At 71.9% G+C, this 56059-nt stretch carries 52 protein-coding genes; 32 read left to right on the forward strand and 20 right to left on the reverse strand.

What is annotated here, in order from left to right:
* The first annotated feature begins 116 nt into the window (after positions 1–116).
* The 8 genes from IF17_RS0132105 to IF17_RS0132140 all read left to right on the forward strand — a co-directional run bounded on the left by IF17_RS0132105 (position 117) and on the right by IF17_RS0132140 (position 7085).
* Positions 117–761 carry an HAD family hydrolase gene (locus IF17_RS0132105; RefSeq protein WP_018512642.1) on the forward strand — a complete coding sequence of 215 codons (645 nt, stop codon included), beginning with the start codon at positions 117–119 and terminating at the stop codon, positions 759–761.
* A gap of 42 nt (positions 762–803) precedes the next feature.
* Positions 804–2042, forward strand: a complete 1239-nt coding sequence (locus IF17_RS0132110) for an MFS transporter (RefSeq protein ID WP_030573717.1) — start codon at positions 804–806, stop codon at positions 2040–2042.
* A complete protein-coding gene (locus IF17_RS0132115) occupies positions 2011–3183 on the forward strand; it encodes an acetoin utilization protein AcuC (protein WP_030573720.1) in 1173 nt (390 codons plus the stop codon). Before IF17_RS0132110 ends, IF17_RS0132115 begins: the two co-directional genes overlap by 32 nt.
* Before the next feature lie 106 nt (positions 3184–3289).
* The gene (locus IF17_RS0132120) at positions 3290–4105 is read left to right on the forward strand and encodes a phosphatase (protein ID WP_030573723.1); all 816 of its coding nucleotides are present in this window, start codon (positions 3290–3292) and stop codon (positions 4103–4105) included.
* Between the two features lie 128 nt (positions 4106–4233).
* Complete coding sequence (locus tag IF17_RS0132125) at positions 4234–4446, forward strand: helix-turn-helix domain-containing protein (protein ID WP_015609302.1); 213 nt, start codon at positions 4234–4236, stop codon at positions 4444–4446.
* Positions 4447–4599: 153 nt separating this feature from the next.
* Entirely contained in the window at positions 4600–4698 is a 99-nt protein-coding gene (locus IF17_RS1000000138170; protein ID WP_003948845.1) for a 30S ribosomal protein bS22, read from the forward strand.
* Between the two features lie 188 nt (positions 4699–4886).
* Positions 4887–5975 carry an NAD-dependent epimerase/dehydratase family protein gene (locus IF17_RS0132135; protein WP_030573726.1) on the forward strand — a complete coding sequence of 363 codons (1089 nt, stop codon included), beginning with the start codon at positions 4887–4889 and terminating at the stop codon, positions 5973–5975.
* 15 nt (positions 5976–5990) lie between these two features.
* Positions 5991–7085, forward strand: a complete 1095-nt coding sequence (locus IF17_RS0132140; RefSeq protein ID WP_030573729.1) for a lysophospholipid acyltransferase family protein — start codon at positions 5991–5993, stop codon at positions 7083–7085.
* A 95-nt stretch (positions 7086–7180) separates the two neighbouring features.
* On the opposite strand, the gene IF17_RS0132145 is transcribed toward IF17_RS0132140, so the two are convergent.
* The 3 genes from IF17_RS0132145 to IF17_RS0132155 form a co-directional block, all read right to left on the reverse strand.
* Positions 7181–8410, reverse strand: a complete 1230-nt coding sequence (locus IF17_RS0132145) for a DUF5667 domain-containing protein (RefSeq protein WP_030573732.1) — start codon at positions 8408–8410, stop codon at positions 7181–7183.
* Positions 8411–8646: 236 nt separating this feature from the next.
* Entirely contained in the window at positions 8647–9423 is a 777-nt protein-coding gene (locus IF17_RS0132150) for an ECF subfamily RNA polymerase sigma factor, BldN family (protein WP_026241604.1), read from the reverse strand.
* Between the two features lie 276 nt (positions 9424–9699).
* The gene (locus tag IF17_RS0132155; RefSeq protein WP_030573735.1) at positions 9700–10656 is read right to left on the reverse strand and encodes an HAD family hydrolase; all 957 of its coding nucleotides are present in this window, start codon (positions 10654–10656) and stop codon (positions 9700–9702) included.
* A gap of 136 nt (positions 10657–10792) precedes the next feature.
* Here IF17_RS0132155 and IF17_RS0132160 point away from each other — a divergent pair, with 136 nt between their 5' ends.
* The 6 genes from IF17_RS0132160 to hemB all read left to right on the forward strand — a co-directional run bounded on the left by IF17_RS0132160 (position 10793) and on the right by hemB (position 17365).
* Positions 10793–11083: a glutaredoxin family protein gene (locus IF17_RS0132160; protein ID WP_018512652.1), complete on the forward strand. Its 291-nt coding sequence runs from the start codon at positions 10793–10795 to the stop codon at positions 11081–11083.
* Positions 11084–11340: 257 nt separating this feature from the next.
* On the forward strand, positions 11341–12108 hold the full coding sequence (locus IF17_RS0132165; protein WP_030573738.1) for a redox-sensing transcriptional repressor Rex: 768 nt from the start codon (positions 11341–11343) through the stop codon (positions 12106–12108).
* Positions 12105–13598, forward strand: coding sequence for a glutamyl-tRNA reductase (locus IF17_RS0132170; protein WP_030573741.1), 1494 nt, complete (start codon positions 12105–12107; stop codon positions 13596–13598). Before IF17_RS0132165 ends, IF17_RS0132170 begins: the two co-directional genes overlap by 4 nt.
* Complete coding sequence (hemC, locus tag IF17_RS0132175) at positions 13595–14581, forward strand: hydroxymethylbilane synthase (protein WP_030573744.1); 987 nt, start codon at positions 13595–13597, stop codon at positions 14579–14581. The genes IF17_RS0132170 and hemC overlap by 4 nt, the downstream gene beginning before the upstream one ends.
* The gene (locus IF17_RS0132180; RefSeq protein WP_030573747.1) at positions 14578–16248 is read left to right on the forward strand and encodes a bifunctional uroporphyrinogen-III C-methyltransferase/uroporphyrinogen-III synthase; all 1671 of its coding nucleotides are present in this window, start codon (positions 14578–14580) and stop codon (positions 16246–16248) included. Before hemC ends, IF17_RS0132180 begins: the two co-directional genes overlap by 4 nt.
* A 109-nt stretch (positions 16249–16357) precedes the next feature.
* Entirely contained in the window at positions 16358–17365 is a 1008-nt protein-coding gene (gene hemB, locus IF17_RS0132185; protein WP_030573750.1) for a porphobilinogen synthase, read from the forward strand.
* Positions 17366–17423: 58 nt separating this feature from the next.
* On the opposite strand, the gene IF17_RS0132190 is transcribed toward hemB, so the two are convergent.
* From IF17_RS0132190 to IF17_RS0132205, 4 genes are all read right to left on the reverse strand, one after another.
* Positions 17424–17900: a hypothetical protein gene (locus IF17_RS0132190; protein ID WP_030573753.1), complete on the reverse strand. Its 477-nt coding sequence runs from the start codon at positions 17898–17900 to the stop codon at positions 17424–17426.
* 18 nt (positions 17901–17918) lie between these two features.
* Positions 17919–18260: a hypothetical protein gene (locus tag IF17_RS0132195; protein ID WP_030573757.1), complete on the reverse strand. Its 342-nt coding sequence runs from the start codon at positions 18258–18260 to the stop codon at positions 17919–17921.
* A 63-nt stretch (positions 18261–18323) separates the two neighbouring features.
* Entirely contained in the window at positions 18324–20336 is a 2013-nt protein-coding gene (locus tag IF17_RS0132200; protein WP_030573760.1) for a hypothetical protein, read from the reverse strand.
* Positions 20315–21136 carry a DUF4253 domain-containing protein gene (locus IF17_RS0132205; protein ID WP_030573763.1) on the reverse strand — a complete coding sequence of 274 codons (822 nt, stop codon included), beginning with the start codon at positions 21134–21136 and terminating at the stop codon, positions 20315–20317. Before IF17_RS0132205 ends, IF17_RS0132200 begins: the two co-directional genes overlap by 22 nt.
* Positions 21137–21271: 135 nt before the next feature.
* Here IF17_RS0132205 and IF17_RS0132210 point away from each other — a divergent pair, with 135 nt between their 5' ends.
* Positions 21272–21955, forward strand: coding sequence for a DNA alkylation repair protein (locus IF17_RS0132210; protein WP_030573765.1), 684 nt, complete (start codon positions 21272–21274; stop codon positions 21953–21955).
* Positions 21956–22077: 122 nt separating this feature from the next.
* Positions 22078–22656, forward strand: a complete 579-nt coding sequence (locus IF17_RS0132215) for a dihydrofolate reductase family protein (protein WP_030573768.1) — start codon at positions 22078–22080, stop codon at positions 22654–22656.
* Positions 22657–22757: 101 nt separating this feature from the next.
* On the opposite strand, the gene IF17_RS0132220 is transcribed toward IF17_RS0132215, so the two are convergent.
* Positions 22758–23471: a DUF4232 domain-containing protein gene (locus tag IF17_RS0132220; RefSeq protein ID WP_030573771.1), complete on the reverse strand. Its 714-nt coding sequence runs from the start codon at positions 23469–23471 to the stop codon at positions 22758–22760.
* A 204-nt stretch (positions 23472–23675) separates the two neighbouring features.
* Between IF17_RS0132220 and IF17_RS0132225 the strand changes: the two genes are divergently transcribed.
* Positions 23676–25052 (forward strand): helix-turn-helix domain-containing protein, encoded by a 1377-nt coding sequence (locus tag IF17_RS0132225; RefSeq protein WP_030573774.1) that lies wholly within the window; start codon positions 23676–23678, stop codon positions 25050–25052.
* A gap of 65 nt (positions 25053–25117) precedes the next feature.
* Here IF17_RS0132225 and IF17_RS0132230 read toward each other — a convergent pair whose 3' ends face one another.
* Both IF17_RS0132230 and IF17_RS0132235 read right to left on the reverse strand, forming a co-directional pair.
* Positions 25118–26290 (reverse strand): acyl-CoA dehydrogenase family protein, encoded by a 1173-nt coding sequence (locus IF17_RS0132230; RefSeq protein ID WP_030573775.1) that lies wholly within the window; start codon positions 26288–26290, stop codon positions 25118–25120.
* Positions 26287–28191: a CoA transferase gene (locus IF17_RS0132235; RefSeq protein WP_030573777.1), complete on the reverse strand. Its 1905-nt coding sequence runs from the start codon at positions 28189–28191 to the stop codon at positions 26287–26289. Before IF17_RS0132235 ends, IF17_RS0132230 begins: the two co-directional genes overlap by 4 nt.
* A 309-nt stretch (positions 28192–28500) precedes the next feature.
* Between IF17_RS0132235 and IF17_RS0132240 the strand changes: the two genes are divergently transcribed.
* From IF17_RS0132240 to IF17_RS0132250, 3 genes are all read left to right on the forward strand, one after another.
* On the forward strand, positions 28501–29751 hold the full coding sequence (locus tag IF17_RS0132240) for a phospholipase D-like domain-containing protein (RefSeq protein ID WP_030573780.1): 1251 nt from the start codon (positions 28501–28503) through the stop codon (positions 29749–29751).
* An 89-nt stretch (positions 29752–29840) separates the two neighbouring features.
* Entirely contained in the window at positions 29841–30281 is a 441-nt protein-coding gene (locus IF17_RS0132245; RefSeq protein WP_030573783.1) for a hypothetical protein, read from the forward strand.
* A gap of 188 nt (positions 30282–30469) precedes the next feature.
* A complete protein-coding gene (locus tag IF17_RS0132250; protein ID WP_032772926.1) occupies positions 30470–30826 on the forward strand; it encodes an antibiotic biosynthesis monooxygenase family protein in 357 nt (118 codons plus the stop codon).
* An 84-nt stretch (positions 30827–30910) separates the two neighbouring features.
* On the opposite strand, the gene argS is transcribed toward IF17_RS0132250, so the two are convergent.
* The gene (argS, locus tag IF17_RS0132255; RefSeq protein WP_030573790.1) at positions 30911–32683 is read right to left on the reverse strand and encodes an arginine--tRNA ligase; all 1773 of its coding nucleotides are present in this window, start codon (positions 32681–32683) and stop codon (positions 30911–30913) included.
* Positions 32684–32860: 177 nt separating this feature from the next.
* On the opposite strand from argS, the gene lysS reads away from it, so the two are divergent.
* Positions 32861–34627 carry a lysine--tRNA ligase gene (gene lysS / locus IF17_RS0132260; protein ID WP_030573793.1) on the forward strand — a complete coding sequence of 589 codons (1767 nt, stop codon included), beginning with the start codon at positions 32861–32863 and terminating at the stop codon, positions 34625–34627.
* A gap of 85 nt (positions 34628–34712) precedes the next feature.
* Here lysS and IF17_RS0132265 read toward each other — a convergent pair whose 3' ends face one another.
* From IF17_RS0132265 to IF17_RS0132275, 3 genes are all read right to left on the reverse strand, one after another.
* Positions 34713–36185 carry a DUF2637 domain-containing protein gene (locus tag IF17_RS0132265; protein ID WP_030573796.1) on the reverse strand — a complete coding sequence of 491 codons (1473 nt, stop codon included), beginning with the start codon at positions 36183–36185 and terminating at the stop codon, positions 34713–34715.
* A gap of 180 nt (positions 36186–36365) precedes the next feature.
* Complete coding sequence (locus tag IF17_RS0132270; protein ID WP_030573798.1) at positions 36366–37214, reverse strand: hypothetical protein; 849 nt, start codon at positions 37212–37214, stop codon at positions 36366–36368.
* A 131-nt stretch (positions 37215–37345) separates the two neighbouring features.
* Positions 37346–38197 (reverse strand): DUF3558 domain-containing protein, encoded by an 852-nt coding sequence (locus tag IF17_RS0132275; protein ID WP_030573801.1) that lies wholly within the window; start codon positions 38195–38197, stop codon positions 37346–37348.
* A gap of 183 nt (positions 38198–38380) precedes the next feature.
* Here IF17_RS0132275 and IF17_RS0132280 point away from each other — a divergent pair, with 183 nt between their 5' ends.
* A complete protein-coding gene (locus IF17_RS0132280) occupies positions 38381–39574 on the forward strand; it encodes an RtcB family protein (RefSeq protein ID WP_030573804.1) in 1194 nt (397 codons plus the stop codon).
* Positions 39575–39628: 54 nt separating this feature from the next.
* Here the strand turns inward: IF17_RS0132280 and IF17_RS1000000138175 are convergent, their stop codons facing one another.
* The gene (locus IF17_RS1000000138175) at positions 39629–39958 is read right to left on the reverse strand and encodes a hypothetical protein (RefSeq protein ID WP_237667092.1); all 330 of its coding nucleotides are present in this window, start codon (positions 39956–39958) and stop codon (positions 39629–39631) included.
* Between the two features lie 274 nt (positions 39959–40232).
* Positions 40233–40991, reverse strand: a complete 759-nt coding sequence (locus tag IF17_RS0132290) for an SDR family NAD(P)-dependent oxidoreductase (RefSeq protein WP_018512680.1) — start codon at positions 40989–40991, stop codon at positions 40233–40235.
* A 184-nt stretch (positions 40992–41175) separates the two neighbouring features.
* Between IF17_RS0132290 and IF17_RS0132295 the strand changes: the two genes are divergently transcribed.
* Positions 41176–41721: a hypothetical protein gene (locus tag IF17_RS0132295; RefSeq protein WP_030573808.1), complete on the forward strand. Its 546-nt coding sequence runs from the start codon at positions 41176–41178 to the stop codon at positions 41719–41721.
* A gap of 28 nt (positions 41722–41749) precedes the next feature.
* On the opposite strand, the gene IF17_RS0132300 is transcribed toward IF17_RS0132295, so the two are convergent.
* Together IF17_RS0132300 and IF17_RS0132305 are read right to left on the reverse strand one after the other, a co-directional pair.
* Positions 41750–42484, reverse strand: coding sequence for a Mut7-C RNAse domain-containing protein (locus IF17_RS0132300; protein ID WP_030573811.1), 735 nt, complete (start codon positions 42482–42484; stop codon positions 41750–41752).
* A gap of 47 nt (positions 42485–42531) precedes the next feature.
* Positions 42532–43362 carry an AraC family transcriptional regulator gene (locus IF17_RS0132305; protein WP_030573814.1) on the reverse strand — a complete coding sequence of 277 codons (831 nt, stop codon included), beginning with the start codon at positions 43360–43362 and terminating at the stop codon, positions 42532–42534.
* Between the two features lie 100 nt (positions 43363–43462).
* Between IF17_RS0132305 and IF17_RS0132310 the strand changes: the two genes are divergently transcribed.
* Positions 43463–44041 carry a TIGR03086 family metal-binding protein gene (locus tag IF17_RS0132310; protein ID WP_030573817.1) on the forward strand — a complete coding sequence of 193 codons (579 nt, stop codon included), beginning with the start codon at positions 43463–43465 and terminating at the stop codon, positions 44039–44041.
* Between the two features lie 105 nt (positions 44042–44146).
* On the opposite strand, the gene IF17_RS0132315 is transcribed toward IF17_RS0132310, so the two are convergent.
* Complete coding sequence (locus IF17_RS0132315) at positions 44147–45577, reverse strand: DUF2252 domain-containing protein (protein WP_030573820.1); 1431 nt, start codon at positions 45575–45577, stop codon at positions 44147–44149.
* A 110-nt stretch (positions 45578–45687) separates the two neighbouring features.
* Positions 45688–46125, reverse strand: coding sequence for a hypothetical protein (locus tag IF17_RS0132320; RefSeq protein ID WP_003968390.1), 438 nt, complete (start codon positions 46123–46125; stop codon positions 45688–45690).
* Between the two features lie 478 nt (positions 46126–46603).
* Here IF17_RS0132320 and hemL point away from each other — a divergent pair, with 478 nt between their 5' ends.
* The 8 genes from hemL (at position 46604) to ccsB (ending at position 56041) form a co-directional block, all read left to right on the forward strand.
* Entirely contained in the window at positions 46604–47875 is a 1272-nt protein-coding gene (gene hemL, locus IF17_RS0132325) for a glutamate-1-semialdehyde 2,1-aminomutase (protein WP_076967421.1), read from the forward strand.
* Positions 47872–48597: a histidine phosphatase family protein gene (locus tag IF17_RS0132330; protein ID WP_030573825.1), complete on the forward strand. Its 726-nt coding sequence runs from the start codon at positions 47872–47874 to the stop codon at positions 48595–48597. The genes hemL and IF17_RS0132330 overlap by 4 nt, the downstream gene beginning before the upstream one ends.
* 203 nt (positions 48598–48800) lie before the next feature.
* Positions 48801–50234: an enterochelin esterase gene (gene fes / locus IF17_RS0132335; RefSeq protein WP_030573828.1), complete on the forward strand. Its 1434-nt coding sequence runs from the start codon at positions 48801–48803 to the stop codon at positions 50232–50234.
* A gap of 108 nt (positions 50235–50342) precedes the next feature.
* Complete coding sequence (locus tag IF17_RS0132340) at positions 50343–51623, forward strand: polysaccharide deacetylase family protein (protein WP_030573831.1); 1281 nt, start codon at positions 50343–50345, stop codon at positions 51621–51623.
* A gap of 67 nt (positions 51624–51690) precedes the next feature.
* On the forward strand, positions 51691–52293 hold the full coding sequence (locus tag IF17_RS0132345) for a TlpA family protein disulfide reductase (RefSeq protein ID WP_030573834.1): 603 nt from the start codon (positions 51691–51693) through the stop codon (positions 52291–52293).
* A gap of 4 nt (positions 52294–52297) precedes the next feature.
* On the forward strand, positions 52298–53119 hold the full coding sequence (locus IF17_RS0132350; RefSeq protein WP_030573837.1) for a cytochrome c biogenesis CcdA family protein: 822 nt from the start codon (positions 52298–52300) through the stop codon (positions 53117–53119).
* A gap of 4 nt (positions 53120–53123) precedes the next feature.
* Positions 53124–54968: a cytochrome c biogenesis protein ResB gene (gene resB, locus IF17_RS0132355; RefSeq protein WP_030573840.1), complete on the forward strand. Its 1845-nt coding sequence runs from the start codon at positions 53124–53126 to the stop codon at positions 54966–54968.
* On the forward strand, positions 54965–56041 hold the full coding sequence (gene ccsB, locus IF17_RS0132360; protein WP_030573842.1) for a c-type cytochrome biogenesis protein CcsB: 1077 nt from the start codon (positions 54965–54967) through the stop codon (positions 56039–56041). Before resB ends, ccsB begins: the two co-directional genes overlap by 4 nt.
* Positions 56042–56059: the final 18 nt, after the last annotated feature.

Genomic DNA, 56059 nt, shown 5'->3' on the forward strand with positions numbered 1-56059 from the left:
GGTACTGCAGGGGGGACCCTGTGGGAGAGTAGGACGCCGCCGAACAATTTTTCCGGGAAAGCCCCGCACCGTATGGTGCGGGGCTTTTCTGCGTTCTGAGCGTCTAGGGTCGAACCATGCGCTACGAACTGGTCATCTTCGACAACGATGGTGTGCTCGTCGACAGTGAGCCGATCTCCAACACCATCCTCGCCGGCTACCTCACCGAACTCGGTCACCCCACCTCGTACGAGGAGTCGCTCCGCGACTACATGGGGGCCGCCGTGCACCGGGTGCACGACCTCGTCGAGGAGCGGGGTGGCGAGAAGCTCCCCGCAGACTTCGAGGCCACCCTCTACGCCCGCACCTTTGCTGCCTTCCAGCAGGAGCTGGTGGCGGTGGACGGGGTCCAGGACCTGCTCGGCAAGCTCGTCGCCGACGGGGTTGATTACTGCGTCGCCTCGTCCGGGAGCCACGAGAAGATCCGGGTCGGGCACCGTAAGACCGGGATCGACCAGTGGTTCGAGGAGGAGTGGATCTTCAGCTCGGAGGACGTCGGGCGGGGCAAGCCGGCGCCGGACCTGTTCCTGCACGCCGCCGAGCGGATGGGCGTCGCGCCGGAGCGGTGCGTCGTCATCGAGGACAGCCCGCTCGGCGTCGAGGCGGCCCGGGCCGCGGGGATGGACGTGTACGGGTTCACGTCGATGATGCCCGCGGACCGGCTGGCGGGAGTGACCGGGTACTTCTCGGACATGGCCCAACTCCCGGAACTGCTCGCCTGATCCATCTACCCATGGGTAGATCCTGGGCTTACGCTCGCGGCCATGACAGACGCGGGCATGACACGTCCGGGCGCGGTCGCCCCCGGCTTGCGGCGCGGCAGGGTCTCCCTGGCGCTGAGCTTCGGTGTCCAGGGGGTGGCGTTCGCTCTCCTCGTGACGCGTATCCCCGCCCTCCAGGACCAGTACGGGATATCCGACGGGCTGCTGCCCGTCTTCCTCGCCGCTGTCCCGATCCTGGCGGGCGCCGGCAGCGTACTCACCGAGAAGGTGGTCGCGCGGGTGCGGCCCGGTGTCGTCCTGCGCTGGGCGCAGCCCCTCGTGCTGCTGTCCCTGCTCGGGGTGGGGGCGGGCCGTCAGCTCTGGCACATCGCCGTGGCGCTCGGGTTTTTCGGGCTGGCGGTCGGGGCGCTGGACGCCTCGATGAACATGATGGGCGTCAGCCTCCAGCGGGCGTACGGGCGCTCCATCATGCTCGGGTTCCACGCCGCGTACAGCCTCGGGGGGATCGCCGGGGCATCGCTGGCGTGGGTCGGGGCGCGCTGGGATCTGTCGCTGTTCGTGTCCTACCTGCCCGTCGTGGCCGTGCTGCTGCCCGCCGCCCTGGTGGGCAGCCGGTGGTACACCGAGGGGCGGAGTCCGGAGGAGCCAGTCGGCGGAGGGGCGCCGAAGGCGGCCGGGGGGTCCCTGTCGTTCAAGCTGCTGCTGCCGCTCTGCCTGGTGATGTGCTTCGCGTACATCGGTGACTCGACCGTCTCCAACTGGAGTGCCAAGTACCTCCAGGACGTGCTCGGCAGCTCGGAGCAGATGTCGACGCTTCCCTACAACGTCTACATGGTGACGACGCTGCTGGGGCGGGCCGTCGGGGACCTCGGGGTGCGGCGGTTCGGGGCGGTGGCCGTGGTGCGGGGCGGGAGTCTCCTGGCGGCCGGCGGGTTCGCGGTGGTGGCCGGGGCGCCGGGAGCCTGGGTGGGGATGCTCGGGTTCACCATGCTCGGGCTCGGGCTCTGTGTGATCGTGCCGCAGACCTTCGCCGCGGCCGGGCGGTTGTTCCCGGGGAACAGTGACGCCGCCGTGGCCCGGCTCAATATCTTCAACTATGTGGGGTTCCTGGTGGGTTCGCCGCTGGTGGGGGTTCTGGGCGATGCGTGGAGCTACCGGGGCGCCATGCTCGTACCGATGGTTCTGGTGCTGGCGACGCTGGTGTATGCCCGCTCGTTCGCTCCGAGCCCCGCCCGATACGGTGGCGGGCATGAGCGGCCGCACACAGCTGATGTGGGATGACGCAGTTACGGGATACGACTTCGGGGAGAGTCACCCCATGGACCCGGTCCGCCTCGCCCTGACGATGGGGCTGGTGCGGGCGTTCGGGCTCGATGAGGCGGTGGACCTGCGGGGGGCGAAGCCCGTGGGGGACTCGACCCTGCGGCTCGTGCACCGGCAGGACTACGTCTCCGCCGTGCGGGCCGCATCGGCCGATCCCCGGGCGGCCGACCAGGAGTACGGGCTGGGTACGGTGGATGATCCGGCGTTCGCGGGGATGCATGAGGCGTCCGCGCTGATCGCCGGGCTGTCCGTCGGGGCCGCCGAGGCCGTGTGGCGCGGGGAGACCGCGCACGCGGTGAACTTCACCGGGGGGTTGCACCACGCCATGCCGGGCGCGGCCGCCGGGTTCTGCATCTACAACGATCCGGCCCTCGCCATCGCCCGGCTGCTGGAGCTCGGCGCCGAGCGGGTCGCGTACGTCGATGTGGACGTCCACCACGGGGACGGGGTGCAGGCCGCGTTCTGGGAGGACCCCAGGGTGCTGACGATCTCGCTGCACGAGCACCCGCGCACTCTTTTCCCGCAGACCGGGTGGCCGGCGGAGACCGGGGCCGGGGCGGGCGAGGGGTCCGCGGTGAACCTGGCGTTGCCCGCCGGGACCGGGGACGCCGGGTGGCTGCGGGCGTTCCATGCCGTGGTGCCCGAGCTGCTGGCCGATTTCCGGCCCCAGGTGCTCGTCACGCAGCACGGGGCCGACACGCACTTCGAGGATCCGCTCGCCCATCTCGCCGTCTCCCTGGACGCCCAGCGGGCGGTCATGGAGTCCTGTCACGAGCTGGCGCACCAGTACGCGGAGGGCGGGCGGTGGGTGGCGCTCGGCGGGGGCGGGTACGCGGTGGTGGATGTCGTACCGCGGTCGTGGACGCATCTGGTCGGGATCGCCGCGCACGCTCCCGTCGATCCGGAGTCGGTGGTTCCGCCGTCGTGGCGGGATCTTGTCTACGCCCGTACGCGGCAGTTGGGCCCTGGCCGGATGACCGACGGGCGTACGCCCTCCTGGAAGTCCTGGGAGGACGGATACGACCCGGCGGACCGGCTGGACCAGGCGGTCATCGCGACCCGTAAGGCGGCGTTCCCGCTGCGGGGGCTGCTCGCCTGACCCGGTGGCGTACGCGGGTGGGCATTGTGCCGTGCGGTTACGCCAACAGTGGGGCGTACCGGGATTTCGGCCCGCCCGGGTGGTCCGGTACGGCAGCATCCCGAGGGTGTTGAGCACCGGGGCGTTACGCGCCCATCTGCTGGCGGCCCGGCTGGCCGGGCCCGTTGCCACGTCGCGCGAGAACAGTCTGCGCAGCTACCGGCTGTTCGCCGCGCGCGATCCGCGGGTGATGCTCGGGCTCGCGCCCGAGCGGGCTTGGGCCGAGCCGGAGGTGCTGCGGCTGATGGCGGAGCGGTGCGGGGTCTCGGCCGATCCGGCGCATGTGTCGGGTCCGGACGCGATCGACCCGGAGCGGACGGTGGCCGCGCTGGACGCGTTCGCGGAGCGGCTGGGGCGGGTGGCGTCGTTGCGGGCCCCGGTGCTGCTGGGGACCGGGCATCCGCACCGGCTGTTGGGGTTCTACGCCGGGCTGGCAGACGCCTTGTCGTCGGCGGGATGCCCTGTTCTCACCCCCGCGCAGGGGAGATGTATCGACATAACGACCCGGTTCGGCGTACGCACGTACCGCCTCGACTACGTACGGGGGGTCGCGCTGGTACGCGAGCCCGGGGGGCGGCCCTCGGGTGGTGAAACCGGCGCACACACGCATTCCCCGCTGCCGGTCCGGGTGGCGCTCCAGGACGCGGCGGAGCGGTACGGGGTTCTTCCGGAGCTGGTGATCGGGGATCACGGGTGGGTCTGCGGCGCAGGTCAGCTCGGTATCGAGGCGATCGGGCCGGCGGATACGGATGATCCCGCGCTCTTCGTCGGCGAGGCCGAGGGGCGGGTTTCGGTCGTCGTACCGCTGGATGACGGGGTCCGTTCGCACTACTACCGGCCACTGACGAGGTATGTGCTCCACCGGGCCGGTCTGTCCTCGTAGCCGCCCGGACGTCCCTCCTCTTCCCCACTCGCACCACCCGCCCCTAACCTGGGGAGTGAGCGCACAGCGACGAAGAGTCACCGGAGGGGAAGCCGGTGCGCGTCCGGTGCGGAAGGTACAGGTGGGTCATGGCTGCTGACAACGAAAGGCCTCTCAACGAGGTCAGGTTTCTGACCGTGGCGGAAGTCGCCTCGGTCATGCGAGTGTCGAAGATGACCGTGTACCGCTTGGTGCACAGCGGTCATCTGCCGGCGATCCGGGTGGGAAGGTCCTTCCGGGTGCCGGAGCAAGCGGTTCACGCGTATCTCCGCGAGTCCTTTGTGGGGGTGGAATCAGCCTGAGGCCGCCCTCAAAACCCTGAGGAAAGCCGTCGGACCGCCTGGGGTCTGCCCTCGGATTACGTCCCTCACCCGGTGGCGGGTAGGCTAGGCCGACGTAGGTCGTGTGGGCCCAGACGCCCCGCACCAGTGAAGATGAAGTGAGCGAGGGTAGTCGTGGGCTCTGTTATCAAGAAGCGGCGCAAGCGGATGGCCAAGAAGAAGCACCGCAAGCTGCTCAAGCGCACGCGCGTTCAGCGTCGCAACAAGAAGTAAGCGAACGCAGTTCGTGAGATCCGCAGCCCTCCCGCCGTCCTGGCGGGAGGGCTGCGGTGCGTTTCGGGGCACGGGGTCGTCACAGGGAACCGTCCAAGCGCTACGGTGACGGCCAGGGAAGTTACCGCGGGAAGCAGGGGAACAGGGAAGCAGGGTTCGGCTTCCCGTGCCGACGGAAGGCGCTGGTCTTGGGGAAGGTCGTCCTCGTCACAGGAGTGGCCCGGCAGCTGGGGGGCCGCTTCGTCCGGCGCGTCCAGCGCGATCCCGGGGTGGACCGGGTGATCGCCGTGGACGCGGTCGCGCCCGCGCACCCGCTGGGGGAGGCGGAGTTCGTCCGCGCGGACATCCGGCAGTCCGCGCTGGCGCGGATCCTGGCCGAGTACGCCGTCGACACGGTCGTGCACCTGGACGTCTCCGGCAAGGCGCTCGGCGCCGGCGGCCGGACGGCGATCAAGGAGACCAACGTCATCGGCACCATGCAGCTGCTCGGTGCCTGCCAGAAGTCGCCGACCGTGCAGCGGCTCGTGGTGAAGTCCAGCACGAGCGTGTACGGGTCGGCGTCCCGCGATCCGGCGGTGTTCACCGAGACCACGCCGCCCAAGTCGCTGCCGAGCGGCGGGTTCGCGAAGGACGCGGTGGAGGTCGAGGGGTACGTACGGGGCTTCGCCCGGCGGCGGCCGGACGTCGCGGTGTGCGTGCTGCGGTTCGCCAACATCCTGGGGCCGCGGCCGGACTCGCCGCTGGCGGACTATCTGTCGCTGCCGGTCCTGCCGACGGTCTTCGGCTACGACCCCCGGCTCCAGTTCGTGCACGAGGACGATGTGGTCGACGTCCTCCAGGTCGCCGCGCGTGAGCCCCGGCGCGGGACGCTGAACAGCGGGACCTTCAACATCGCCGGGGAGGGGGTGCTGTTGCTCTCCCAGTGCTCGCGGCGGCTGGGGAAGCCGACCGTTCCGGTGCTGCTGCCCGCCGTCACGTGGGTCGGCTCGGCGCTCCGTACGATCGGCATGACCGACTTCTCGCCGGAGCAGATCCGGCTGCTGACCCACGGCAGGGTGGTGTCGACCGTGCAGATGCGCGAGACCCTCGGTTTCCGGCCGGAGTTCACCACGGCCGGGACGTTCGCGGAGTTCGCGCGGAGCCGGGGCCCGGGGCTGCTGCCGCCGGAGACGGTGGGCAGGGCGGTGGGGTGGCTGGCGGAGCTGCCGCTGCCGGGGGGTGCCGGGCCGCGGGAGCGCGGGACCGGTGCGGTACAGACGACTCACGGCGCCAGGTAGAGGAGCGCGGCCACGATGGCGGATGCCAAGGTCATTCCGTTCGACGACGACCGTTCGCGGTCCGGTGGCGGCTCGCGTCCGGCCCGGCGCCGGACGGGGAGCGGCAGCGGTGGGCGGGGCGACGGCTCCACGGCCCCTGTGAGCGCCCTGCCGGGCGGCCGGCTCCCTGGCCCCTCCCCGGAGGCCGGGGAGGGGCCGCAGGAGCCTCAGCAGCCCCAGGAGGCCCCGGAGTCCCGGGAGTATCCGGTGGGCGAGGCGCGGGGGACCGATGGTGGCTGGGACCGGCGGATCGCGGGCGGGCTGGCGTTCCTGCGGCGGCGGGTCACCGGTGACTACGAGGTCGACGAGTTCGGTTACGACAAGGAGCTCACCGACCAGGTCCTGATGTCGGCGTTGCGGCCGCTGGCGGACAAGTACTTCCGGGTCGAGGTGAAGGGCATCGAGAACATCCCGTCGGAGGGCGGGGCGCTCATCGTGGCCAACCACTCCGGCACGCTGCCCCTGGACGGGCTGATGCTCCAGGTCGCGGTGCACGACAACCACCCGGCCGAGCGCCATCTGCGGCTGCTCGCCGCCGATCTGGTCTTCCACCTCCCGGTCGTCAACGAGCTGGCGCGCAAGGCCGGGCACACGCTGGCCTGTGCGGAGGACGCGCAGCGGCTGCTGGAGCTCGGCGAGATCGTCGGGGTGATGCCGGAGGGCTTCAAGGGGATCGGGAAGCCGTTCGGCGACCGGTACAAGCTGCAGCGGTTCGGACGGGGCGGGTTCGTCTCGACGGCGCTGCGGGCGGGGGCGCCGATCGTGCCGTGCTCGATCGTGGGGGCCGAGGAGATCTACCCGATGATCGGCAACGCGAAGACGCTGGCGCGGCTGCTGGGCTTCCCGTACTTCCCGATCACGCCGACGTTCCCGTGGCTGGGGCCGCTGGGTGCGGTGCCGCTGCCGACGAAGTGGACGATCCAGTTCGGTGAGCCGATCCCGACGGACGGCTATCCGCCGGAGGCGGCCGAGGACCCGATGCTGATGTTCAACCTGACGGACCAGGTGCGGGAGCAGATCCAGCACACGCTGTACAAGCTGCTGGTGCAGCGGCGGTCGGTCTTCTTCTGAGGCTCGGTCTACTGAAGGCTCGGTCTTCTGAGGGTTCGGGTACGAGGGAGGGGGCCGGTGCGCGGATCGCGTACCGGCCCCCTCCCTCGTACGTGCTACGGCTTGGGCTTGAGGTTCTCCCCGTCGATCCCGAGGCCGGGGAGGAGCCCGGGGAGCAGCGGGGGGAGGGTGACGTCCGGGGCGGGGCGGGGCGCGGTGCTGGGCTTGTCCTCCGGGGACGGCTGGGGGAGCCCGTCGGTGGGGAGGTCGTCGAGCAGTCCGTCCGAGCCGCCGCCGAGGAGGCCGTCGTCGGGGGTCGGGTCCGAGGAGCCGGGGGAGTCCGAGGAGTCCGACGGCTTGGGTGCGGTGCTGGAGTCGGGGCGGCCCTCGGAGGGGGCCGGGGCGGTGGGTGCGGGGTCGTCGGTCCGGGGGGTTCCGGTGTCCGGCGTGGTGGTGTCGGTGCGTCCGGTGTCCTCGCTGCCGCCCGGGGGGCGGGGGAGGAGGGACTGGAGCGGGGCGACGTCGTGCTCCATGGCCTCGAAGACGGAGCTGACCTGGTCGCGGATGTCGGTGAGCTGGACGGGGAGCCGGTCGCGGAGGCTGCTCCAGGCGGAGCGGTGCGAGCGGGAGAAGGTGTCCAGGGTCTGGATGGGGCCGATGGAGCCGTCGCGCTGGTAGGCGGAGTGGAGCAGGCGGTGGCCCTCGGAGGCGTCGTGGGACATGCCGTTGAGCGCGCGTCTGACGGCGCCGAGGGATTCGTGGTCCAGCTCGCCGGCGCGGCCGCGCTCCATGAGTCTGCGGGCTTCGCTGAGCCGGGTGGACGCCTGGTCGAGGTAGGCCTCGCCGCGGTCGGCGTCGCCCTTGGCCATGCCGAGGCTGATGTCCTCCATCCCGCGCTTCAGCCCGTACAGCGAGTCACCGGGGAGGGCGTCGGAGCTGGCAGCGGCCACTCCGCCGAACGCCCCGGCTGCCACACCCACGGTGAGCCCACCGGCGGTGAGCCCCTTCGCCCAGCGGGAGCGGGGACGCAGTTTGCGCAGTGGCGAGGCCCGGTGGGCCCCCTTGCCCCGTTGCACGGGCACCGTAGGGCCCGTCGATGCGCCGCCCTCGGCGAACATGGCCTCCATGGCCGCGACGAGCTGGGCTCGCTGCACCACTTTGACCTCGGGGTCCAACTGCGGCTTCGGTAGCTCACCGAGGCCGTTCGCCAGGGCCAACAGCGGTCCGCGGTCGGCCTGGTCGGCCGGCTCCTCGGGCTGTACGGCCGCCGCACCCTGGGGGGTCTGCTCCTCCAGGGCCTGGGCGAAGGCGTTCGCCCGCCGGTGTGCCGAAACGTTTGCGATCACTGGCGGCACCTCCTCTCGTCATGACGGTCGACTCCCCTGGCGGTCCGGAAGGTTGCACACCTTGAGCGTTTCCACTCGATGGAGTGAGTGGTTACGGACATGGGGTGACGACAGGGGGCCTGCAACCGGCACAACGAGCGCCTCGGCACTTGGGTTACGCACGAAAGATGATCGGACCAGTGCGTGACGGGACGGTCACTTTCGGGCAGCGGTGGGAAGGGGTGGAGCTGTCCCGGTCAGCGGGCGTCGTCCGGCAGGAGCCGGGCGAGCGTCCGTACGGCGCGGTACTGAAGGGTCTTGATGGCGCCCTCGTTCTTTCCCATCACCCGGGCCGTCTCGGCGACCGAGAGGCCTTGCAGGAAGCGCAGTGTGACGCACTCCTGCTGCTGTGGATTGAGTCGGCGCACGGCCTGGAGCAGTGCGGCGTTGGAGAGGGACTCCAGGACGGAGTCCTCGGGGGAGCGCGCCACCTCGTTGGCGTCGAGCATTTCGCCGGTGGTCACTTCCAGTCGGAACCGACTGGATTTGAAGTGGTCGGCGACCAGGTTGCGAGCGATGGTGACCAGCCAGGCGCCGAAGTCGCGGCCCTGCCAGGTGAACGTGGAGATACGGCGCAGCGCGCGGAGGAAGGTCTCACTGGTGAGGTCCTCCGCGGTCGCCTTGCCGCCCACGCGGTAGTAGATGTACCGGTACACGGTGTCGCTGTACTGGTCGTACAGGCGGCCGAAGGCGTCGGCCTCGCCGGCCTGCGCGCGCTCGACGAGATCCATCATGCGCGCGCTGTCGCTGTCGGCCGTGGGACGGCGGACGGTCGACGTGGTCGAGGCGGCGCGGGTGCTGCGTCTTCCGACCGCCGCACTGCGTTCGGCCATGGCGTAGCACGGTCCGGCAGGTGCAGGGGTGGCAAAGGCGGGGACGGCGTACGCGGTGGGGACGAAGCCGCGCAGGCGGTCAATGACCGATGCACGCAGCGTAGCCAGGCCCGAGGCGTCAACCCCGACGTGTGGGTACACGGGACTCCCAGAGGCAGAGCTTCCATCACGAGCAGTTCGAAAAACGTCACTCGTCGTAGCGAGCGGCGGTCTCCGTGATGCGTCTGAGGAGAATAACGCTTCGTGCAGGCGGCGCTACACCCAGTTGTCTAAATCACCGATTACGTCGTTTCTTGTATCGCTAAGTGACGCAACGGGCAGCACATCGTGACCACTTATTGATCGGATTGCTTCGTGATCTGTCGCTCTACCGTCTGGCGCCCGGTTGACGGGCACAGCGCGTGGCGTGGGCCGCGGTCAGCGGCGGCGGCGGTGCAGGGCGAGGGCGGCGGCGGTGCCGCCCGCCAGTGCGCCGACCCCGGCCGCGGCGGGGATGCCGACCTTGGCCGCCTTGCGGCCGGTGCGGTAGTCGCGCAGCCGCCAGTCCAGGGAGCGGGCGTGCTTGCGGAGCTTGGTGTCCGGGTTGATCGCGTAGGGGTGGCCGACCAGCGAGAGCATCGGGATGTCGTTGTGCGAGTCGCTGTAGGCGGCGCACCGCTCCAGGTCCAGGCCCTCGGCCGCCGCCAGGGCGCGTACGGCTTCGGCCTTGGCGGGGCCGTGCAGCGGCTCGCCCACCAGGCGGCCGGTGTAGACGCCGTCGACCGATTCGGCGACGGTGCCGAGCGCGCCGGTCAGGCCGAGGCGGCGGGCGATGATGGTGGCGGTCTCCACCGGGGCGGCGGTGACCAGCCAGACGCGCTGGCCGGCGTCGAGGTGGGCCTGGGCCAGGGCGCGGGTGCCGGGCCAGATGCGGTCGGCCATGTACTCGTCGTAGATCTCCTCGCCGATGGACATCAGCTCGGAGACGCGGTGGCCCTTGACGATGGAGAGCGCGCTGTCGCGGGCGTCCTGCATGTGCTCGGGGTCCTCGACGCCGGCCAGCCGGAACCAGGCCTGCTGCCAGGCGAAGCGGGTGAGTTCGCGGCGCTCGAAGAACTTCCGCTTGTACAGGCCCCGGCCGAAGTGGAAGATCGCGGCGCCCTGCATGACGGTGTTGTCGAGGTCGAAGAAGGCGGCGGCGCGGTCGTCCCCGGCGACGGGGAACGCGGGCTCCTCGGGCGCCTGGTCGGATGCCTGGTCGGGGGCTCCGGTCAGGAGGGCGGACTCGTCCTCGGCCGAGGTCTTGCGTGCGGCCTCGGCCGCGGCCTCGCCTGCCAGGACGCTCCGTGCGGTTGCGGAACGCCTACGGGGTGTGAGCCATCCAAGTGCGGCCATGCGGTGAGCATAGCCAGTCCGCCGGTACGTGCCCGACCTGCCGGGATGCGGCGGCGTGAACTCTGCGGGGCCGAATCGTTAATCGGGCGATTCCGGGCGGTCCGCCGGCGCACTGGACGGGCGCAGAATGAGAGGCATGAGTCCTCTGCTGCGCCGTACGAAGAAGAAGCCCGCCGACCGGGTGGTCACCCTGGTGGGCAAGCCCGGATGTCATCTGTGCGAGGACGCCCGGGCGGTGGTGAGCGCGGTCTGCGAGGAGACCGGTGCGTCGTGGGTGGAGAAGGACATCACCGAGGACGAGGAGCTGTACAAGGAGTACTGGGAGCAGATTCCGGTGGTGCTCATCGATGACGAACAGCACACGTTCTGGCGGGTGGACCCGGCGAGACTGCGCAAGGCGCTGGGGGCGGACGTGAAACTCGGTTAACATCGTGGGCGTTTTGAGTGGTCTCGGGGGCGTAGACATGAGGAGCGTGTACCGCTTTGCCCCCTTCGAGGCTGCAACGGGCTGATGCGGTCCCTGGTTCCGGGATCGCGCGGGCGATGTGCGTGACCCCGGTCACTTTGACCGGACAAAACGGACACCATCTTTGTGCACGCGTTCACAAAGACATAGCCTGCATTCGACGGGGCGGTCTTGGGACATACGGCCGCCTGCAGCCCCGCTCATCCCGCAGGAGCACCGTGGCAACTGGCCGAACTCACCGACCGGCGACCCGTAGCCGAGGAATTCCCGAGGCCACCGTCGCCCGACTTCCGCTGTATCTGCGCGCCCTCACCGCGCTCTCCGAGCGATCCGTTCCCACGGTCTCCTCGGAGGAGCTGGCGACCGCGGCCGGGGTCAACTCCGCGAAGCTGCGCAAGGACTTCAGCTACCTGGGGTCCTACGGCACCCGCGGGGTCGGGTACGACGTCGAGTATCTCGTCTACCAGATCTCCCGCGAGCTCGGGCTCACGCAGGACTGGCCGGTCGCCATCGTCGGCATCGGTAACCTGGGCGCGGCCCTCGCCAACTACGGCGGCTTCGCCTCCCGCGGCTTCCGGGTCGCCGCGCTGATCGACGCCGACCCCGCCATGGCCGGTACGCCGGTGGCAGGGATCGCCGTCCAGCACACGGACGACCTGGACCGGATCATCAGCGACAACGGTGTGTCCATCGGCGTGATCACCACCCCGCCCGGCGCCGCCCAGCAGGTCTGCGACCGGCTCGTGGCCGCCGGGGTGACCTCCATCCTGAACTTCGCGCCGACCGTGCTCTCGGTCCCCGAGGGCGTCGACGTACGCAAGGTCGACCTCTCCATCGAGCTGCAGATCCTGGCCTTCCACGAGCAGCGCAAGGCCGGCGAGGACGCGCCCGCCGAGGGCGAGGACCCCGAGGCCCCGCCGATGCGCGCCACGCCCGCCAGCCGGAAGGGACCCGACGGGGACATGCCCGCCGTGATGCCGGCATGAGCCTCCTCGTCGTCGGGCTGAGCCACCGCAGCGCCCCCGTCTCCGTGCTGGAGCGGGCCTCCCTCGCTGCCGACACCCAGGCCAAGCTGCTCCAGGACACCCTCGCCGCGGAACCCGCGACCGAGGCCGCCGTGCTGGCCACCTGCAACCGCATCGAGCTGTACGCGGACGTGGACAAGTTCCACGCGGGCGTCGCCGAGCTCTCCACCCTGCTCGCCCAGCACAGCGGCGTCGGGCTGGACGAGCTCACTCCGTACCTCTATGTGCACTACGAGGACCGGGCCGTCCACCACCTCTTCTCGGTGGCCTGCGGCCTGGACTCGATGGTCGTCGGCGAGGGCCAGATCCTCGGCCAGATCAAGGACGCGCTCGCGCGCGGCCAGGAGCTGCACACCGCCGGACGGCTGCTCAACGACCTCTTCCAGCAGGCCCTGCGGGTCGGCAAGCGCGCCCACAGCGAGACCGGCATCGACCGGGCCGGGCAGTCCCTCGTCTCCTTCGGGCTCCAGCAGCTCGCCGCCGGCGCCGACCCGGGCCTCTGGGCCCAGGGCAAGCGCGCCCTGGTGATCGGCGCCGGATCCATGTCCTCGCTGGCCGCCGCCACCCTGGCGCGGACCGGCGTCGCCGAGATCGTCGTCGCCAACCGGACCCGCTCCCGCGCGGACCGGCTGGTGGAGATCCTCCAGCAGGGCGACGACACCACCGTGCGCGCCCACGCCGTCGAGATGTCCGCGGTCGGCGACGAACTGACACGTGCCGACGTCGTCGTCTCCTGCACCGGCGCCACCGGCCTCGTCCTCACCGCCGACGCCCTGGCCGACGCCCTCGGCGTCACCCTGGACGCCCCGGCCGAGGCGCCCGCCGTCACGGCCCACCCGGCCCCCGCCGACGTCGACCAGCACGCCGCCTGGGTGGAGAACGGTTCCACCACCTCCGCGCCCGAGGCCCCGCGCCGGGTCACCCTGCCCGCGCAGTCCACCGGACCGGTCAAGCTGGCCCTGCTCGACCTCGCCATGCCGCGCGACATCGACGGCGCCGCCCACCGCATCGACGGTGTCCGCCTCGTCGACATCGAGTCGCTCGCCGACGCCTCCGCCGACGCCCCGATGGCCGCCGACGTGGACCAGGTCCGCACGATCGTCGCCGACGAGGTGGCCGCCTTCGGCGCCGCCCAGCGCGCCGCCCATGTCGCCCCGACCGTGGTCGCCCTGCGCACCATGGCCGCCGACGTGGTCGCCGGCGAGATCGCCCGGCTGGACGGCCGCCTCCCCGACCTTGACGAGAAGCAGCGCGCCGAGATCACCCAGACCGTGCGCCGCGTCGTCGACAAACTCCTGCACGCGCCCACCGTGCGGGTCAAGCAGCTGGCCAGCGAGCCCGGCGGCGCCGGGTACGCGGACGCGCTGCGCGAACTCTTCGACCTCGACCCGCAGACGGTGGCCGCCGTCTCCCGGGCCGACCTGAACGACCCGAATAGAGGGCGGTCATGACCGACAACTCATCGCCGGGCGCGGGCAACCCCGCGCCGCTCCGGCTGGGCACCCGGCGCTCCAAGCTCGCCATGGCCCAGTCCGGCCTCGTGGCCGAGGCGGTCCGCGAGGTGACCGGGCGCGCCGTCGAGCTCGTCGAGATCACCACGTACGGGGACACCTCCCGTGAGCACCTGGCGCAGATCGGCGGCACCGGTGTGTTCGTCGCGGCCCTGCGCGAGGCGCTGCTGCGGGGCGAGGTGGACTTCGCCGTCCACTCGCTCAAGGACCTGCCGACCGCCCAGCCCGACGACCTCGTGCTGGCCGCCGTGCCGCAGCGCGAGGACCCGCGCGACGCCCTGGTGGCCCGCGACGGGCTGACCTTCGAGCAGCTGCCCGACGGCGCCCGCATCGGCACCGGTTCGCCGCGCCGGATGGCGCAGCTCAACGCGTACGCCCGCTCGCACGGCCTGCGGATCGAGACCGTCCCCATCCGGGGCAACGTCGACACGCGGATCGGGTTCGTGCGGGACGGGGAGCTCGACGCGGTGGTTCTCGCCGCCGCCGGGCTCAGCCGTCTGGGCCGGACCGGTGAGGTGACCGACTTCCTGCCGGTCGACACCGTTTTGCCCGCTCCCGGCCAGGGGGCACTGGCGATCGAGTGCGCTGCCACAAGCGCCGACCTCGCCGCCGCGCTCGCCGAGCTCGACGACCCGTACACCCGGGTCGCCGTGACCGCCGAACGTGCCCTGCTCGCCGCCCTGGAGGCCGGCTGCTCCGCACCTGTGGGTGCGCTGGCCGACCTCCTGGTCGACGGACAGGTTGTCAACGAACTGCGCCTGCGCGGAGTCGTCGGTTCCACCGACGGTTCCTCGCTGGTACAGCTGTCCACCACCGGTCCCGTCCCCACGTCGCACGACGACGCGGCGGCCCTCGGTCGCGAACTCGCGTCCGAGATGCTCGCCAAGGGTGCGGCCGGTCTTATGGGGGAGCGAGCACTTTGAGCCCCACCGGCCCCGCCGCATCCGACTTTCCTGCCCTGTCCCCACGAGGCCAGGTCACCTTCCTCGGCGCCGGTCCCGGCGACCCGGGACTGCTGACGCTGCGCGCCGTCGAGGCGCTTGCGAGCGCGGACGTCCTGGTCGCCGAACCGGACGTTCTCGACGTCGTTCGCGGCCATGCGCGGGCAGGCGTAAGCACGTCTGAGCTGACGGTTGTTGACGTGTCGTCAACAGCCGCCGGAGTACCCGTTCTCAGGGACGCGGCCAATCTTGTCATGGAGGCCGCGAAGGGCGGCAGGCGGGTGGTCCGTGCTGTCGCGGGCGACCCGGGCCTGGACGGCGACGCGGGCGCGGAGATGCTCGCCTGCGCCGCCGCCGGGGTGCCCTTCGAGGTCGTCCCGGGCGTCGCGAACGCCGTCGGCGTGCCCGCGTACGCCGGGGTGCCGCTGCGGGACGCGCAGGGCGCCGATGTGCGCTTCGTCGACGCGCGTACGGCCTCCGACCGGTGCTGGAGCGAGGTCGGCGCGAGCGATGCGACCGCCGTCGTCTCCACCACGCTGGACTCGGTCGCCGCCGCCGCCGGCGAGCTGGTCTCGGCGGGCCGCAAGCCCGACACCCCGCTCACCGTGACGATCGCGGGCACCACCACCCGCCAGCGGACCTGGACGGCGACCCTCGGGACGATCGCCCAGACCCTCAAGCAGGCGAAGGTGCTGCCCTCCCCGGAGGGGCACCGGCCGGTCATAGCCGTGGTCGGTGAGCGCAGCTCCGCCGCCCAGCGCGACCAGCTCGCGTGGTTCGAGTCCAAGCCGCTGTTCGGCTGGAAGGTGCTCGTGCCGCGCACGAAGGAGCAGGCCGCTTCGCTCTCCGACCAGCTGCGTTCCTACGGCGCGGTGCCGCACGAGGTCCCGACGATCGCCGTCGAGCCGCCGCGTACGCCCCAGCAGATGGAGCGCGCGGTCAAGGGCCTGGTCACCGGGCGCTACGAGTGGATCGCCTTCACCAGCGTGAACGCCGTCAAGGCGGTGCGGGAGAAGTTCGAGGAGTACGGGCTCGACGCCCGTGCCTTCGCCGGGATCAAGGTCGCGGCCGTCGGTGAGCAGACGGCCGCCGCCCTGGTCGACTTCGGTGTGAAGCCGGACCTGGTGCCCTCCGGTGAGCAGTCCGCCGCCGGGCTGCTGGAGGACTGGCCGCCCTACGACCCGGTCTTCGACCCGATCGACCGGGTGTTCCTGCCGCGCGCCGACATCGCCACCGAGACCCTGGTGGCCGGGCTGATCGAGCTGGGCTGGGAGGTCGACGACGTCACCGCGTACCGCACGGTCCGCGCCTCGCCGCCGCCGGCCGACACCCGCGAGGCGATCAAGGGCGGCGGCTTCGACGCGGTCCTGTTCACCTCGTCCTCGACCGTCCGGAACCTGGTCGGCATCGCGGGCAAGCCGCACAACGTGACCGTCATCGCGTGTATCGGCCCGGCCACCGCGAAGACCGCCGAGGAGCACGGCCTGCGCGTGGACGTCCTGTCCCCGGAGCCGTCCGTGCACAAGCTCGCCGAGGCGCTCGCCGCCTTCGGCACGCAGCGGCGGGACGCGGCGAAGGAGGCCGGCGACCCGGTGACCCGGCCGAGCGAGCGGCGCCCGGGTGCGCGCAGGCGCCGGACGACGACGTAGTAGCAGTACGAGGGTGGGTGGGCCCGGTCGCTTCGGCGGCCGGGCCCGTCGTCTTTTTCCGGCACAGGTGTCGGTAAGCGGGTGGTAGGGGCGGGTCTATCGTCGAAGGATGACTGCGTACGGAAACTTCCCCGGCTCCCGCCCCCGGCGGCTGCGGACGACCCCGGCGATGCGGCGGATGGTCGCCGAGACCCGGCTCGACCCGGCGAACCTGATCCTCCCCGCGTTCGTACGGGAGGGCATCGACGCCCCGGTCGCCGTCTCGGCCATGCCCGGCGTGTACCAGCACACCCTGGACACCCTGCGGAAGGCGGCCGTCGAGGCGGTGACGGCCGGGGTCTCGGGGATCATGCTCTTCGGCGTCCCGGAGGACGCGAAGAAGGACGCCCGGGGCACGGCGGGCACCGACCCCGACGGCATCCTCCAGCTCGGGCTGCGCGCGGTCCGCGAGGAGGTCGGCGACGACCTGGTGATCATGTCGGACCTGTGCCTGGACGAGTTCACCGACCACGGCCACTGCGGGGTCCTGGACGCCGAAGGGCGGGTGGACAACGACGCGACGCTGGAGCGGTACGCGGAGATGGCCCAGGTCCAGGCGGATGCCGGGGCCCATGTGGTGGGTCCCAGCGGGATGATGGACGGCCAGGTCGGCGTGGTCCGCGACGCTCTGGACCAGACCGGGTACGAGGACGTGTCGATCCTCGCCTACACCGTGAAGTACACCTCCGCCTTCTACGGCCCCTTCCGTGAGGCCGTCGGCTCCTCGCTGACCGGCGACCGCAAGACCTACCAGCAGGACCCGGCCAACGCCCGGGAGTCGCTGCGGGAGCTGGCGCTCGACCTGGAGGAGGGCGCCGACATGGTGATGGTGAAGCCCGCCGGACCGTATCTGGACATCCTCGCCAAGGTCGCGGAGTCCGTGCACGTGCCGGTCGCGGCGTACCAGATCAGCGGCGAGTACGCGATGATCGAGGCCGCCGCCGAGAAGGGCTGGATCGACCGGGACAAGGCGATCCTGGAGAGCCTGACCGGGATCCGGCGGGCCGGGGCGCAGATGATCCTCACCTACTGGGCGACCGAGGTCGCCCAGTGGCTCGGAGGGCCGGGCAGGAACTGAGCGCGCTCAGGGCCCGCCGGAACTGAGGATGCTCAGGGTCCGCCGGAACTGAGGGCGCTCAGGGTCCGCCTGCTCCGGTCTCCTGGAGCCGGTGGGCCTCCTTGATGGAGAACCGGGCGCTGTCCCGTACGAGCGGGTCCTGGTCCGCGCGGGCGGTGGAGTCCAGGGCCATCGCGACCAGCGGGTCCGAGGTGTAGGGCGCGAGCGACATCGCCGCGTACTGGCGGACCAGGTCCTCCTCCGGTTCCCGCAGGGCGGTGAGCAGGGCGCGGCCCGCGCGGCGGCGGAGGTCGGGGTCGTCCGGGGGCCAGACCCGCAGGACGGTGGCGCTCTCCACGCGGGCGAGGTCGTACTCCTCCGCGTCGGCGACCACCGAGACGAGGAACGGCAACGCCTGCGCGTTGGCGTCCAGTTCGGTGATGATCTCGCGCTTGCGGTCACTGCCGGGGGGCAGTGCGCGGTACTCGGCTATCAGGCGTTCGGCGGCTTCGGCCGCTGCCGCCGCTGCCGTGGTCGGGGGGTGCGTGTCGTTCATGGGGGTGGACACTTTCTGTCAGGGCCAGTCGACCAGTGCCATGAATGCTACGAAAGTGACCATCGCGGTGGCAGGTGCGGCCAGTGCCAGGCCCACGCGCCGGGCCATGTTGCGCATCTGCCAGGGCACGGTCCAGCTGGCGACCAGCGCCATCACGGCCAGGAGCAGACCCACGCACAGGACGGTCCACGCCGGCACGAAGCTCGCGTCGAAACGGGCGGCCTCGGTGCCGTCGCAGGAGTCGCAGGACATCGGGGTGAGCCCGCCGATGAAGAGGGCGGTGAGCCCCATCGGCAGGGTCACGAGCGTGCAGACCAGCGGGGCGATCCAGGCGCGGGGGTCGCGTGCGGTGTCGGGCATGCGTACGAGTCAACCCCGGGCGGCGGCCGCCCGCATGAGTACGGGTGCTCAGCCGACAGCCGTTCACGCCCGCGCGTCGAGCCAGGCGCGGGCCTCGCTCCGTTCCCCTTCCGTGAGGGCCGGGCGGACCTGGTCCGGGTGGCGCAGGACGTGGTGGCCGCGGGCCGCCGCCAGGCCGATCGCGCGGGCCCCGGCGGAGAGGCGTGGGTCGTCCGCCACTTCCCGGGCGCGCTGCCACCAGCCGCGGCTGCGCGGGTCGAGGGCGTAGTGCCACAGCGGTTGGGCGGGGTCGGCCACGCCGATCAGGACCCGGTGCAGGACGTGCTGCCGGATGCCCGGCTCGCCGATCAGCCGCTCGGCGACCAGCAGCGGGTGCGTGCCGTCGAGCCGGGCGCGGAGCAGGACCCAGGTCATCAGGTGGCCGGTGTCGTGGCCGCCGGAGACCGTGAACTCCCAGAGCTCGGCGGCCCGGGCCTCGTCCGGCGCGCCCAGGTGGGTGAGGAGGCGGAGCGGGGCCTTCCAGAGCGGCTTGGGCCTCGCCCACCAGGCCAGCAGGTCGTGAGCGGCCGGGTGGGCGAGGTCCTGGGCGAGGCAGGTGAGGGTGACCAGGGGGTGGCGCCACTCGGTGTACGTGGTGCGGTACTGCTTGGTCAGCTCCTTCTTCCAGCGCGGCAGGAGGGCGAGCAGCTCTGTTTCGCCGGCCTCGCCGTGGGCGTGGAGCAGCTCCAGGCAGAAGGCGACGCCCTGGACGCCGGTGGTGGGGTCGGCCAGCCGGTCCCGCAGCCATCGGATGTCGGCGGGGGAGAGCGTGCGGTAGCGGTGCCAGATGTCGCACAGCCCGCCCTCGTGGCCGGTGAGGTCGGGGCCGGTGCCCGCGAGCAGGCCGTCGCGGGCGGTCTCGTACCGGTCGGCCGCGGCGGACACCTCCGCCTCGCCGATCCCGGTGAGCCGTGCGGCCTTCTCCCGTACGTGGCCGACCTGGTCGTACGCCGCTCGCGCGGCCGCCACGCGCAGGGGGTGCGGCAGCCGGTCGTCCGTGGCGAACCGGACGGCGGTGAGGGCGGAGAAGGCCTGGGCGGCGCCGCGGTCCGCTTCCGGGTGGGCGGTGCGCCAGTCCTGCGTCACGGCGGTGCGCAGCGCGGCCAGCAGGGCGGCCTGGGCAGCGGGCCGGGCGGGGAGCTCCTCGGAGAGCGCACGGGCGGCCCCGAGCGGGTCCGGGTCGTGGAGCGTGCGGTGCGTACGGAACCAGGCGGAGACGGCCCGGTCGTCCCCGGCGAGCACCGTCGCGCGCAGGGCGGCCAGAGCCCGTTCCGAGGGGTGCTCGGCGAGGGTGTCGGCCGCATCCGGGCCGAGGGCGGGGGCCACGTCCCAGGCCTCCTCCCGCTCCTGACGCAGCAGCGCGTTCAGCACGGGCCGCCGGCCGGGCCACGCGGAGAGCCGCCCGGCGTACTCCTCCTGCCAGGCGGCCAGCAGCCGTGACGTCTCGTCCGGCGTCAGCGCCTTCCGCAGCTCCAGCGCGGCGGCGAACCCCGCGACCCGTGGCAGCTCGACCGGAGAGGCCAGCCGGTCGTGCAGCCAACGCTCCTCGGGCCCGGTGAGGGGGGCAGGGGAGCCGTGGTGGCGGGACGTGCCGATCCGGTCGAGGAACTGGCGTACCCCGGCCTCGTCCTGCGGATCGGGCAGGCCGTCGGCGTCCCGCTCCGTGACCCGGTCCAGCTGGAACGCGCCCTGCGGGCCGCCGCTGACGATCCGGTAGCCGGGCGGACCTTCGCCGAGACCGGCGGCGACCGTGGCGTGATCGCCGCCCCAGTGCAGGTACAACGGGCCCGTGAGAGCGCCGGAACGGTCGAAGGCGGCATGGGACTGCCAGTGCCAGTACGCGAAGGAGGCACCCCCGGCGATGCCCCGGGCCGCGAACAGCTCGGCGGCGTCCTCATGGCCGTCGGACTGGGTGTAGCGGCTGCGGGTCGGCGGCGGCAGGGCGGCGAAGCCGTCGCCGCCCAGGCCGCGCCACCATGCCGTGATCCGGGAGAGGTCGGAGCGCCGCTGTGCCGTCAGTCCCACCAGAACGACCACACTTCCTGGTCGAGGACGTGCTTCTCCGCGTACGCGTCGAGGTCGTACGGCGGGGACTGGTCGATGTTGTCCGGGCAGAACGCGTAGTGCTCGGCGGCCAGCGCGCGGGCCTCCTCCGGGGTGGTCGGCGGGCGGCCCACGGAGACGATCATCGTGTCGAAGCCGAGCACCACGACCCGGGCGTCGTAGCGGTCCTCCCAGGAGCGGAGCACCGCGCAGAGCCGGGCCACGTCGTTCTCGTGGTTCACCGGGCCGGACCAGCCGATCGCCGCCGGTATGTCCGCGCTGCGACGGGCCGGGACGAGGGCCATCCGGGCGCCGCCGAGCCAGCTGTCCGGGTCGGCCGTGATCACGCCCGCCAGGCCCGCGGCCGCCTCGTCCGGGTCCTCGCCGGCCTCCTGCGGCGTCGGGGCGAGACCGGGCCAGGAGCCGGCGGAGCGCTCCGAATCGTCGCCGGCCTCGCTGACCTCGCCGACCTCGTCGTCCGCGTAGTCCGTCCAGTACCCCGCCAGCACCTCGTCGGCGTCGTGGTCGCCCGGATACGTCGTGGTGTCCGGGCACAGGTCCCACTCCTCGGGCCACTGGCCGCGCGAGCCCCCGTTGACCAGCACCGGCAGCAGCCCGAGCCGCCGCCCGGCCGCCCGCAGGGCCGTCCAGTCACGGGGAGCGGCGGGCCCGTCCGCGTACCAGAGCAGCGGTTCGTGCCAGGGGCCGTCCAGGGTGGCGTCCACCAGGGAGCCGGGCGGGAGGTCCAGGCCCGAGGAGGCCAGGGAGGGCAGGGGATTCGGGAGCGTCGCCATGGTGGTGACTCTAGGGGGCACCACTGACAGCCCCCGGATGACCAGGACAGGACCCCGGATGACGGGGAGAGGACCAGGGGCGGGCGGCCGTCCTCGGACATAGGGTGAGACCTCCGCGACGGACAGGAGGCCGTGATGACCGGGACGACGACGGCGCAGGTCATGGCCGAACTGGCCGGCCTCGACGACCCGAAGATGCGCGCGGTCAACGAGAAGCACGGCGACGACCACGGCGTCCACCTCGGCAAGCTGCGCGCTCTCGCCAAGCGGCTGAAGACGCAGCAGGACCTGGCCCGCGAACTCTGGGCGACCGATGACACCGCCGCCCGGCTCCTGGCGATCCTGGTCTCGCGGCCGAAGGCCTACGGCCGCGACGAGCTGGACACCATGCTGCGCGAGGCGCGCGCCCCCAAGGTGCACGACTGGCTCGTCAACTACGTGGTCAAGAAGAGCCCGCACGCCGAGGAGCTGCGCCTCGCCTGGACGGAGGACCCCGACCCCGTGGTCGCGAGCGCCGGGTGGGCGCTGACGACCGAGCGGGTGGCGAAGAAGCCCGACGGACTCCACCTCGACGGGCTGCTGGACACCGTGGAGGCGGAGATGAAGGACGCTCCGGACCGCCTCCAGTGGGCGATGAACCACTGCCTGGCCCAGATCGGCATCGAGCACCCCGGACACCGCGCCCGCGCGGTCGCCATCGGTGAGCGCCTGGAGGTGCTCAAGGACTACCCGACCCCGCCGAACTGCACGTCGCCGTTCGCGCCGGCGTGGATCGCCGAGATGGTGCGCCGGCAGGAGGAGAAGCAGGCCGCGAAGTAGAGGGACCGCGAGAGGGACGTACGGGTGACATCTCCTGACTCGGCTCCGCAGGAGGGCCGTCCGGCCGGTGCGCGCGTATCGTCGCGGTGGCCTGTTCCCGGCGACCTCATGTGGGTGGTTCCATGAACAAGATCGTCTCGTCCATCTCGGTCTCCCTCGACGGCTTCTTCGAGGGGGCGGACCGGGACATCGAATGGCATTCCGTCGACGAGGAGGTCCACCAGCACTTCAACGACTACCTCCGGACTGCGGGCGCCTTCGTCGAGGGGCGCGTCACCTACCAGTTGATGGAGGAGTTCTGGCCGACGGCCGACCAGGACCCCGCCAACGCCGGGCCGATGGCCGAGTTCGCGGGCATCTGGCGGGACATGCCGAAGTACGTCTACTCCCGGACGCTGGAGAACGTGGGGCCGGGGGCGACCCTGCTGCGCGAGGTGGACCGGGACGAGGTGTGCGCGGTGCGCGACGCGGCCGCCGGGGACCTGATCGTCGGCGGGGCTGACCTGGTGGAGACGTTCCGGCGGCTGGACCTGGTGGACGAGTACCGCGTCTACATCCACCCCGTCCTCCTCGGCCGGGGCCGCCCGTTCTTCGGGGAGGCGGCGGACCTGCAGGGGCTGCGGCTCCTGGAGAGCCGGACGTTCGGCAACGGCGTGGTGCTCCTGCGGTACGAGACGGATCCGGCACCGGCCGATGCGTGAGGTGTGATGAGTCATGCGTGAGGCGTGAGGCGTGATGCGGCGGAGGCCGATGCGTGAACCGTACGTACGGTTCACGCATCGGCCTTCAGGGCGTTCCGGCGTCAGTACATGAGGGCGTTCGCCCGGTCCGACTGCCAGTAGGTGACGAAGCCGTTGTCGTCCCAGTAGGTCTCCGCCGGGAGCTTCAGCTTGGCGGGCGTGTCGTACGTCGAGCCGTTCTTCTTGGCGAAGAACACCGACAGGTTCTTGCTCTTGTACAGCTTGCCCTGGCCGGGCTCCCCGCTGAGGGCGATGCCCGCGTACGCCTCCTCGCCGGGCGCCAGCGTGACCACGGCCTGCGGCTTGCTGTCCTTGAGGATCGGGAAGACGGACTGGGCGCCGTCGAAGCCGAGGTGCGGCGCGTAGTAGGCGTCGCAGAGCCCGGAGCCGGTGTTCTTGAGCGTCAGCAGCAGGTGGTTGATCGGGCGGGTCACCTTGGTGACCGTCACCGTGGTGTTCGCGGTCGTGCAGGTGGTGCGAGCGGTGGACGAGGCCTGGGTCGCCGTCTCGGTGCCGCTGTGGGTGCCCTTGTCGCCGTTGCCGCCGGCGTGCTTGCCCTGGGCGGGTGTGGAGGAGGTCCCGGCGGGCGCCCCGGCCGGCGGTGCGGTGGTCTCCTCCGAGGTCTGCGGCGTCTGCGGAGCGGTGGACTCCGTCGTGGCGGCCGGTGCCGGGCCCGCGCTCTTGGTGCCTTCGTTCCCGCCGCAGGCGGTCAGCGAGAGGGCGGCCACCAGTGCGGTGGCGGCGAGCGCGGTGGTGCGGATGCGGTTGGTGCGCATGGCGGTGGTACTCCCCGTGTTCGGTAGGTCAGTTCGTACGTCGGTCGGTGCTGCGGTCTGGTCCGAGCTTGTGGGGTGGCTGATTCCGGCCGCAACGCCCGGCGAACCATTGGGGATGCCGGAACGTCTACGCATACGGTGACCTGCGGGAATTCCACGTCCCTGGAATGCCGTTCCGGGACGACCAGGGAGGGGAACGCCGTCGTGGCGACGCCGGAGGCCGAGCAGTTCGCGGCCCTGCTGAAGGAACTGAAGGACCGTTCGGGGCGCAGTTACGGGGTGCTGGCCGGGAGACTGCACGTCAGTACGTCGACCCTCCACCGGTACTGCAACGGTGACGCCGTGCCCAACGAGTACGCCCCCGTCGAGCGGTTCGCCCGGCTGTGCGGGGCGGCGGGCGATGAGCTGGTGGAGGTGCACCGGCGGTGGATCGTGGCGGACGCGGCCCGGCGGCGGCCTGCGGGGGCGGGGGCAGTTACGGGGGCGGCGGCGGAGACGGCGGCTCCGGTTCCGGCCAAGGTCGCGCCCGCGCCCGTGCCTGAACCCGCTCCTGCGCCCGAACCTCCCACTGCCCTCACGGAGAAGCGCGCCGGAGCCTCAGCCTCCCCCTGGGCCCGGCTCTCCCGGCGTACGCGGGTGCTCCTCGCCGCCGTCGCGGTCGCCGCCCTCCTCGTGCCGGCCACCGTCGTCGCCGCCGATCTCGTCGGGGCGCGGGCCGAGGACGGCGCGGGCGCTGCAGGGCCTGGGGCCCGGGCGGACGACGACACCTTCACGCCGCCCGTCGCCACCGACCCCCGGCCCTCGGGGCCACCGGCCTCCGCCTCCCCGAGCGCCTCCCCGCAGCCCTCCGCGTCTTCCGGCACGCCGTCCGCCGCGCCCTCGGCCGAGCCCGGCGCGCCCGCCGGATCGGCCGGTTCCGCCGAGGAGCAGCCCCGAGGCGGCACCCGTACGGGCCTCGGCGCGCCGCCCGCCGTCACCATCTCCTCGTACAACTGGGACGAGCCCTGCGGGCAGTTCTACCTGCTGGACCGGGGGCCGGAGGGGGTGGACCCGCCGCCCCCGCCGCAGGACCGGCGGGGCTGGGCCCGGTCGTACGGCGGGGTGGACGCCGGGAACATGCTGCTCCAGCTGACCGTGCAGGGGACCTCGCGCGAGGCGGTCGTCCTGAAGGGCTTGTACGTGCGGGTGGTCTCCCGCAAGGCGCCGCTGCCCTGGTCGGCGTACCTGATGGGGAACGGGTGCGGCAGCAGCATCGTGCCGCAGACCTTCGCCTCCGACTTGGACACCGGGCATCCGATCATGACGCCCGTACCGGGGACGCAGGGCGACCGTACGATCCCGGCCGAGCCGTTCCCGTACAAGGTGTCGTCCGAGGACGTGGAGGTCTTCAACCTCGACATGAAGGCCGGGGGGTACGACGTGACCTGGTACCTGGAGCTGAAGTGGAGCAGCGGCGGGCGTGAGGGAATGCTGCGGATCGACGACCACGGGAAGCCGTTCCGGACGAGCGGTATGCGGGGGCGGCCGATGTACACGTACGGCAACGACGAGGTGAAGTGGGAGCCGTACCAGGCGGGTTGAGGGGGCGGTGAGGGAGGGGCCGGCCGCTGTCCGTGGCAGCGGCCGGCCCCCGTTCGGATGGCCCCTCAGGAGAGCGTCGCGCCCCAGCGGCGGAGGTCGAACGTCGGGTGCTGGGCGGCCGCGTTGGCGTCGCGCCAGATCCGCTGGACCGGTGCGTCGTCGTAGATCACGGCCGAACCGGACGCCTCGTACACCGCGTTGACGACCTCCCGGCACCGCGTCCCCGCGTACGCGATGTCCCGCCGCATCCGGGCCCGCTCCTCGGCTGTGCCGCCCGGCGTGGAGGAGGCGGCGAGGGTGTCCAGGTCGGCGAGGAGCATCGCCCGTGCGGTGTCGACCGTGGCGGTGAGCGCGGACACGTCGAGCCCCGAGGCGTCGCTCGGGGAGCCCGCGTAGGCGTCCAGGGCCGCCCGTGCCGCGCCCAGGAGGACGCCCGCGAGCGCCACCGTGCCGACGGCGGCGAACGCCATCCGGTACGGGGTCGTCCTCGGGCGGCCGTGGGGTGCGGGGCGGCCGGGGTCGAGGGCGCTGAGCGGGAGCACGCGGTGGTCGGGGACGAGGAGTTCGGGGACGGTGAACGAGCGGCTGCCCGTACCGCGCAGGCCGCTGGTGTGCCAGTCGTCGATGCCCACCGTCCGCTCCTGGGGGAGCAGCATGAAGTGGGGTGCCGGGTCGGCTCCAGGGGCGGGCGGGGCGCTCACCCCGGCGACGATCCACTCGGCGTGGTCGATGCCGGAGCAGAAGCGGCCCCACATGCCGCGCAGCAGGTAGCCGCCCGGGACGCGTCGGGCGGGCGGGCCGCTGAGGCGGAGCTGGAGGGCGACGCGGGTCGAGGGGGCGGAGAACACCTCCTGGCGTGCCTCCACGGGGAACTGCGCGACCGTCCAGGTGTTGCCGCCCATCACCGCGCGTACCCACCCCACCGACGCGCAGCCCCGGGAGAGCTCCTCCGTGGTCAGCAGGGCGGTGGCGAAGCCGAGGCCGCCGCCGCCCCAGACACGCGGGGTCAGGACGTCGAAGAGGCGGGCGTCGTCCAGGAGGCGTACGGCCTCCGCGGGCAGGGTGCGCAGCCGGTCGGCCTCGGCCGCGTACGCCCCGAGGCGGGGCGCGATGGCGCGGGCGGCGGCGACCGCTTCGTCGTGCGAGGCGGGCGGGGCGGGCAGGCGGGGGACGTCATCGGGGTGCCGCGGGGCGGCGCTCTGCGGATCGGTCCGTACGGAGGCGGTGGCGGCGGTCACGAGAAGCTCCAGGGGGGTGTGGGCCGGGCGCAGCCGTCGTGGGTGAAGTAAGGGGAGAGCGCGGGGTCCTGGGGGAGGGCGGCGATGTCGGTGACCACGGCGCGGGCGGGGATCCCGGCCGCGTGGAGGCGGCCCAGCCAGGCGGCGGTGGGGGCGGTGGCGAGTTCGGCCGGGGTCGTCCCGGCACCCGCGCCGACCGCGATCAGGCCGTCGGCGGTAGGGGCGACGAGACCGGCCTCCGCGGGCTGCGTCCCCGGGGCCTCGTCCAGGCCGCGCAGCAGGGGCCGCAGCAGCACCCGGGAGGCGCCGAGCAGCGAGGAGTCGACGCGCAGGCGGCCCGTCGCCGCGCCGGACTCGCGGGCCAGCAGGGCCGCCAGGACCGATTCGGCCGCCAGGTGGCCGCCCAGCACGTCCAGCAGGGTCACCAGCGAGGGGGCCGGGGTCCCGTCGGGCGTCGTGACGGTGTCGGCGACGCCCGACCACGCCTGGACCATGGGGTCCGTCCCCGCCGGGCGCGGTCCGTCGGGTGCGCGGTCCCAGGCGGAGGCCCAGGCGTAGATCAGCCCCGGGCGGGCGCGGGCCAGGTCCTCCTCGTCGAGCCGGAGCCGGGCCGCCTCGCCCGGGGCCCAGGTGTGCAGGAAGACGTCCGCCTCCGCCACGGTCTCGGCGACCGCGCGGCGCCCCGCCGCCGTACGGATGTCGGTCTCGCGGACCTCCTTGCCCGCGTTGAGCGCCGTGAACCGGGCCGAGACCCCGCCCGCGAGCGGCGCCGCCCCGCGCGAGGGGTCGCCGCCCGGCTGCTCGATCCGGATGACGTGGGCCCCGAGCGCCTGGAGCACGGAGGTGGCCAGCGGGCCCTGGACGCCCCGGGTGGACTCGACGACGCGCAGGCCGCCGAGGGGGAGTTGGGGGAAGCCGGTGTGGGGGCGGGAGGAGGTGTACGGGGGTGCCGGGAGCCCGTCGCGCTCGTCCCGGGGGAGTTCGCGCAGCTCCCAGGGGTCGTCGTCGTACCGTACGTCGCTGTCGGCGCGCCGGTCCGCGAGCGTGCGCAGGGCGCAGAGGCCCATCCCGGTCCGCTCGGCGACCAGGAGGAGGTCGGCGTAGCGGTGGCGGGCCGCGCACTGGGCGAGCGTCGTGATCAGCGGGGCGGCGGCCCGGGCGTGGCGTGCGGCGAAGGCCCGCCAGCTGTTGGCGATGTCCTTGGCGGGGGCGCCGACCGCCTTCCAGAAGTCGCGCCACGGCTGGACTTCGAGCGCCTCCACCTCGAAACGCACCCCGTCGGCCGAGAGGAACGGCGGGCGGGCGGCCCGGCGGTAGGGCGGGCTGGGGACCTCCTCCGCTTCGTCCCCGGCGGTGGCGGCGGCCACGTACGGGCCGAGGGAGAAGAGGGCGGCCTCGGTCACGCTGACCCGGGCCGAGCGGACCGGGGTGCCACGCAGGCCGGAGAGGGCGGCGGCCAGCAGGGCCTGGGTGGCGACGACTCCGGTGAGGGTGGAGAGGTAGTCGGTGCCGAGCGGGCGGGGGCCGCCGTTGGCCCGGCCGTGGAGGGCCATGAGGCCGGTCGCGGCCTGGGCGGTGGTCTCGTCGAAGGGGGTGGGGTCCCCGGCGGGCCAGCCCCGCAGGGTCAAGTCCGTGCCCCGGGCGTGCGGGCCGCTGAGCCCGATGACGGTCTCCGGGCCGGCCGTGGCGTACCGGTCCTGCGCCGGGGCCGCGCTCCCGTCCGGGTGCCAGGGGCCCGAGCCGGGCCCGAACCGGGCGCCGAGCCGGGTGAGGTGGTCGCGGACGACCTCGGTGGCCGTGGCGAGGCCGGCGGGCGGGGCGGGCGGCAGGTGGACCAGGTGGCCGCCGAGCGGGAGGGCTTCGCTGGTGGTGAGCGGGGAGAGCGGTGGCGCGGATGTCAACGGGTCCTCCGGGATGGTCCGGTGGTGGTGTCCGGGGGCGGGCGGCGCGGGCGGGCGCGGGTCGGACGACCGGAGACGAGTTATTAGTTAGGTTAGGCTAACCATACTCATCTTGGTGGCGGGGTGGAGGATTTCAGCCGGATCAGGCCGCGCGGCGGGGGAGTTGAGGCCAGGTGGGTCCGAAGGGTGGAGCGGGGCTGAGTCCGGCCCGTACCGAGGAGTACAGTCTCCGACGCCCTGGCACGCCCGTCCCGGTGCGGCGACGCTCCGGACGGCGGGCGGCCCCACCCCCGTACCCCCAGGTGACCGATGTCCGGCATAGCCGAAGCCTCCGAACGAGCCGAACAGGATCCGCGCGACCGCACGCGGACCGATGAGCGGGCAGATCTCGACCCGGATGTGTGCGAGAAGCGCTCCCTGCGGCTCAGACGCAGGCTGGAGCGGCTGATCGGGATCGCGGCCACCGAGGGGAACTCGCTGCTCCCCCTCCGCAACGGCGACCAGATCTTCGGCGCGATGCTGAAGGCGATCCGGTCCGCCGAGCACACCGTCGACATGATGACCTTCGTCTACTGGCGGGGCGACATCGCCCAGGAGTTCGCCGAGGCGCTCGCCGACCGCGCCCGGGCCGGCGTCCGGGTCCGGCTGATGCTGGACGGCTTCGGCTCCCGGCTGATCGAGAAGAGCCAGCTGGACATGATGGACGAGGCCGGGGTGACGGTCGCCTGGTTCCGGAAGCCGCTCTACCTCTCGCCGCTCAAGCAGAACCACCGCTGCCACCGCAAGGTCCTCATCACCGACGAGTCCACCGCGTTCACCGGCGGCGTCGGGATAGCCGAGGAGTGGTGCGGTGACGCGCGCAACGAGCACGAGTGGCGCGACACCCATGTGCAGGTCCGCGGCCCCGCCGTGGACGGGCTGGCCGCCGCCTTCGCGCAGAACTGGGCCGAGTGCCAGGACGAGCTCTTCGACGAGCGCGACCGGTTCGTGGCGAGCGACCACCACGGTGACGCGGTCGTCCAGGTCGTCCGCGGCTCGTCCTCCTTCGGCTGGCAGGACATGCAGACCCTGATCCGGGTCGTCCTCGAATCCGCCGAGGAGCGCATCCGCCTCACCACCGCCTACTTCGCACCCGACGACTACTTCACCGGGCTGCTCTGCGCCGCCGCCCGGCGCGGGGTGGAGGTCGAGATCCTGCTGCCGGGCCCGCACACCGACAAGCGGGTCTGCCAGCTCGCCGGTCAGCGCTACTACGAGGAGCTGACGGCGTGCGGGGTGAAGATCTACCAGTACCAGCCGACGATGATGCACACCAAGACCGTCACCATCGACCGGGTCGCCTCGCTCATCGGCTCCACCAACTTCAACCGGCGCTCCCTCGACCACGACGAGGAGGTCATGCTCGCGGTCCTGGACCAGGACTTCACCGACGCGCTCGACAGCCACTTCGACGAGGACCGCGAGAAGAGCGTGCTGATCGAGCGGGGCCGGTGGAAGCGGCGCGATGTCCTCCAGCGGGTGCGGGAAGCGGCCGTCGTACCGATCCGCCGCTACCTCTGAGCCGGGCGGCGGGGTGTGGGCGGGGGCTGACCGGGCAGGCGGGGAGAGCAGCGTCCGTCTTAGCGTCCGTCTTGTGAAGGGAAGGGCCCATGAGCGTCTCAGCCGACACCTCGCCGGCACCGGCAGCCGCGGTGATCACCGAGCCCCTGCCCGACCTCCAGCTCCAGCTGCTCATCCAGCTCCTGGACGAGGACCCGCGCTCCAGCCTGCCGCTCACCCTGACCCACCCCGGCGGTCTGCTGCACGGTGACGTCATCGGCCACGAGCAGTGGAAGGCCGAGTGGTCCAGGAGCCTGCGCCAGGTCGAGGGTGAAGGCGCCAACCTGCTGGCCGAGTTCCCCGAGACGGTCGACCAGGGCGTACGGGAGCTGCACGGCCGGGAGCAGGACGCGGAGACGTCCCGGCTGCCGCGCTGGATCCACCTGCGGGACGTGACGCTCCTCGGCGGCGCCATGAGTGCGGTCTCGCTGCCGCTGTGGCGCGGACGGCTCGCGGACGTGTCGGGGTGGGCGCTGGGGCGCCCGCAGTAGGGGGACGGTCGGTCCACTCCTGGGGCTGCGGGATCACCGCGACTGCTGGGGCCGCGGGACGACGGCGACTCCTGGGGCCGCGGGACGACGGCGACTCCTGGGGCCGCGGGACGACCGTGACTCCTGGGGCTGCGGGACGACCGTGACCCCTGGAGTTGTGGCGTGACCGCGGCTCCTAGAGTTGCGGCATGACCACCGACAACGGCTTAGCCACCGGTACCCCGGAAACGCCCGTCACCTTCATCAACGTCTTCGAGATAGCCGCCGACGAACTCGACGCGTTCGTCGAGAAGTGGGAGGAGCGGGCCCGTCTCATGCGGGACAAGCCCGGCTTCATCGACTCCCGGATGCACCGGGCCCGCTCGACGGACTCCCGCTTCCAGCTCGTCAATGTCTCCCACTGGGAGAGCCAGGAGGCGTGGGAGGCAGCCACCGCCGACCCCGACTTCGCCTCCCGGACCCGGGCCGCGCGCGAGGAGACCCGCCGGCCGGTCACACCGAACCCGGCGGTCTACGACGTCGTCGTGGAGCTCACCGCGTCCTAGGGACTCCTGGCTCCTGTACGCGAACGGCCCCGGCACCTGTCTGTTCCGCAGGTGCCGGGGCCGACGCGCGTACGGCAGGCGCCGTCAGAGCCGCTCGGGCGTCCGGATGCCGAGCAGCGCCATCCCCTGGTGCAGGGTCCGGGCGGTCAGCTCGACCAGGAAGAGCCGGTTCTCGACGACCTCGGGCGCGTTGTCCGGGCTGAGCACCTGGCACTGGTCGTAGAACGTGGTGAGGTGCGACGCCAGCTGGTAGAGGTACGCGGCCAGCTTGTGCGGCTCGTACCCCGACGCGACCTCGGAGAGCACCTCGCCGAACTGGTCCAGGTGCAGGCCGAGCGCGCGCTCCGCCGGGGCCAGCGCCAGCTCCGGGTGGGCGGCCGGGACCGCGTCGCCCGCCTTGCGCAGGATGGACCGGATACGCGCGTACGCGTACTGGAGGTACACCGACGTGTCGCCGTGCAGCGACACCATCTGGTCCAGGTCGAACTTGTAGTCCCGCACGGCGGAGGTCGACAGGTCCGCGTACTTCACGGCGCCGATGCCGACGTACCGGCCGTTCTCGACGATCTCCTCCTCGGACAGGCCCACCTTCCCGGCCTTCTCCCGCACGACCGCCGTGGCCCGCTCGACCGCCTCGTCGAGGAGGTCCTCCAGCCGGACCGTCTCGCCCTCACGGGTCTTGAACGGCTTGCCGTCCTTGCCGAGGACCGTGCCGAAGGCGAGCTGGACGGCCTTGACGTCCCCGTTCAGCCAGCCGGCCCGGCGGGCCGTCTCGAAGACCATCTTGAAGTGCAGCGACTGCCGCACGTCCACCACGTAGACCAGGGTGTCGGCCTTGAGGTCCTGGACCCGGTTGCGGATCGCGGAGAGGTCGGTGGCCGCGTAGCCGTAACCGCCGTTGGTCTTCTTCACGATGAGCGGGACCTTGTTGCCGTCCGGTCCCTTGACGTCGTCGAAGAAGACGCAGAGCGCACCCTCGGAGCGGACGGCGACACCCGTCTCCTCCAGGATCCGGCAGGTCTCCTCCAGCATGTCGTTGTAGCCGGACTCACCGACGATGTCGGCGTCGCGGACCTCCATGTCGAGCTTGTCGAAGACCGAGTGGAAGTAGATCTTCGACTCGTCGACGAAGCCCTGCCACAGCTCCAGCGTCTCGGGGTCCCCGGCCTGGAGGGCCACCACCCGGTCCCGCGAGCGCGCCTTGAACTCCTCGTCGGAGTCGAACAGCGCACGCGACGCCTTGTAGACCCGGTTCAGCGTCGACATCGCCGCCTCACCGTCCGCCGCGTCACCCTCGTGCTTCAGGGCGCCCGGGTGCTCGGTCAGATACTGGATGAGCATGCCGAACTGGGTGCCCCAGTCGCCGATGTGGTGGCGCCGGACGACGCTCTCGCCGGTGAACTCCAGGATCTTGACCATCGCGTCGCCGATGACCGCCGACCGCAGGTGGCCGACGTGCATCTCCTTGGCCACGTTCGGCTGGGCGTAGTCGATGACCGTGGTGCCGGCCGCCGCGTTCACCGGCACGCCGAGGCGGCCCTCGGTGTCGGCGGCCCGGGCGGCCAGCGTCTCGACGATCGCCTTGTCGGTGAGGGTGACGTTGAGGAAGCCGGGTCCGGAGACCTCGATGTCCTGGATCAGCTCACCGGCCGGGAGGGCGGCCGTGACCTGGCCCGCCAGCTCCCGGGGGTTGCCCTTGAGCTTCTTGGCGAGCGCCAGGATGCCGTTGGCCTGGAAGTCGGCCCGGTCGCTTCGGCGCAGCAGCGGGTCCGCGGCGCCGGCATCCGGCAGAGCTGCCGTCAGGGCGTCCGCCAGCTGCTGCTGGAGCGTGGAAGCGAGGGAAGGGACCGAGGCCATGGCTGGCTGCCGTTTCCGTAGGAGGTACAGGGGGTCGCCCTTGGATGACCAAGGGTTTCCTTGGAATACCAAGGGTTCTCCCGAGTATCCCACGGGGCGTAAAGCCGTTTTCGCGCTACGGGGGGTAGCTGGGAGAATGGTCGGTAACCCACTGGGACCGACAGACGAGAGAAGGACGTGCCGACCGTGGCCGAGAGTCAGACCAGCACCGAGACCGACTGGGTCTCCCGCTTCGCGGACGATGTCATCGCCGAATCGGAGCGTCGTGCGCCTGGCAAACCGGTCGTCGTCGCCTCCGGGCTCTCCCCGTCCGGCCCGATCCACCTCGGCAACCTCCGCGAGGTCATGACCCCGCACCTGGTCGCCGACGAGATCCGCCGCCGCGGGTACACCGTGCGCCACCTGATCTCCTGGGACGACTACGACCGCTACCGGAAGGTCCCCAACGGGGTTCCGGGCGTGGACGCGTCCTGGGCCGAGCACATCGGCAAGCCGCTGACCTCGGTGCCCGCCCCCGCCGGCTCCGCGTACGCGAACTGGGCCGAGCACTTCAAGGCCGCCATGACGGCGGCCCTGGACGAGCTGGGCGTCGAGTACGACGGGATCAGCCAGACGGAGCAGTACACCGCGGGCGCCTACCGCGAGCAGGTGCTGCACGCGATGAGGCACCGCGCCGACATCGACGCCGTACTGGACCGCTACCGGACGAAGAAGGACCCGGCGGCCGCTGCCGCCTCTCAGAAGAAGAAGCCGCAGCAGCAGAAGAAGGTCGACGAGGCCGAGCTGGAGGCCGCCGAGGGCTCCGGCGCCGCCGACGAGGACGACGGCAGCGGCAACAGCGCCGGCTACTTCCCGTACAAGCCGTACTGCGGCAACTGCGAGAAGGACCTCACCGTCGTCACCTCCTACGACGACGACACCACCGAGCTGAACTACACCTGCTCGGCGTGCGGCTTCGCCGAAACGGTCCGGCTCAACGAGTTCAACCGCGGCAAGCTGGTCTGGAAGGTCGACTGGCCGATGCGCTGGGCGTACGAGGGCGTGATCTTCGAGCCCAGCGGCGTCGACCACTCCTCGCCCGGCTCCTCCTTCGTCGTCGGCGGCCAGATCGTCCGCGAGGTCTTCGACGGCGTGCAGCCCATCGGGCCCATGTACGCCTTCGTCGGCATCTCCGGCATGGCCAAGATGTCCAGCAGCAAGGGCGGGGTCCCCACCCCGGCCGACGCGCTGAAGATCATGGAGGCGCCGCTGCTGCGCTGGCTCTACGCCCGCCGCAAGCCCAACCAGTCGTTCAAGATCGCCTTCGACCAGGAGATCCAGCGGCTGTACGACGAGTGGGACTCGCTGGGCCGCAAGGTCGCCGACGGCACGGTGCTGCCCGCCGACGCCGCCGCGTACGCGCGGGCCGTCCGCACGGCGGCCGGGGAGCTTCCGAGCACCCCCCGCCCGCTCCCATACCGGACGCTCGCCTCGGTCGCCGACATCACCGCCGGCGCCGAGGACCAGACCCTGCGCATCCTCAGCGAGCTCGACCCGGAGAACCCGCTGACCTCGCTGGACGAGGCGCGCCCGCGCCTGGACCGCGCCGAGAACTGGATCACCACCCAGGTCCCGGCCGAGGCCCGCACCATCGTCCGCGACGAGGCCGACAAGGAGCTCCTGGGCTCCCTCGACGACCAGGGCCGCGAGTCGCTGCGCCTCCTCCTGGAGGGGCTGGACACGCACTGGTCGCTGGACGGGCTCACCACGCTCGTCTACGGGGTGCCGAAGGTGCTGGCGGGCCTGGAGCCGGACGCCAAGCCGACGCCCGAGCTGAAGGCCGCCCAGCGGTCCTTCTTCGCCCTGCTCTACCGGCTGCTCGTCAGCCGTGACACGGGGCCGCGTCTGCCCACGCTGCTGCTCGCGGTGGGGGCGGAGCGGGTGCGCAGGCTGCTGGGCGCGTAGCACCGCCGTAGGTACGAAAAGGGGCCGCCGCCCGGGAACTCCTCCCGGGCGGCGGCCCTTTCGCCTTCCGTACGTACGCTGCGTGTCAGGCGCTCTGGTCGGCCGTGGCCCGCTGCATGTAGAGGTTCTTGAACTGCGGCATCAGGTCCAGGAGCAGCGCGGTCGAGCGCGGGTGGTGGACGTCGCGCCGGTCGGCCAGGTGGATGTCGAGGGTCTCGACGTTCGGGAACTCACCCACCTCGTCCGTGTACGCGCTGAACTCCTCGTACGCGCGGTCGGCGAAGTCGTTGTCCTCCTGGGACCACTCCTCCAGCTGCGGCGCGTCCTCGGGGCCGGGCGCGGGCACAGCGGGCGGCTCCTCATCGGCGGCCTGCTGCACGGGCTGCGCCTGCTGTACGGCCTCCGGCGTCTCCTGGGGCTCTTCGCGGCGGGGGTGCGGGACCGCGCCGATCGTGCCGACGTTGCCCAGGGGGCGGGTGCGGCCGGGGCCCAGCGGGACGGCGGCGGGCGTGGGCTCCAGGCCCTCGGCGTGGAGCGGGTCGTACGCGCTCGCGTGCGGGCCCTCGGGGAGCTTCTGCGCGGCGAACCAGGGGCTGTCGTGGGTGGGCGGGACCTGCGGGGCCTGCTCGGGGAGTTGGGCCTGTGCCTGGAGCTGCTGGGGCCCCTGCTTCTGGAGGGACGTCGGCTGTTGCTGCTGAGGGTGCTGTTGCGGGTGGGGCTGGGCCTGCTCCTGCTGCGGCACCTGCTCCTCGCGCCCCTGCCCCTGCTCGTACCCGTGCTCCTGGCTCTGCTCCAGGCCCGACACCCGGTCCTGCTCCCGCCGCGGCTCGTACGGCAGTTCGGCCTTCGGGGCGGGCGGCAGCAGGGCCGGTTCGATGCCGGCGGCGGCGAGCCCGGCCGGGGCGGTCTCGGCGAGCGGGACGCCGTACTTCGCCAGCCGCAGCGGCATCATCGACTCGACCGGCGCCTTGCGGCGCCAGTTGCGGCCGAACCGGGCCTGGAGGCGGGCCTGGTAGATCAGCCGCTCCTGTTCGAGCTTGATGACCTGCTCGTAACTGCGCAGCTCCCACAGCTTCATGCGCCGCCACAGCTTGAACGTCGGTATGGGGGAGAGCAGCCAGCGGGTGAGGCGCACGCCCTCCATGTGCTTGTCGGCCGTGATGTCCGCGATCCGGCCCACCGCGTGCCGGGCGGCCTCCACGGAGACGACGAACAGGACCGGGATCACCGCGTGCATCGCGGTGCCGAGCGGGTCGGGCCAGGAGGCGGCGCCGTTGAACGCGATGGTCGCGGCGGTCAGCAGCCACGCCGTCTGGCGCAGCAGCGGGAACGGGATCCGCATCCACGTCAGCAGCAGGTCCAGGGCGAGCAGGACACAGATGCCCGCGTCGATGCCGATGGGGAAGACCAGGGAGAACTGGCCGAACCCCTTGGCCTCGGCCAGCTCGCGCACGGCCGCGTAGGAGCCCGCGAACCCGATCGCGGCGATGATCACCGCACCGGCGACGACGATCCCGATGAGTATCCGGTGTGTGCGTGTCAGCGGTATGGCGGCCACCGGCGCTCCCCTCCCCGACTTCTGCTCTCCGTCCGGCATCCACGTCCGGCGCTGGCACAGCCTGGCACATGTGTGCGAGTCGCGTTGCGCGGGGAGGGGCGAAGCCCGGCCCTCGGTGGAGGGCCGGGCTCCGGAAACCGGTGTGCGGCCTGGGAGTTCGGGTCTCCGGGCCGGCTCAGGTCACGACTTGGGCGTGGCCTCCGACGCGGGCTTCTCGTCGCCCTTCTCGTCGCCCTTCTTCTCTTCCTTCTTGTCGTCCTTCTTGGCATCCCCGGCCGACGGGGACGCCTCCGCGCTGCCGGCACCGGCGGTGGCGTCGACCTTGCCGACCGCTTCCTTCGCCGCCTTCTGGGCGCCCTTGAGGATGTCCGCCGCGGAGGGGGTCTTCGCCCCCGCGTAACCGGCGCCGTTGTACGTCAGGGTGACGACGACATTGCCCGTACGGGCCACGACCGTGGCGTACTCGAAGTCCTCGTCCGTCTTGTTGAGCTTGTACGTGATCGCCGTGGCCTCGTCGCCGATGCCGGGGGCGGCGGCCGCGGCGGCCTTCTGCGCGCCCTCGCTCGCCTTCTCCTTGGCCACCTGCTTCGTGTAGTCCTCGGTGGCGCGCGCGGCGCCGCTGCCCAGCGCCTGGTCCGAGTCGAAGCGGGTGAAGGCGACGGACAGCCAGCGGTACTGGGAGCCCTTGACGCCCTTGTCGTCCAGCCCGTTCCACGAGCAGCTGCCGCGCACCGAGAGGTCGCTGGAGCGGCCGGCGGTGCCGCCCTTCTTCTTGGCCTCGGGCACCAGGTCCTTGACCGTGTTCTTCGCGATCGAGGTGCAGGCGTCGGGCAGGTCGGTGAACTTCGCCGGTTCGACCGCGGGCTTCGTCGGCTCGGCCCCGGCGGAGTCGGACGACGAGGAGGAGCCCGCCTTCTTCTCGGCGTCGGAGCCGGAGCCGGAGTCCGACGAGCAGCCGACGGCTACGAGCATCACCGGAACGGCGGCGCAGGCGAGTATGCGGGACAGTCGCGGAGCTGATCGGTGCATGGTTCCTTCACTCGGACGGCACGGAGGTCTCGTTCGTGGTGCCACGTTACGACGGGCGGCGCCCCCGCGGCGCCCTCGTCCCGGCCCCGGACGGCCCGCGGACGGGCAGCCCGGAGGGCCCGTACGCGCCCCTACTCGCTGATCACCTCGGCCAGCTTCCGGGCCAGTGCCTGGGCCTTGTCCTGCAGTTCCTTGCTGTCGGGCACCTTGGTGACGAGGGCCGGCTGCTCGCCGTACCGGACGGTCACGATCACGTTCGATGTGCGGAATACCACGCTCACCGTGCGGTGCTGTGCGGTGGAACCTGCCCGGGTGAGGAGATCGTCCAGAAACGCCGCATCTCCGAGCCCGTCGACCACCCGCGGCCGCAGATCCTCGTCGCCGCCGCCCGGCGTTCCGGGGGTGCCGGATGAGGTACCGGCGGAGGCGGAGGGTGAGGGATCCGTCGAGCCCGTGCCGTCACCGGCCTTCCCGGTCTCCTTCTCCTGCCCCTTCTCCCCTCCGCCCGTGCCGGTCGGCGCGCCCTTCTCCGGGGCTGTGCCGGTCGTGGAGCTCCCCGGCAGCTCGGCGGCGTTCTCCTTCTTCACGTACAGGGAGCGGGCGCGGTCGTCGTCGCTCACGAGGGGGTCGTACGACACGACACGTTCGAAGTCGATCGAGAGGTTCCGGGAGGAGTCCGGGGCGTCGGCCTTCCAGCTGCAGCCGACCTTGCGGTCGGTGTCGTACGTGATGGTCGGCGACCCCCGCAACGCCTTCTCCTGCTGCTGCCGGGGCAGCTCCGCGACGCCCGGGAGCAGGTCCTTGAGCGTGGAGGAGGGTACGGCGCGGCAGGGCGCGGGCAGGGTCCGGTACTTGCCCGGGGGCGCGGTGGTGACGGTGGGGCCGCCCGGCTTGCTGTCGGCGTCGGTGGCGCTGCCGTCGGAGCCGGCACTGCAGCCGACGGCGAGCGCTGCGAGGAGCGCGACGCCGGGTACGTACGCCATGTGTCGCACCGTCCCAGGCTCCCTTCGGTACGGAAAACATGTTGCCGCTCGGAGGCGGCCGATGGACACAATGTGTATCGCACGCGCCGCTGTGAATGCCCGTCGGCCGACTTATTTGCCGACCTTGGGCCCGGTTTTGCGCTTTCCGTCTTTTCGGGGGAATCTCGGGGGAATCGAGGAGTTATGTCGTACGTAGAGGTGCCGGGGGCGAAGGTCCCCATCCGTATGTGGACCGATCCCGCGTCGGTCGAGGACGTGGCGATGCAGCAGCTGCGGAACGTGTCCACGCTGCCCTGGATCAGGGGTCTCGCCGTCATGCCGGACGTCCACTTCGGCAAGGGGGCCACGGTCGGTTCGGTGATCGCGATGCAGGGCGCGGTCTGCCCGGCCGCGGTGGGGGTCGACATCGGCTGCGGGATGTCCGCGGTGCGGACGTCCCTGACGGCGAACGATCTTCCCGGCGACCTGTCACGGCTGCGCTCCAAGATCGAACAGGCCATTCCGGTGGGCCGCGGGATGCACGACGAGACCGTGGACCCGGGGCGGCTGCACGGGTTCCCGACGTCCGGGTGGGACGACTTCTGGGGGCGGTTCGACGGGATCGCGGAAGCGGTCAGATTCCGTCAGGAACGTGCCACGAAGCAGATGGGAACGCTTGGATCGGGCAACCACATGATCGAGTTCTGCTTGGACAGTGACGGGAGCGTGTGGCTGATGCTGCACTCCGGCTCCCGGAACATCGGCAAGGAGCTGGCCGAGCACCACATCGGCATCGCGCAGAAGCTGCCGCACAACCAGGGCATCGTCGACCGGGACCTGGCGGTGTTCGTCTCGGACACCCCGCAGATGGCCGCCTACCGGAACGATCTGTACTGGGCGCAGGAGTACGCCAAGTACAACCGCGCGATCATGATGGGGCTCTTCAAGGACGTGGTCCGCAAGGAGTTCAAGAAGGCGAAGCCGGTCTTCGAGCAGGAGATCTCCTGTCACCACAACTACGTGGCGGAGGAGCGGTACGACGGAGCGGACCTGCTGGTCACCCGCAAGGGAGCGATCCGCGCGGGCTCCGGTGAGTACGGGATCATCCCCGGCTCGATGGGCACCAGCTCGTACATCGTGAAGGGTCTCGGCAACGAGAAGGCGTTCAACTCGGCCTCCCACGGAGCCGGTCGCCGGATGAGCCGGAACGCGGCCAAGCGGCGCTTCACGGTGCGCGACCTGGAGGAGCAGACGCGCGGTGTGGAGTGCCGCAAGGACTCCGGTGTCCTGGACGAGATCCCGGCCGCGTACAAGCCGATCGAGCAGGTCATGGAGCAGCAGCGGGACCTGGTCGAGGTCGTCGCGAAGCTCAAGCAGGTCATCTGCATCAAGGGCTGAGGTGAGGGGCGTCGTCGCCGGGGGCGGCGCGCCCCTCACCCGTGCTCGGGGCGTCTACGTGCCCGGCGGAACGTCCTCGGGGCGCTGGACCTGCCCGGTCTTCAGCCGCCAGAGGCGTACCGAACAGGAGGCCAGCGACGAGGCAGCCGTTTGCTTGCGCGCGAGGGAGAGGCAATCCGGGTAGTAGAGGTGCTCGGCCAGCTGGACGGCCGCCTCCTTGGTGTAGACGACGTTGTAGACCCCGTCACGGGCGTTCCGCCCGATCTGCCGGGCGGCTCCCGTGACGACCTTGGCGTATCGGCACAGGTAGGCGCCGACGGCCTTTCCGGCCTGTGCCGGGTGCCAGGTGGCCGTCGGCCTGGAGGAAGCCGAACATGTAGGCATAGCGGGGATCTTCAAGATCCATGAAGCTCGAAGTGGCACGTGTGGTGGATGGCGCGGGTGCGGGAGCGCCGATCTCGAAGAGTGCGGGCGCGCTAGGGTCGTGTCCAGCCACGGGAAGCCCTACTTCCTTGGTGGTGAGGCCCTCGGCCGGGACGCCAATCCTGACCGGGGGCTGCTGCGTTCTGGTGCGAACGACCCTAGGCAGCGCATGCGGCGACCGGGCGGGTGATCGGCGCTGATCACCCGTACGAGTGGTCGACGGGAGGCGGGGGCCTCAGAGCACGCGGTGGACCTTCGTGTTGGAGGCCTGGGCGCGGGGGCGGACGACCAGGAGGTCGATGTTGACGTGGCTGGGGCGGGTGACGGCCCAGCCGATGGTGTCGGCCACGTCCTCGGCGGTGAGGGGGGCGTCCACGCCCGCGTAGACCTTGGCGGCCTTCTCGGTGTCGCCGCGGAAGCGGGTGGTGGCGAACTCGTCGGTCTTGACCATGCCGGGGGCCACCTCGATCACGCGGACCGGGGTGCCGACGATCTCCAGGCGCAGGGTCTCCGCGAGGACGTGCTCGCCGTGCTTGGCGGCCACGTAGCCGCCGCCGCCCTCGTAGGAGGAGAGGGCGGCGGTGGAGGAGAGGATCACGATGGTGCCGTCGCCGCTCGCGGTGAGGGCGGGGAGCAGGGCCTGGGTGACGTTGAGGGTGCCGATCACGTTCGTCTCGTACATCTGGCGCCAGTCGGCGGGGTCGCCGGTCGCGACCGGGTCGGCGCCCAGTGCGCCGCCCGCGTTGTTGACGAGGAGGGCGAGGGAGCGGAAGGCGGTGGCGAACTCGTCGACGGCCGTGCGGTCGGTCACGTCCAGGGCGTAGGCCGTCGCCTCGTGGCCGGCCTCGGTGATCTCGGCGGCGAGCGCCTCGATCCGGTCCTTGCGGCGCGCGGTGAGCACGACCCGGTATCCGGCGGCGGCCAGGGTGCGGGCGGTCGCGGCGCCGATGCCGCTGCTCGCGCCGGTGACGACGGCGATGGGGGTGGCGGTCATGGCGATCTCCTCGGGCAGTTGATCGGTAACGGGAAAAGAATAGGCAGCCGTTGCCCGCCCGGCCCGGGTGTCCCAGGTTCGCGATACGTGACCTGCATGACGCGCGTGGGCTGTGCGGGTGGGTAAGAGCGCGTCGAGTTCGTCCTTTCATCGGGTTATCGGGTGGTATCCGTATCTTTCGGGCATGGGACTGACGCGTAAAGGACTGCTGAGGCCGCTGTCCGCCGCCGTGGCGATGGCGGCGACGACCGTACTGGCGGCGGGCGCCGCCGCGGCGCCTGTTGATGTGGACCCTGTCGATGCGGCGTCCGCTCCGGGAGCTGCCGCCGCCCCCGCCGCCCCCGTGCCCCGGGCGGACCTCTCCCATCACGGGCACGTCTCCCTCTGGGGGGACCACATCGCGATCCGGATCCGGTCCGAGAACCGGGGGCCCTCCGATGTGACCGCCTCGACCGTACGGCTGCGCTTCTCCGCGCCGCTCGCCGCGAGCCAGGAGTTGCCGTACGGCTGCCTCCGGGGCGGCAAGGCGACCGTGCTCTGCGAGACGGGCGGGCTGCGTTCCGCCGGCGGGGCCCGGCAGACCGCGCTCGACCTGACGCTGGCCGGCAGCCCCGACGAGGTCGTCGTACGGCTCGACACCGTCTGGAGCGGCGGGGCGCGGGACACGGACCGCACGAACGACGTGCACGAGGTGCTCGCGCCCGCCACCGGGGACGCGTACGCCTTCTGAGCCGGTCCGGGTCCGGTGGGGCCCGTCGCTACGCCGCCGCGCCGCCGAACTCCCGTACCGCGTCGGCCACGATCGTCTCCAGGTGCCCGTGGTGCGCGCCCCGCCAGTACACCCGGGCGCACTCCGTGCACTGCGCGAACACGTCGTACGCCTGCTGGGTGCCGTGCTCCAGCAGATCGCTCACCGCGGCCTTGTCCGCCCCCGCCAGCGTCCCGTTGCAGGCGGTGCATCGGGTCCACGGGGCGAGGGCCGGGGCGAAGCGGCCGAGGATGTCGCGGAGCTGTTCCTGGGGGCGGTCGCTGTAGACGTACGCCCCCGCCCAGATCTCCCGGCGGCGCAGCAGCCCGCGGTCCCGGGAGAGCAGGACGCGCCGCTCCCGCGCGGAGAGGGCGGCGAGCGCGGGGTCGCCGATGTCCTCGCTCTCGTACGCCGCGTCCACGCCGAGCAGCCGCAACCTGCGCGCCAGCGTGCCGAGATGGACGTCGAGGAGGAAGCGCAGGGGTGCGCCGGGGACCTGCTGGGGGCGTTCGACGGCCCGTACCTCGATGTGTTCGTCCGGTCCCGGGATGTGGGAGCGGGTCACCGGGGCGCCGTTCGCGAGGAGTTCCCCGGCCTCGGTGAGCGGGACGCCGAGGGACTCGATGACATGGCCGAGGGTGGAGGCGCCGTCGGTGGTGAGCGGAGTGGGTCCCTGGCGTCGGTCGTGGGGGACGAAGAGCCGCAGCTCAGGGGCTACTTCGAGGGTGATCTCGGGTCCGTTCACCTGGTCAGGATGTCACCGGGGCGGGGTGGGCTGCCAGGGAATTGGGGCTACGGAGGTGGCGCGGCGTACGCCGTCGGGGGCACGCCCACCGTGGCGGTGAAGTCCCGTACCAGGTGGGCCTGGTCGCTGTAGCCGAGGTCCGCCGCCAGCCGCGCCCAGTCCACCGCCGGGTCGGACTCCGCGCGCTCCAGCGCCTCGTGGATGCGGTAGCGGAGGATGACCCACTTCGGGCCCACCCCGACGTACGCGGAGAAGAGCCGTTGCAGGGAGCGCGGGGTCAGGCCCGTGTCCCGGGCGAGCTGTCCGGCCCGGCACACCGAGCGGTCCGTACGCACCCGGTCGGCCAGCTCCATCGCCAGCGTGGCCTGCGGGTCGGGGCGCGGCTCCAGGGCGAGCAGGCAGGCGTCCAGTGCGGCGACCCGGGCGTCCTCGTCGGCCGGGTCCAGGACGGCGCCGAGGGGCGGCGGCGTACGCAGCACCTCGGCGGCGTCGACCTGGCGTCCGGTCAGGTCGCTCAGGGCGTGCTCCGGCGCGAACGGGCGGAATCCGCCGGGCCGGAACTGCACCCCGCAGACCCGGCCGCGCCCGGTCAGCTTCCGGGTGAAGAGTCCGAGGCCGATGCCCGCCACCTCGGCGTACCCGGCTCGTTCGCGGGCGCTCTCCCCGGCCTCGTACCGCTGGACGACGAGGTTCACCGACGGGTGCGGGACGACGTGGGCCGCGTACGGCTGGTCGAGGTCCCAGTCGATGAGCCAGTAGTGCTCCAGGTAGGGGCGGAGCGCGGGGGCGGGCTCGCGGCGGCGGAAGTGGACGCGCGTGAACAGGTCCGGGGCGTCCACGATGCCCCGGGTGTCGCGGCGAGGTCCGGCGGCGGCCATGACATCGATCCTAGGGCGTGTCCGGCGGTGGGGCCTGTCGCGTTTCCTCCTGTCGCGTTTCTTCAAGACGGGGCGGGTGCGGAGGGGGAGCGTGGGAGCCATGACACAGACGATCGGTGCATTGCTGGAAGCCGCCGCCGGCCGGGCTCTGCCCGTCGTGCGGGGGATCGACGACGGGCAGCTGGACCGCCGTACGCCGTGCGAGGAGTACGACGTACGGGCGCTGCTGAACCACCTGTTCCTGGTGGTCGTGAACTTCCAGGCCCTCGCGGCCCGTGAGGAGGCGGATTTCGGCCGGGAGCCGGAGTTCGTGACGGGTGACTGGCGGGGCAGCTTCGGTGAGGAGACCGCCCGGCTGGTGGAGGCGTGGAGCGTGCCGGGTGCCGAGGAGGGCGCGACCGGGCAGATGGGGCTGTCGGCCCGGACGGTGGGGCTGATGGTGTTGGGCGATCTGACCGTGCACGCGTGGGACCTGGCGCGGGCGACGGGTGCGGAGTTCGTCCCGGATCCGGGGGTGGTCGAGGAGGTGGGGCCGGGGCTGGCGGCTCTGGCGCCGCAGGCCCGGGAGATGAAGGTGTTCGGTGAGCCGTTCCCGGTGGGGGCGGGGGCTACGGCTTTCGAGCGGGTGCTGGCCGTGACGGGGCGCGATCCGGGGTGGAGCGGTCCGGCCGGGGGCTGAGCGCGGCGTACGCGTTCCGGGCAGGTCGGCCGAAGGTCGGACTTCAGCCATTTATTTGGCGTGATCCGACCGAATCGGCGCAGGTGGGGCCGGTCCGGCGGGCGTTCAGGCGGGCGGCTCCGCCGCGGGCAGCCGCCCCGTGCGTACGGCGTCGACGAGGGCTCGGTGGTCGCGCTCGTTCTGGTCGGCGTACGCCTCCGCGAAGGTGGCGAGCGCGCGGTCGAACGTGTCGCCGCCGCCCAGGTACGCGGCGATCGCGATGCGGTCGCCGGACCGTGCGTGGGCGCGGGCCAATGTGGCCCCGCACAGTTCGCCGAAGACCCGCATGTCCTTGGGCCGCATCTTCTCCGGCACGGCGATGCCCTTCCAGTCCCGCAGCTGGCGGATGTAGAAGTCGCGCCGCTTGCCGTCGATGCCGTCGACCCGTTCCCAGCCGAGGAAGATGTCGCTCGTGGCCTGCATCAGCCGCTGGCCCGAGACCACCCGCTCGCCCTGGTTGCGGTACCGGCTCGGGCCGGTGTGCGCGGCGAGTACCGAGGTGTCGGCCTCCTTGGCCTGGAGGAGGAGCGGGTCCCGGTCGTCCCGGCCGAGGAGGAGGAAGATCCAGCACCGGGTGCCGACGCTGCCCACGCCGACGACCTTGCGGGCGACGTCGGCCAGGCGGTAGTCGGCCAGGAGGTGGCGCCGGTCGGAGGCGAGGGTGCGGCCGTACCGCTGGAGCAGGCCGCGGAACCGGTCCTCCAGGGCGCTGCGTTCGAGGTCGGGCAGCAGGTCGGCGGCCGGGACGAGCAGCGGCGGGTCGGGGGCGATCCTGGGGCGGCCGGCGACCGTCCGGGTGAGCTTGTCGAAGGCCTGGAGGCTGTCGCGGGTACGGGCCTTCGCCATCGCCCGGACCAGGTTCCGGCGACCGTGCTTGGTCCCGTGGCGCCCGGTGGCCAGGGCCTCCAGGAGGTCCGCGTCGATCTTCGCGTACCAGACGCCGAGGTTGCCCGTCTCCGCGAAGCGGATCATCGCCGTGCGGTACGAGCGGACCGTGGCGCGCACGACGCGGGCGCGCTCGGTGTCGTCGAAGCCGTTGGCCCGGCCCGCGATGACGAGGCTCGCCGCGAGCCGTTTGACGTCCCATTCCCAGGGCCCCGGCAGGGTCTCGTCGAAGTCGTTGATGTCGAACATCAGCTGCCTCTCCGGCGAGGCGAGCAGGCGGAAGTTCAGCAGGTGCGCGTCGCCGCAGAGCTGGGCCGTGATCCCCGAGACCGGGGTGCCGGCCAGGTCGGACGCCATGATCGCGGCGGCGCCCCGGTAGAAGCGGAACGGGGACTCCGTCATCCGGCTGTAGCGGATCGGTACGAGCTCGGGCACCCGGGCCGCGGACTGCGCCTCCAGGACCGCCAGCGGGTCGGGGCGGCCGGGGGACGGCTCGTACCCGGCGTGGCCCGACCGGGATGAGCGGCGCCGTGCCTCCTTGCCGAGCGCCGCACGCTCGGCGGGTGTGAGGCGGGGCTCGGCCCGCATGGCGGTGGTGGTGTCGTGGGACATGGGCGGCCCTCCTGCCTGGTCCCACGGTAGGACCCGCCGGGGGATCGCGCAGGGCGCGCCTGAACCGGCGGTGTCCGCCTCAGGGCCGGATCAGCCGGTGTGATTCCGGCTCAGGGCCAGACCAGGCAGTACGCCTGGTGCCCGGCGTCATGCAGCCGGTGGGAGAAGTCCTGCCACTCGTGGAGCAGCTGGTAGACGTTGAAGGCGTCGCGCGGGCCGCCGCGGTCGGGGACCGTGGACCAGATGAAGGCCGCCGCGCCGACGGATTCCTCGCCGACACCGCGCAGGGGGTCGACGACGGTCATCGGGAGCTTGACCACCGCGTAGTCCGGGTGGAGGACGACCAGTTCCAGCGGGGGGACCTTGTGCAGGGGTATGCCCTGGATGCCGGTCAGCACCATGGCGGCCACCGTCTCCGGCTTGATCTTGGTGAACATGCCGCCCATGCCCAGCTCGTCGCCGCCCAGCTCCTCCGGGCGCATCGAAATGGGCACCCGTGCGGCGGTCGCCCCGTCCGGGGCGCCGAAATACTTGTAGGTCACCCCCATCCCGCCACTGCTCCTGATCCCGGGGGGCGGTGTGCTCTCCGCGCCCCTGCCCTGGGCGTGCTCGGCCCGTCGCCGGTGCCGCCCTCGCCGGGCAGGCTCGGGCCCCAGGTCGTCGGTCCCTTCGCCCACTCCGCCACCGCGATGCATATCTCATCCACCCGACTACTTCTTAGGAGACACAGCCCCCGCCGCGCAACCCGATCATCGTGTCAGTGACCTCCCCCACGGGCGTGCGGTGAAACACCTGTCCGCAAGACCGTCCGTGCCTCTGACACCATGGCATGTGTGAGCTTTCCCTATGTCGCCCCAGTTTCGCAGACGTGAGGGTGCCGACGCTCTTCCGTGATACGGGGGGAGCGCGCTCCCTGCTCACCGGTGGCCGGGATTACCTTGGATTCTCCGGCCCGGCCTCCCGATACCCGAATCGCAGATCAGGACCAAAGTGGCGTATTCATACGAAGCCCCAGTTTCGCAGTCGCTGTTCGACCGGGCGTCCGTCGTGACGCCCGGCGGCGTGAACTCACCCGTGCGTGCCTTCCGGGCCGTGGGCGGTACGCCCCGGTTCATGGTGTCCGGCACCGGTCCGTACCTCACCGACGCCGACGGCCGTGAGTACGTCGACCTCGTCTGCTCGTGGGGGCCGATGATTCTCGGTCACTCCCACCCCGAGGTCATCGCCGCCGTCCAGGAAGCGGTCTCCCGGGGCACCTCCTTCGGTACGCCGGGTGAGGGCGAGGTCGCGCTGGCCGAGGAGATCGTGGCGCGGATCGAACCGGTCGAGCAGGTCCGCCTGGTCTCCTCCGGCACCGAGGCGACGATGTCGGCGATCCGGCTGGCCCGCGGCTTCACCGGCCGCGCCAAGGTCGTGAAGTTCGCCGGCTGCTACCACGGTCACGTGGACGCCCTCCTGGCCGCCGCCGGCTCCGGCCTCGCCACCTTCGGCCTGCCCGACACCCCCGGTGTCACGGGCGCCACGGCCGGGGACACCGTCGTGCTGCCGTACAACGACCTGGACGCCGTGCGGGCCGCCTTCGCCGCGCACCCCGGCGAGATCGCCTGCGTGATCACCGAGGCCTCGCCCGGCAACATGGGCGTCGTCCCGCCCGCCGAGGGCTTCAACGCCGGCCTCAAGGAGCTGTGCGCCGCCGACGGCGCCCTGTACATCTCCGACGAGGTCATGACGGGCTTCCGTACGTCCAAGGCCGGCTGGTACGGCATCGACGGCGTCCGCCCCGACCTGATGACCTTCGGCAAGGTCATGGGCGGCGGCTTCCCCGCCGCGGCCTTCGGCGGCCGCGCCGACGTGATGGCGCACCTCGCCCCGGCCGGCCCGGTCTACCAGGCGGGCACCCTCTCCGGGAACCCGGTCGCCACCGCCGCCGGCCTCGCGCAGCTGCGGCTGCTCGACGACGCGGCGTACGCGAAGATCGACGCGGTCTCCGCCGAACTGCGCTCCCTGGTGGGTGACGCGTTCACCAAGGAAGGCGTCGCGCACACCGTCTCCTCGGCGAGCAACATGTTCTCGGTCTTCTTCACGGACGAGCCGGTCCGTAATTACGACGACGCGAAGAAGCAGGAAGCCTTCCGTTTCACCGCCTTCTTCCACTCGATGCTGGAGCAGGGCGTCTACCTGCCGCCCTCCGCCTTCGAGTCCTGGTTCGTCTCCACCGCCCACGACGAGCGGGCGGTCGAGCGGATCGCCGCCGCCCTGCCCGCCGCCGCCCGTGCCGCATCGGAGGCCACCGCATGAGCACCGAGAACGCCGGGAGCACCGAGAACGCCGGGAGCGGGAGCGCCCGCAAGGACATCACCGTGGTGCACCTGATGCGCCACGGCGAGGTGCACAACCCGGACGGTGTGCTGTACGGGCGCCGCACCGGGTTCAGCCTCTCCGAGCTGGGCCGGCAGATGGCGGACCGGGTCGCCGAGCACCTGGAGAAGCGCGACATCACCCATGTCGTCGCCTCGCCGCTGGAGCGTGCCCAGGAGACGGCCGCGCCCATCGCCAAGTCGCACAGCCTGGCCCTGGCCACCGACGAGCGGCTCATCGAGGCCGCCAACGTCTTCGAGGGCAAGACCTTCGGCGTCGGTGACGGGGCGCTGCGGAAGCCGGAGAACTGGAAGCACCTCACCAACCCGTTCAAGCCGTCCTGGGGTGAGCCGTACGTCGAGCAGGTCGTCCGCATGGTGAGCGCGCTGGACGCGGCCAAGGACGCGGCGCGCGGGCACGAGGCGGTCTGCGTCAGCCACCAGCTGCCGATCTGGATCGTCCGCTCGTTCGTGGAGCGCCGCCGGCTCTGGCACGACCCGCGCAAGCGCCAGTGCACGCTGGCCTCGCTGACCAGCTTCACGTACCAGGGCGACCGGATCGTCTCGGTGGGCTACTCGGAGCCGGCCCGGGACCTGGTGCCCGCGCACCTGCTGGCCGGGGCGAAGCCGGTGAAGGGGAAGTCGAAGGCCTTCGGCGCGTAATCCCCGTACGCACGCGCCGTGAACATACGGGACCGACCGCCACCGCGGTCGGTCCCGTTCTTCGTCAGAGATGTCGGTACGTTAGGTTAGCCTAAGCTAAGTTGGCTCTGACGAGAACGGTGGAGCGATGACGCACCCTGCCCCGACCACCCTCCCCGACCCGAGACGGGCGCCGCGGTGCGGCCCGGTGAGGCGGTCCGCAGATGAGTGACTGTACGGACGTGGACGCCGCCCCCCGGCCGGTCACCGGCCCCCGCGTCGCCCGGCTCGCCCGGCAGCTCGAAGCGGCCGCGGACGCCGAGGCCCGGGACGCCCTCACCGAGGCTTTCTGGGCCGAGGCCGCCCGCACCGGCACCCCCCTCGTCGAGGAGCTCGACGACGCCCCCGGCCACCGGGCCGTCACCTTCCTGTGGCGCGGCCACCGCGCCACCCGCCGGGTCCTGCTGATGGCCCCGGGCATCACCGACCCCGAGCGGCTCGCCGACTCGCTCCTGCACCACCTGCCGGGCACCGACATCTGGTACCTCGGCCGCCGGCTGCGCGCCGACCACCGCGGCTCCTACCGGATGGTGGCCGACATCTCCGCCGGGCCCGCCCCCGCCGATCCCGCCCTGCTCCAACGGCGGCTGCTGGCGCTGCGCGCGCACGGCGGGGGCGACCCGCTCAACCCGGCCCGGATACCGGTCCGGTGGCGTGACGCACAGGACTCCGTCTTCGCCCTGCCCGACGCCCCGCCCCAGCCCTGGTCCGCCCGGCGCCCCGCCGTCGCGCGCGGCGGGGTCGAGCGGCACACCGTCGCGGCCGGTGTCCTGGGTGCCGCGCGGGACGTGTGGGTCTACCTGCCGCCGGACGCGCTCCCGTACCGGCCGGCGTACGAGCCCGGGGAGGAGGGCCGGCTGCCGCTGCTGGTGCTCTGCGACGGGGACATGTGGTTCGACCGGCTGGGCCTCCAGGACACGCTGGACGCGCTGATCGCCGACGGGGTCCTCCCGCCGCTCGCCGTCCTCGCCCCGGACGCCGTCGGCACCGCCACGCGCCGGCTGGAGCTGGGCGGGCGGGAGAGCTACGTCTCCTTCCTGGCCGACGAGGTGGTGCCCTGGGCGAGCGCCCGGTGGCCGCTGACCGCGCGGCCGGAGCGGACGGTGGTGGCCGGGCAGGGGCTCGGCGGGATGACCGCGCTGTACGCGGGCCTCACCCGGCCCGAGCGGTTCGGCGCGGTCGTCGCGCAGTCCCCGTCGCTGTGGTGGCGGCCGGGCCTGGAGCCCGGGGCCGTGGCGCCGGACGCGGTCGGGACCCCTTGGCTGGCCACGCTCGCCGCCGGACTCCGCGACGGGCCGCCGGGCGGGGCGCGCGGGGCCGCCGTCCACTTCGACGTCGGCCTGCACGAGGGGGCCCTGGCGGAACACACCGAGGCCCTCCAGGCGGTGCTGCGCGCCCGGGGGCACCGGGTCACCCGCAACCTCCACAACGGCGGCCACGACTACGCCTGCTGGCGAGGGTTCCTGGCGGACGCCCTGGTGGAGCTGGTGGGCACCGGCCTTGACGTGAACGCGGCAGAGTCGCAGGGTGGGGCGGGCCCGGCCGGCCGCTCGGCCGTGTGCTCCGCAGGGCTGCCCGGACGCCCCGCCGCAAGGTAAAGCGTAGAGAAACTCCCCAATTGCACGGAACCGTCGCGTCGCTCAAGGCCTCTCACTGTCCAGCAGTTTGTATGGCCTTGAGATAAAACGACCGCAGATGGGGACGACATGCGCGACATCAATCGAAGGGGACTGCTCGGCGCGGGGCTCGGCACGGCGGCGGCGATCGGGCTCGCCGGCTGCGGTTTCTCCGGTTCCTCCGGCTCCTCGGGGGGCGGCAGCGGCAAGGGTGACACCGGCTCCGGCACCGGCGGCAAGGGCGACACCGGCAGCGGCGGCAACAGCGGAAACGGTTCGCCGAAGGACAAGGTCCGGCTGATCGGCGACGGCTCCACCGCCGACACCGGGAAGCAGCCCCGTCAGCCCGCCGCCCCCGTCCCGCTCGAACCCGGCCAGACGCCGCCGCAGTTCGTGATCTTTTCCTGGGACGGGGCGGGCGAGGTCGGCAACGGCCTCTTCCCGCGCTTTCTGGAACTGGCCAAGGACCATGACGCGGCGATGACCTTCTTCCTCTCCGGGCTGTATCTGCTGCCCGAGTCGAAGAAATCCCTCTACCGTCCCCCGAACAACCCCCGCGGCGCCTCCGACATCGGCTATCTCACCGACGGCCATGTGAAGGACACGCTGAAGTACGTACGCCAGGCCTGGCTGGACGGCCATGAGATAGGCACGCACTTCAACGGGCACTTCTGTGGCGGCTCCGGATCCGTCGAACGCTGGACCCCCGCGCAATGGCGGAGCGAGATCGATCAGGCTGTGTCGTTCGTCACGGAATGGAAGACCAACAGCGGGTGGGAGAGCGAGGACCCGCTGCCGTTCGACTACCGAAAGGAGTTGATCGGCGGCCGCACCCCCTGTCTGCTCGGCCAGGACAATCTCCTGCCGACCGCGAGCAAACTGGGATGGCGTTACGACGCCAGCTCGCCCGGCGGCCGCCAGACGTGGCCCGTCAAGCGCGGCGGCGTCTGGGATCTCCCGCTCCAGGCCATGCCGTTCCCCGGCCACTCCTTCGAGGTCCTCTCGATGGACTACAACATCCTCGCCAATCAGTCGCAGAATTCGACCAAGGGGATGCCCTCGCGTTATCCGGGCTGGCGCAAGCAGGCCACCGGCGCGTACATGAACGGTTTCGAGCGCGCCTACACGACGAATCGCGCGCCCTTCTTCATCGGCAATCACTTCGAGGAGTGGAACGGCGGCATCTATATGGATGCCGTGGAAGAAGTGATCAAGAAGACAGCCGGTAAGAAGGATGTGCGCCTCGTCTCCTTCCGGCAGTTCGTCGACTGGCTCGACGTGCAGGATCCCGCGGTCCTCGCCAAGCTCCGCACCCTGGAGGTCGGACAGGCACCCGCAGGCGGCTGGAACTCCTTCTTTAAACAGGCCTGACAAGGGGCTTTACGGGCACCGAGGGGGGTGCGGGAGATCCCCGGAACTGCCATGCGAAACTTTTCACATGAGCTTTGGCCGCCCGTCCCGACGCCGCTTCACCCTGCTCGCCGCCACCGCCGTAGCCGGTGCCCTGACGCTGACCGCGTGCGGGGACGGCAACACGGCCCAGGGCGGCGGCAACACCAACTTCGTCACCGGCAAGGGGGGCATCTCCCGGGTCGCGAAGGAGGAGCGCCCGGACGCGCCGAAGCTCCAGGGCGAGAGCCTGGACGGCAAGCCGCTCGACCTCGCCGACTACAAGGGCAAGGTCGTCGTGCTCAACGTCTGGGGCTCCTGGTGCGGGCCCTGCCGCCTGGAGGCGAAGTACTTCGCCAAGGTCTCCGAGGAGACCGCCGACCAGGGCGTGCAGTTCATCGGCATCAACACCCGGGACGCGCAGAAGGACCCCGCGATCAACTTCGAGAAGGACTACGGGGTCACCTACCCGAGCTTCTTCGACCCGATCGGCAAGCTCATCCTCCGCTTCCCCAAGGGCACCGTGAACCCGAAGGCCATCCCGTCCACCGTGGTGGTCGACCGGGAGGGGAAGATCGCGGCCCGCACGCTCCAGCCGCTGGACGCCGAGCAGCTGCACGAGATGATCGACCCGATCATCGCGGAGAAGTGATCCGGTGATCCCGCTCGCCGCGTACAACGACACCGTCGCGCTCGCCCCGTACAACGACACCGTCGCGAGCACGCTCACGCTGGCCGCGTACAACGAGACCGTCGTCGGCGGGGCCCTGCTGCTGGCCGTGCCCATCGCCCTGCTGGCCGGGCTCGTCTCCTTCTTCTCGCCCTGCGTCCTGCCGCTCGTCCCCGGCTATCTGAGTTACGTCACCGGGGTCAGCGGCACCGACCTGGCCGACGCCCGGCGGGGCCGGGTGGTGGCGGGCGCCTCGCTCTTCGTCCTCGGCTTCACCGCCGTGTTCGCCTCCACCGGGGCGCTCTTCGGCTACTTCGGTGACGAGCTCCAGATGCACTCCGAGGTGCTCAACAAGGTCCTCGGCGGGCTGATGATCCTCATGGGGATCTTCTTCATGGGGCTGCTGCCGGGGGTGACGCAGCGCGAGTTCCGCTTCCACAAGCGGCCGGTGACCGGTCTGGCCGGAGCACCGTTGCTCGGCGCCCTGTTCGGGATCGGCTGGACCCCGTGCATCGGCCCGACGCTCTCCTCCGTGCTGGCGCTCTCGGCCCAGAGCGCCACCGCCGGACGTGGCGCGATACTGACCGTCGCGTACTGTCTCGGACTCGGCGTCCCGTTCATCCTGGCCGCGGTCGCCTTCCGTAAGGCGCTCGGCGCGTTCGGCTGGGTCAAGCGCCACTACGCCTGGGTCATGCGGATCGGCGGCGGCATGATGATCGTGACCGGACTCCTGCTGCTGACGGGCGTGTGGGCGACGCTCATGCAGCAGATGCAGGGCTGGTCCAGCGGCTTCGTTGTGGGGATCTGAGTTCATGAGCAAGGCGAACAGCAGCACGGACACCGGTGCTCGTACCGACGCCGCCGGGGCCGGGACCGAGGCCGAGCGCGAGCAGGAGCGCGTCGACCACGCGGCCGGCGAGCAGCTCTCCACCGCGCCCCGCGAGGAGCGCCCCGAGACCGAGTCCGAGTCCGGGACCGGCGTCCCCGCCATGGGCGTGGTCGGCTGGATCCGCTGGTTCTGGCGTCAGCTCACCTCGATGCGGGTCGCGCTGATCCTGCTCTTCCTGCTCTCGCTCGGCGCCATTCCCGGCTCGCTGATCCCGCAGACCAGCGTCGACGACCTGAAGGTCCAGAACTTCAAGGACCAGCACACCACCCTCACGCCGATCTACGAGAAGCTCCAGCTCTTCGACGTCTACAGCTCGGTGTGGTTCTCCGCGATCTACATCCTGCTGTTCGTCTCGCTCATCGGCTGCATCGTGCCGCGCACCGGTCAGTTCGTCGGCCAGCTCCGCAGCCGCCCGCCGGGCGCCCCGAAGCGGCTGACCCGGCTGCCCGCGTACACCACCTGGCGCACGGAGGCCGAGCCCGAGGCGGTCCGCGAGGCGGCCCTCGGCGTGCTGGGCAAGCGGCGCTTCCGGGCCCACCCGGTGGGTGACGCGGTCGCCGCCGAGAAGGGCTACCTCCGCGAGGCCGGGAACCTCATCTTCCACATCGCGCTGATCGTGATGCTGGTGGCCTTCGCCGCCGGGCAGCTGTTCAAGTCCGAGGGCGGCAAGCTGGTCGTGGAGGGCGACGGCTTCGCCAACACGCTCACCCAGTACGACGACTTCAAGTCCGGCTCGCTCTACGACTCCGACTCGCTGGCCCCCTTCAGCTTCGTCCTGGACGACTTCGTCGGTACGTACGAGGAGAGCGGCCCGCAGCGCGGCACGCCCCGTACCTTCGAGGCCCGGGTGAAGTACACCGAGGGCGCGGACGGCCCCGAGCGCAAGAGCGTCATCCGCGTCAACGAACCGCTCGTCGTGGACGGCACCAAGGTCTACCTCATCGCCCACGGTTACGCCCCGGTCGTCACCGTCCGGGACGGCAAGGGCAAGGTCGTCCTGCGGAGCTCCGTACCTCTGCTGCCGATCGACAACAACATCACCTCGACCGGCGCGATCAAGGTGATGGACGGCTACCGCGACAGATACGGCGTCAAGACGCAGCTCGGCTTCAAGGCCTTCTTCGTGCCGACCTTCGCGGGCCACGGCAAGGGCCAGATGTTCTCGCAGTTCCCCGGCGCGGAGTTCCCGGTGCTGGCACTGAGCGCCTACCGGGGCTCCCTCGGGGTGGACTCCGGCCTGCCGCAGAACGTGTACCAGCTCGACACGTCCAAGATGAAGGAGTTCAAGAACGAGGACGGCGAGCTCCTCAAGAAGATGCTGCGCCCCGGCGAGAAGCTGGACCTGGCCGACGGCGAGGGCTCCATCACCTTCGACGGCATCGAGGAGTGGGCGAGCTTCCAGATCTCGCAGCAGCCGGGCAACGGCTGGGCGCTCGGCGGCGCCATCGCGGCCATCGCCGGGCTCGCCGGATCGCTGTTCATCCAGCGCCGCCGGGTCTGGGTCCGGGCGGTCCGCGGCGAGGACGGGGTGACCGTCGTGGAGATGGCGGGCCTCGGCCGCAGCGAGTCCGCGAAGCTGCCGGAGGAGCTGGGCGACCTCGCGGCCGCCCTGATCACGACGGCGCCGGTCGCGCCGGAGAAACCCGTCGCGCCGGAGAAACCCGTCGCGCCGGAGAAACCTGACGCGCCGGAGAAACCTGACGCGAACGAGGCCGGGAGCCGGCCCGTACACCCTGCTGACGCACCTGCCGAAGGGGCTGAGAAGTGAATCTCGCCGCCGCAACCAACGAGAGCCTGGCGCACACCAGCAATGTGCTGATCTATTCGTCGATGGCCGTCTACACCCTGGCCTTCTTCGCGCACATCGCGGAGTGGGTCCTCGGCAGCCGCAGCAAGGTCGGCCGCACGGCCGCCGCGCTGTCCGGCTCCGCGGCCGGCGCCTCCGCCCCGGTGGTCGTCGCCCAGGGCGGCTCCACCGCCGTGCTGGAGCGGCCGAAGGTCGTCACCCGCTCCGCCGCCGGGACCCGGGACGTGCCGGACGGGCCTGGCGCCGCGGGCGGGACGTTCAAGGGCGACCTGTGGGGCCGGATCGCGGTCTCGCTGACCGTGGTGGCCTTCGCCGTGGAGGCGGGCGGGGTCATCACCCGTGCCCTGTCGGTGCAGCGGGCGCCCTGGGCCAACATGTACGAGTTCTCGATCACCTTCTCCACCGTGGCGGTCGGCTCCTACCTCGTGCTGCTCGCGCTGAAGAAGAACGTCCGCTGGATCGGCCTCCCGCTGGTCACCACGGTCCTCCTGGACCTCGGCATCGCAGTCACGACGCTCTACACCGACAGCGACCAGCTGGTGCCCGCGCTGCACTCGTACTGGCTGTGGATCCACGTCTCGACCGCGATCATCTGCGGGGCGGTCTTCTACCTCGGCGCGGTCGGCACGGTGCTCTACCTCTTCCGCGACAGCTACGAGAACAAGCTCGCGGGCGGCGGTACGCCGGGGAAGTTCGCCGCTTCCGTCATGGAGCGGCTGCCCTCCGCGTCCTCGCTGGACAAGTTCGCGTACCGGATCAACGCGGCGGTCTTCCCGCTCTGGACGTTCACGATCATCGCGGGCGCGATCTGGGCGGGCGACGCCTGGGGCCGGTACTGGGGCTGGGACCCCAAGGAGGTCTGGTCCTTCATCACCTGGGTCGCCTACGCCGCCTACCTGCACGCCCGCGCCACGGCCGGCTGGAAGGGCCGCAAGGCCGCCTACCTGGCGCTGGTCGCCTTCGCCTGCTGGCTGTTCAACTACTACGGCGTGAACATCTTCGTCACCGGTCTGCACTCCTACGCCGGGGTCTGAGACCACGTACGTACGAAG

Origin of the sequence: Streptomyces cyaneofuscatus (assembly GCF_000718135.1) — a bacterium.
In the GTDB taxonomy this organism is placed as follows: domain Bacteria; phylum Actinomycetota; class Actinomycetes; order Streptomycetales; family Streptomycetaceae; genus Streptomyces; species Streptomyces cyaneofuscatus.

Excerpts from the sequence above, each read along its gene's own strand:
- IF17_RS0132105 (WP_018512642.1), top strand. The coding sequence starts at position 117 with ATGCGCTACGAACTGGTCATCTTCGACAACGATGGTGTGCTCGTCGAC.
- IF17_RS0132110 (WP_030573717.1), top strand. The coding sequence starts at position 804 with ATGACAGACGCGGGCATGACACGTCCGGGCGCGGTCGCCCCCGGCTTG.
- IF17_RS0132115 (WP_030573720.1), top strand. The coding sequence starts at position 2,011 with ATGAGCGGCCGCACACAGCTGATGTGGGATGACGCAGTTACGGGATAC.
- IF17_RS0132125 (WP_015609302.1), top strand. The coding sequence starts at position 4,234 with ATGGCTGCTGACAACGAAAGGCCTCTCAACGAGGTCAGGTTTCTGACC.
- IF17_RS0132140 (WP_030573729.1), top strand. The coding sequence starts at position 5,991 with ATGGCGGATGCCAAGGTCATTCCGTTCGACGACGACCGTTCGCGGTCC.
- IF17_RS0132155 (WP_030573735.1), bottom strand. The coding sequence starts at position 10,656 with ATGGCCGCACTTGGATGGCTCACACCCCGTAGGCGTTCCGCAACCGCA.
- IF17_RS0132160 (WP_018512652.1), top strand. The coding sequence starts at position 10,793 with ATGAGTCCTCTGCTGCGCCGTACGAAGAAGAAGCCCGCCGACCGGGTG.
- IF17_RS0132170 (WP_030573741.1), top strand. The coding sequence starts at position 12,105 with ATGAGCCTCCTCGTCGTCGGGCTGAGCCACCGCAGCGCCCCCGTCTCC.
- hemC (WP_030573744.1), top strand. The coding sequence starts at position 13,595 with ATGACCGACAACTCATCGCCGGGCGCGGGCAACCCCGCGCCGCTCCGG.
- hemB (WP_030573750.1), top strand. The coding sequence starts at position 16,358 with ATGACTGCGTACGGAAACTTCCCCGGCTCCCGCCCCCGGCGGCTGCGG.
- IF17_RS0132190 (WP_030573753.1), bottom strand. The coding sequence starts at position 17,900 with ATGAACGACACGCACCCCCCGACCACGGCAGCGGCGGCAGCGGCCGAA.
- IF17_RS0132195 (WP_030573757.1), bottom strand. The coding sequence starts at position 18,260 with ATGCCCGACACCGCACGCGACCCCCGCGCCTGGATCGCCCCGCTGGTC.
- IF17_RS0132205 (WP_030573763.1), bottom strand. The coding sequence starts at position 21,136 with ATGGCGACGCTCCCGAATCCCCTGCCCTCCCTGGCCTCCTCGGGCCTG.
- IF17_RS0132210 (WP_030573765.1), top strand. The coding sequence starts at position 21,272 with ATGACCGGGACGACGACGGCGCAGGTCATGGCCGAACTGGCCGGCCTC.
- IF17_RS0132215 (WP_030573768.1), top strand. The coding sequence starts at position 22,078 with ATGAACAAGATCGTCTCGTCCATCTCGGTCTCCCTCGACGGCTTCTTC.
- IF17_RS0132220 (WP_030573771.1), bottom strand. The coding sequence starts at position 23,471 with ATGCGCACCAACCGCATCCGCACCACCGCGCTCGCCGCCACCGCACTG.
- IF17_RS0132240 (WP_030573780.1), top strand. The coding sequence starts at position 28,501 with ATGTCCGGCATAGCCGAAGCCTCCGAACGAGCCGAACAGGATCCGCGC.
- IF17_RS0132245 (WP_030573783.1), top strand. The coding sequence starts at position 29,841 with ATGAGCGTCTCAGCCGACACCTCGCCGGCACCGGCAGCCGCGGTGATC.
- IF17_RS0132250 (WP_032772926.1), top strand. The coding sequence starts at position 30,470 with ATGACCACCGACAACGGCTTAGCCACCGGTACCCCGGAAACGCCCGTC.
- argS (WP_030573790.1), bottom strand. The coding sequence starts at position 32,683 with ATGGCCTCGGTCCCTTCCCTCGCTTCCACGCTCCAGCAGCAGCTGGCG.
- IF17_RS0132270 (WP_030573798.1), bottom strand. The coding sequence starts at position 37,214 with ATGCACCGATCAGCTCCGCGACTGTCCCGCATACTCGCCTGCGCCGCC.
- IF17_RS0132275 (WP_030573801.1), bottom strand. The coding sequence starts at position 38,197 with ATGGCGTACGTACCCGGCGTCGCGCTCCTCGCAGCGCTCGCCGTCGGC.
- IF17_RS0132280 (WP_030573804.1), top strand. The coding sequence starts at position 38,381 with ATGTCGTACGTAGAGGTGCCGGGGGCGAAGGTCCCCATCCGTATGTGG.
- IF17_RS1000000138175 (WP_237667092.1), bottom strand. The coding sequence starts at position 39,958 with ATGCCTACATGTTCGGCTTCCTCCAGGCCGACGGCCACCTGGCACCCG.
- IF17_RS0132290 (WP_018512680.1), bottom strand. The coding sequence starts at position 40,991 with ATGACCGCCACCCCCATCGCCGTCGTCACCGGCGCGAGCAGCGGCATC.
- IF17_RS0132295 (WP_030573808.1), top strand. The coding sequence starts at position 41,176 with ATGGGACTGACGCGTAAAGGACTGCTGAGGCCGCTGTCCGCCGCCGTG.
- IF17_RS0132305 (WP_030573814.1), bottom strand. The coding sequence starts at position 43,362 with ATGGCCGCCGCCGGACCTCGCCGCGACACCCGGGGCATCGTGGACGCC.
- IF17_RS0132310 (WP_030573817.1), top strand. The coding sequence starts at position 43,463 with ATGACACAGACGATCGGTGCATTGCTGGAAGCCGCCGCCGGCCGGGCT.
- IF17_RS0132315 (WP_030573820.1), bottom strand. The coding sequence starts at position 45,577 with ATGTCCCACGACACCACCACCGCCATGCGGGCCGAGCCCCGCCTCACA.
- IF17_RS0132320 (WP_003968390.1), bottom strand. The coding sequence starts at position 46,125 with ATGGGGGTGACCTACAAGTATTTCGGCGCCCCGGACGGGGCGACCGCC.
- IF17_RS0132330 (WP_030573825.1), top strand. The coding sequence starts at position 47,872 with ATGAGCACCGAGAACGCCGGGAGCACCGAGAACGCCGGGAGCGGGAGC.
- fes (WP_030573828.1), top strand. The coding sequence starts at position 48,801 with ATGAGTGACTGTACGGACGTGGACGCCGCCCCCCGGCCGGTCACCGGC.
- IF17_RS0132340 (WP_030573831.1), top strand. The coding sequence starts at position 50,343 with ATGCGCGACATCAATCGAAGGGGACTGCTCGGCGCGGGGCTCGGCACG.
- IF17_RS0132345 (WP_030573834.1), top strand. The coding sequence starts at position 51,691 with ATGAGCTTTGGCCGCCCGTCCCGACGCCGCTTCACCCTGCTCGCCGCC.
- resB (WP_030573840.1), top strand. The coding sequence starts at position 53,124 with ATGAGCAAGGCGAACAGCAGCACGGACACCGGTGCTCGTACCGACGCC.